At 63.7% G+C, this 44634-nt stretch carries 46 protein-coding genes; 27 read left to right on the forward strand and 19 right to left on the reverse strand.

Annotated features, from left to right (window positions below):
* A partial coding sequence (locus RJQ10_RS13315; RefSeq protein ID WP_350147378.1) for a peptide-methionine (S)-S-oxide reductase occupies positions 1-183 on the forward strand: 183 nt, incomplete at its 5' end.
* 155 nt (positions 184-338) lie between these two features.
* Positions 339-2807: a TonB-dependent receptor gene (locus RJQ10_RS13320; RefSeq protein WP_350147380.1), complete on the forward strand. Its 2469-nt coding sequence runs from the start codon at positions 339-341 to the stop codon at positions 2805-2807.
* 68 nt (positions 2808-2875) lie between these two features.
* Here RJQ10_RS13320 and RJQ10_RS13325 read toward each other — a convergent pair whose 3' ends face one another.
* From RJQ10_RS13325 to RJQ10_RS13335, 3 genes are all read right to left on the reverse strand, one after another.
* Entirely contained in the window at positions 2876-3583 is a 708-nt protein-coding gene (locus RJQ10_RS13325; RefSeq protein ID WP_350147382.1) for a 16S rRNA (uracil(1498)-N(3))-methyltransferase, read from the reverse strand.
* 3 nt (positions 3584-3586) lie between these two features.
* Entirely contained in the window at positions 3587-4903 is a 1317-nt protein-coding gene (gene rimO / locus RJQ10_RS13330) for a 30S ribosomal protein S12 methylthiotransferase RimO (RefSeq protein ID WP_350147384.1), read from the reverse strand.
* 90 nt (positions 4904-4993) lie between these two features.
* On the reverse strand, positions 4994-5497 hold the full coding sequence (locus RJQ10_RS13335; RefSeq protein WP_350147386.1) for a DUF2244 domain-containing protein: 504 nt from the start codon (positions 5495-5497) through the stop codon (positions 4994-4996).
* Positions 5498-5650: 153 nt separating this feature from the next.
* On the opposite strand from RJQ10_RS13335, the gene RJQ10_RS13340 reads away from it, so the two are divergent.
* Positions 5651-6451, forward strand: a complete 801-nt coding sequence (locus RJQ10_RS13340; protein WP_350147389.1) for a sulfurtransferase — start codon at positions 5651-5653, stop codon at positions 6449-6451.
* A gap of 3 nt (positions 6452-6454) precedes the next feature.
* On the opposite strand, the gene RJQ10_RS13345 is transcribed toward RJQ10_RS13340, so the two are convergent.
* From RJQ10_RS13345 to RJQ10_RS13370, 6 genes are all read right to left on the reverse strand, one after another.
* A complete protein-coding gene (locus tag RJQ10_RS13345; RefSeq protein WP_350147391.1) occupies positions 6455-7120 on the reverse strand; it encodes a pseudouridine synthase in 666 nt (221 codons plus the stop codon).
* 10 nt (positions 7121-7130) lie between these two features.
* Positions 7131-7910: a pyridoxine 5'-phosphate synthase gene (locus RJQ10_RS13350; protein ID WP_350147393.1), complete on the reverse strand. Its 780-nt coding sequence runs from the start codon at positions 7908-7910 to the stop codon at positions 7131-7133.
* Entirely contained in the window at positions 7907-8482 is a 576-nt protein-coding gene (locus RJQ10_RS13355) for a peptidylprolyl isomerase (RefSeq protein WP_350147395.1), read from the reverse strand. The genes RJQ10_RS13350 and RJQ10_RS13355 overlap by 4 nt, the downstream gene beginning before the upstream one ends.
* A 36-nt stretch (positions 8483-8518) precedes the next feature.
* The gene (locus tag RJQ10_RS13360) at positions 8519-9193 is read right to left on the reverse strand and encodes a TIGR04211 family SH3 domain-containing protein (RefSeq protein WP_350147397.1); all 675 of its coding nucleotides are present in this window, start codon (positions 9191-9193) and stop codon (positions 8519-8521) included.
* Positions 9194-9255: 62 nt separating this feature from the next.
* Positions 9256-9555, reverse strand: a complete 300-nt coding sequence (locus RJQ10_RS13365) for a YciI family protein (protein ID WP_350147399.1) — start codon at positions 9553-9555, stop codon at positions 9256-9258.
* A 7-nt stretch (positions 9556-9562) separates the two neighbouring features.
* Positions 9563-10153, reverse strand: coding sequence for an inner membrane-spanning protein YciB (locus tag RJQ10_RS13370; RefSeq protein ID WP_350147401.1), 591 nt, complete (start codon positions 10151-10153; stop codon positions 9563-9565).
* Positions 10154-10256: 103 nt separating this feature from the next.
* Here RJQ10_RS13370 and RJQ10_RS13375 point away from each other — a divergent pair, with 103 nt between their 5' ends.
* From RJQ10_RS13375 to rluB, 5 genes are read left to right on the forward strand one after another with little or no spacing between them, the layout of a single operon-like run.
* Positions 10257-11120: a PHP domain-containing protein gene (locus RJQ10_RS13375; protein ID WP_350147403.1), complete on the forward strand. Its 864-nt coding sequence runs from the start codon at positions 10257-10259 to the stop codon at positions 11118-11120.
* The gene (locus RJQ10_RS13380) at positions 11117-11740 is read left to right on the forward strand and encodes an L-threonylcarbamoyladenylate synthase (protein ID WP_350147405.1); all 624 of its coding nucleotides are present in this window, start codon (positions 11117-11119) and stop codon (positions 11738-11740) included. The genes RJQ10_RS13375 and RJQ10_RS13380 overlap by 4 nt, the downstream gene beginning before the upstream one ends.
* 39 nt (positions 11741-11779) lie before the next feature.
* Positions 11780-12625 (forward strand): segregation and condensation protein A, encoded by an 846-nt coding sequence (locus tag RJQ10_RS13385; RefSeq protein WP_350147407.1) that lies wholly within the window; start codon positions 11780-11782, stop codon positions 12623-12625.
* 1 nt (position 12626) lies between these two features.
* Positions 12627-13364, forward strand: a complete 738-nt coding sequence (gene scpB / locus RJQ10_RS13390; RefSeq protein ID WP_350147409.1) for an SMC-Scp complex subunit ScpB — start codon at positions 12627-12629, stop codon at positions 13362-13364.
* A 29-nt stretch (positions 13365-13393) separates the two neighbouring features.
* Complete coding sequence (gene rluB / locus RJQ10_RS13395; RefSeq protein ID WP_350147465.1) at positions 13394-14278, forward strand: 23S rRNA pseudouridine(2605) synthase RluB; 885 nt, start codon at positions 13394-13396, stop codon at positions 14276-14278.
* Between the two features lie 11 nt (positions 14279-14289).
* Here the strand turns inward: rluB and RJQ10_RS13400 are convergent, their stop codons facing one another.
* The 4 genes from RJQ10_RS13400 to RJQ10_RS13415 are packed head-to-tail and all read right to left on the reverse strand — an operon-like array spanning position 14290 to position 17790.
* Positions 14290-15051, reverse strand: a complete 762-nt coding sequence (locus RJQ10_RS13400) for a YciK family oxidoreductase (RefSeq protein WP_350147411.1) — start codon at positions 15049-15051, stop codon at positions 14290-14292.
* Between the two features lie 17 nt (positions 15052-15068).
* The gene (locus RJQ10_RS13405; protein WP_350147413.1) at positions 15069-15749 is read right to left on the reverse strand and encodes an HAD family hydrolase; all 681 of its coding nucleotides are present in this window, start codon (positions 15747-15749) and stop codon (positions 15069-15071) included.
* On the reverse strand, positions 15746-16462 hold the full coding sequence (ubiG, locus tag RJQ10_RS13410; protein WP_350147414.1) for a bifunctional 2-polyprenyl-6-hydroxyphenol methylase/3-demethylubiquinol 3-O-methyltransferase UbiG: 717 nt from the start codon (positions 16460-16462) through the stop codon (positions 15746-15748). The genes RJQ10_RS13405 and ubiG overlap by 4 nt, the downstream gene beginning before the upstream one ends.
* A complete protein-coding gene (locus RJQ10_RS13415; protein WP_350147416.1) occupies positions 16459-17790 on the reverse strand; it encodes a TRZ/ATZ family hydrolase in 1332 nt (443 codons plus the stop codon). Before RJQ10_RS13415 ends, ubiG begins: the two co-directional genes overlap by 4 nt.
* A gap of 286 nt (positions 17791-18076) precedes the next feature.
* On the opposite strand from RJQ10_RS13415, the gene gyrA reads away from it, so the two are divergent.
* From gyrA to RJQ10_RS13500, 17 genes are all read left to right on the forward strand, one after another.
* Positions 18077-20644, forward strand: a complete 2568-nt coding sequence (gene gyrA / locus RJQ10_RS13420) for a DNA gyrase subunit A (RefSeq protein WP_350147418.1) — start codon at positions 18077-18079, stop codon at positions 20642-20644.
* 39 nt (positions 20645-20683) lie between these two features.
* Positions 20684-21763 (forward strand): 3-phosphoserine/phosphohydroxythreonine transaminase, encoded by a 1080-nt coding sequence (gene serC, locus RJQ10_RS13425; RefSeq protein ID WP_350147420.1) that lies wholly within the window; start codon positions 20684-20686, stop codon positions 21761-21763.
* Positions 21764-21779: 16 nt separating this feature from the next.
* The gene (gene pheA, locus RJQ10_RS13430) at positions 21780-22898 is read left to right on the forward strand and encodes a prephenate dehydratase (protein ID WP_350147422.1); all 1119 of its coding nucleotides are present in this window, start codon (positions 21780-21782) and stop codon (positions 22896-22898) included.
* 2 nt (positions 22899-22900) lie between these two features.
* Entirely contained in the window at positions 22901-23827 is a 927-nt protein-coding gene (locus RJQ10_RS13435; protein WP_350147424.1) for a prephenate dehydrogenase/arogenate dehydrogenase family protein, read from the forward strand.
* A gap of 28 nt (positions 23828-23855) precedes the next feature.
* Positions 23856-25160: a 3-phosphoshikimate 1-carboxyvinyltransferase gene (gene aroA / locus RJQ10_RS13440; RefSeq protein ID WP_350147426.1), complete on the forward strand. Its 1305-nt coding sequence runs from the start codon at positions 23856-23858 to the stop codon at positions 25158-25160.
* On the forward strand, positions 25160-25840 hold the full coding sequence (gene cmk / locus RJQ10_RS13445) for a (d)CMP kinase (protein ID WP_350147428.1): 681 nt from the start codon (positions 25160-25162) through the stop codon (positions 25838-25840). The genes aroA and cmk overlap by 1 nt, the downstream gene beginning before the upstream one ends.
* A gap of 160 nt (positions 25841-26000) precedes the next feature.
* Entirely contained in the window at positions 26001-27671 is a 1671-nt protein-coding gene (rpsA, locus tag RJQ10_RS13450; RefSeq protein WP_350147429.1) for a 30S ribosomal protein S1, read from the forward strand.
* Positions 27672-27826: 155 nt separating this feature from the next.
* On the forward strand, positions 27827-28123 hold the full coding sequence (gene ihfB / locus RJQ10_RS13455) for an integration host factor subunit beta (RefSeq protein ID WP_350147431.1): 297 nt from the start codon (positions 27827-27829) through the stop codon (positions 28121-28123).
* A gap of 32 nt (positions 28124-28155) precedes the next feature.
* The gene (locus RJQ10_RS13460) at positions 28156-28461 is read left to right on the forward strand and encodes a lipopolysaccharide assembly protein LapA domain-containing protein (RefSeq protein ID WP_350147433.1); all 306 of its coding nucleotides are present in this window, start codon (positions 28156-28158) and stop codon (positions 28459-28461) included.
* Entirely contained in the window at positions 28454-29656 is a 1203-nt protein-coding gene (gene lapB, locus RJQ10_RS13465; RefSeq protein WP_350147435.1) for a lipopolysaccharide assembly protein LapB, read from the forward strand. The genes RJQ10_RS13460 and lapB overlap by 8 nt, the downstream gene beginning before the upstream one ends.
* Before the next feature lie 32 nt (positions 29657-29688).
* Entirely contained in the window at positions 29689-30390 is a 702-nt protein-coding gene (gene pyrF / locus RJQ10_RS13470) for an orotidine-5'-phosphate decarboxylase (RefSeq protein ID WP_350147437.1), read from the forward strand.
* 101 nt (positions 30391-30491) lie between these two features.
* Positions 30492-30869 (forward strand): ComEA family DNA-binding protein, encoded by a 378-nt coding sequence (locus RJQ10_RS13475; protein WP_350147439.1) that lies wholly within the window; start codon positions 30492-30494, stop codon positions 30867-30869.
* 144 nt (positions 30870-31013) lie between these two features.
* Complete coding sequence (locus RJQ10_RS13480; RefSeq protein ID WP_350147441.1) at positions 31014-31952, forward strand: NAD-dependent epimerase/dehydratase family protein; 939 nt, start codon at positions 31014-31016, stop codon at positions 31950-31952.
* A complete protein-coding gene (locus RJQ10_RS13485) occupies positions 31883-32935 on the forward strand; it encodes an MraY family glycosyltransferase (RefSeq protein ID WP_350147443.1) in 1053 nt (350 codons plus the stop codon). The genes RJQ10_RS13480 and RJQ10_RS13485 overlap by 70 nt, the downstream gene beginning before the upstream one ends.
* A gap of 76 nt (positions 32936-33011) precedes the next feature.
* A complete protein-coding gene (locus tag RJQ10_RS13490) occupies positions 33012-35066 on the forward strand; it encodes a polysaccharide biosynthesis protein (protein ID WP_350147445.1) in 2055 nt (684 codons plus the stop codon).
* 22 nt (positions 35067-35088) lie between these two features.
* Positions 35089-36048, forward strand: a complete 960-nt coding sequence (locus tag RJQ10_RS13495) for a DHH family phosphoesterase (RefSeq protein ID WP_350147447.1) — start codon at positions 35089-35091, stop codon at positions 36046-36048.
* A gap of 46 nt (positions 36049-36094) precedes the next feature.
* Positions 36095-36970 (forward strand): LysR family transcriptional regulator, encoded by an 876-nt coding sequence (locus tag RJQ10_RS13500; RefSeq protein ID WP_350147449.1) that lies wholly within the window; start codon positions 36095-36097, stop codon positions 36968-36970.
* Between the two features lie 12 nt (positions 36971-36982).
* Here RJQ10_RS13500 and RJQ10_RS13505 read toward each other — a convergent pair whose 3' ends face one another.
* A complete protein-coding gene (locus tag RJQ10_RS13505) occupies positions 36983-37573 on the reverse strand; it encodes a DUF502 domain-containing protein (protein WP_350147451.1) in 591 nt (196 codons plus the stop codon).
* 175 nt (positions 37574-37748) lie between these two features.
* On the opposite strand from RJQ10_RS13505, the gene RJQ10_RS13510 reads away from it, so the two are divergent.
* Complete coding sequence (locus RJQ10_RS13510; RefSeq protein ID WP_350147453.1) at positions 37749-38078, forward strand: hypothetical protein; 330 nt, start codon at positions 37749-37751, stop codon at positions 38076-38078.
* A gap of 66 nt (positions 38079-38144) precedes the next feature.
* Here the strand turns inward: RJQ10_RS13510 and RJQ10_RS13515 are convergent, their stop codons facing one another.
* From RJQ10_RS13515 to RJQ10_RS13535, 5 genes are all read right to left on the reverse strand, one after another.
* Positions 38145-40826 carry a sensor domain-containing protein gene (locus tag RJQ10_RS13515; protein ID WP_350147455.1) on the reverse strand — a complete coding sequence of 894 codons (2682 nt, stop codon included), beginning with the start codon at positions 40824-40826 and terminating at the stop codon, positions 38145-38147.
* A gap of 249 nt (positions 40827-41075) precedes the next feature.
* Positions 41076-41849 (reverse strand): pseudouridine synthase, encoded by a 774-nt coding sequence (locus RJQ10_RS13520; protein WP_350147469.1) that lies wholly within the window; start codon positions 41847-41849, stop codon positions 41076-41078.
* Between the two features lie 6 nt (positions 41850-41855).
* Complete coding sequence (locus tag RJQ10_RS13525) at positions 41856-42284, reverse strand: H-NS histone family protein (RefSeq protein ID WP_350147457.1); 429 nt, start codon at positions 42282-42284, stop codon at positions 41856-41858.
* 280 nt (positions 42285-42564) lie between these two features.
* A complete protein-coding gene (locus tag RJQ10_RS13530) occupies positions 42565-43740 on the reverse strand; it encodes an AI-2E family transporter (protein WP_350147459.1) in 1176 nt (391 codons plus the stop codon).
* Positions 43737-44024 (reverse strand): hypothetical protein, encoded by a 288-nt coding sequence (locus RJQ10_RS13535; RefSeq protein ID WP_350147461.1) that lies wholly within the window; start codon positions 44022-44024, stop codon positions 43737-43739. Before RJQ10_RS13535 ends, RJQ10_RS13530 begins: the two co-directional genes overlap by 4 nt.
* 104 nt (positions 44025-44128) lie before the next feature.
* On the opposite strand from RJQ10_RS13535, the gene RJQ10_RS13540 reads away from it, so the two are divergent.
* Positions 44129-44275 carry a hypothetical protein gene (locus RJQ10_RS13540; RefSeq protein ID WP_350147463.1) on the forward strand — a complete coding sequence of 49 codons (147 nt, stop codon included), beginning with the start codon at positions 44129-44131 and terminating at the stop codon, positions 44273-44275.
* Positions 44276-44634: the final 359 nt, after the last annotated feature.

Here is a 44634-nt window from a genome sequence, read left to right on the forward strand (position 1 = left end):
CAGCAGGCGCTGGATCGTGGCGGCTACGGCACTATTACCACCGAGATCCTGCCCGCCCCGCCCTTCTACTATGCCGAGGAGTACCATCAGCAATACCTGGCGAAGAATCCGGGCGGCTACTGTGGCCTCGGTGGTACGGGCGTGTCCTGTCCGGTCGGTCTGGTCACCGGTAGTGAAAGTTGAACCAGCACCGTAAAAGCGGGAAGCCGGATCGGACAGCTTCGATCCCGGTAATTTGCCGCCTTGCCGCGATATGGGAAAGACTGCTTTAATCGAGACTAATCATCGTTAGTAACGGGCGCATTCGATAAATAACAATAAGCAGAGAGGTACGGTCGATGTTGAAGCATGCTGCGGGTTCTTCGTCAGTTCTGTCCATCGCGGTCGCCGCCGCACTGGCGAGTGCGGTGCCGCTCCCGGTGCTGGCGCAGGGCATGGTGCTGGAGGAAGTGCTGGTCACTGCCCGCAAGCGTGCGGAGAGCCTGCAGGAGACTCCGCTGGCGGTGACGGCACTGGACGCAGCGGGCCTGCGCGAGGCCGGTGTCCGCAACCTGGCGGACCTGAATAGCCTGGCCCCCAATATCGATGTGGTGGAGGCCAACGGCTCGGCGCCGCTGGCGAGCGTCTATATTCGCGGTGTCGGCCAGCGCAACACCGGCGAGAATATCGATTCCGGCGTTGGCATCTATATTGATGACATCTACCTCGGTCGCCCCGACGGGGCGCTGCTCGATCTCAACGACATCCAGTCGGTGCAGGTGCTGCGCGGTCCCCAGGGCACCCTGTTCGGCAAGAACACCACCGGCGGCGCCCTGGTCTTCACCACCAACAAACCCGTAGAGGAGTTCGAGGGATCGGTCGGTTTCCGGGTCGGCAACTACGACCGAATGGATACGGAATTTGTCCTCAACCTGCCGCTGACCGACACCCTGTGGACCCGCTTCTCCGGCGTCACCCGCAAGCGCGATGGCCATATCGAGAACCTGTTCGACGGCAAGGACTACATGGACGAGGACCGGCAGAGCCTGATCTGGCAGACCCGCTGGGTCGCCAGCGACGATCTCACTTTGGACCTGAACCTGAACTGGGCCGATACAGACCAGCGCATGCGGCCCCAGAAGTGTATCAATGTGGAGGGGGCCAATGGCTGGCAGGCTGCCCTGTTCAACACGATCGCCATTGTTCCCGCCACGGGGCGCACCCTGGCAGATTTCTGTGATGACTCGGCCAAAGCGGGTGGCGGCGATCCGCGCACGATCATTTCCGACCTGGGAGGTGAATACAAGGCGGAAAACCGGGGTGCATCGCTGGTGGCGGAATGGGCGCTGAATCCCGACCTGACCCTGAAGAGCATCAGCGGCTACCGCTACACCGAGGCCTCGCAGAACGACGAGCTCGATCACACCGGAATCCCCTTTCTGCACCGGACCAATACCGTGCACCCGCAGGGCGGCGCCGGCGAGAGCGACCAGTACAGCCAGGAGTTCCAGCTGATCGGCAGCGCTTTTGATGACCGCCTGCAATACGTTACCGGCCTGTACTGGTTCGAAGAGGAGAGCAAGGGGCGCCAGAGCATCAGCTTCCTGGGGCCCTTTGATCCGGCAATCGCCAACCTGTTCTTTCTCAACATTTCCCCGGACACCCAGACCGCCAACAACGATGCCGTCGCCGCCTACGCCCAGCTGGAGTGGGAATTCAATCCCCAGTGGCGGGCGACTCTGGGGCTGCGCTACACCGACGAGAGCCGCGAGCTGAAGATCCAGGACCTGGCGATCGACCCGTCCACCCTGGACCTCAACGGCGGTCCGGCCACTCCCGTGGGCGGCGGGCTGTTTGTGGTCCAGCGCCCCGGCTTCGAGTACAACCCGGGGTTCACGCTGGTGGAGGCGGGTGTGCGGCAGCGCAAGGTCTCCAACAACGATGTCACGCCGATGGCCAGCATCCAGTACCTGATCGGTGAAAACAGCTGGCTGGACCAGGGCAGTCTGTACCTGACCTACAGCGAAGGCTTCCTCTCCGGCGGCCTGTCCGAATCACCCACCGGGGAACTGGAACGCTTCGAGCCGGAGGAAGTGGAGAACATCGAGCTCGGCTTCAAGCTGGACCTGCTGCAGCGCCGCCTGCGTCTGAACGGGGCCCTGTTCTACACGGATTACACCAATCGTCAGCTCACCACGCTGGTTATCAACCCGGAGGTGAATTCACCGTCCCCGGCCACCATCAATGCCGCGGAGTCCACTATCAAGGGATTTGAGCTGGAGAGCACCTGGCTGGCGACGGACAACCTGATCATTGGTTTCAACGCCACCATCACCGACGGCGAGATCAAGGAGTTCATGGACGAGCAGATCACCATCGCCGACCTCTCCGCGCCCCCGGCACCTGGCTGCGTGCGCGCGAACCTGAGCCTGCTTCAGGTGGACTCCTGCCCCAACGACCGCTCCGCGGAAAACCTGCCGCGGCTGGCCGACCAGAGTTACCTGCTGTCGGCCCAGTACAACCTGGAAACCGCCTATGGCACCTTCGTGCCCAGGATCCAGGCGAGCTGGAAGTTCGACATGGAATTCTGCTTTGATGCCCTCAGCTGCACCACCGGCATCTGGTTCGAGGACGAGCAGTTTGAACTCAGCGCCCGCCTCAGCTGGCTGTCGACGGACGAGCGCTGGAGTGCGGCACTCTATGGCACCAACCTCACCGACGAGGACTACATCAACGGCGGCATCGCGCTGGTGGAGTCATCCGGAACCGGTGGTTTCGCGGTCGCACCCCCGCGGATGTATGGCGCAGAGATCCAGTACCGCTTCTAAGAACGGACCTGCTGGCGATTCCGCGCGGGGGCGCCGCTTCCGCGCCCAGCGTCGCTCCATGAAAGCTCTCAGACAGCCCGCCCCAGCAGCGCCGCGATGGCGTTTTCCACGCGGAGGATGCGCGGCCCCAGCGATACCTGGCGGCAACCCGCTGCCAACAGTTTCTCCACTTCGTAGGGAATGAAGCCACCCTCGGGGCCGACCACCAGTACCGTGTCCCGTTGGAGCCCCGTGGGCGCCATGGGAGCGTCGCCGGGGTGGGCGAGGAGGGCGTCGCGGCCGGCGAGAAGGTCGGGCAGCTGGTCTTCCACGAAGGGCTTGAAGCGGGTGTGCAGGTGTACAGGCGGCAACAGGGTGTCGCGGGCCTGCTCCAGACCCTGTAGCAGGTAATCACGGATGGTGGCGGGGGCGAGCACCGGCGTTTGCCAGTAGCTCTTCTCGACCCGGAAGCTGTTCAGCAGATGAATCTCGGCGGCACCGGACTCCGCGGCCGCGCGCAGGATACGGCGCAGCATTTTCGGCCGCGGCAGGGCCAGCAGCAGAGTTACCGGAAGTTTGGCCGGCGGCGGACTGGACAGCGTTACCAGCAGTTCGGCACTGCGCCTGTCGATGGCGGTGATGGTACCCCGGCCGAGCCTGCCGCCTATTGCGCCCACCTGCACCTCGTCACCGGGCTTCGCCTGGAGCACCTGGCGCAGGTGTGTGGCACGGCGGTCGGTCAGGCACAGGCGTCCATCGGCAGTGCATTCGCCCGGGGCGAACAGCAGCAGGTTCAACTGTCAGCCTGCCCAGAGGTCGTAGTCGTCGGCAGCGGTGACCTCGGCCTCGACAAAATCTCCCGGTTGCAGGTCGGTAATCCCGTCCAGGTACACCTTGCCGTCGATTTCGGGAGCATCCGCCGTAGAGCGGCCGATGGCCCCTTCCTCGTCCACCTCGTCAATCAGGATCTCGATGGTGCGGCCCACCCTGGCCTGCAGCTTCGCAGCGCTGATGTCCTGTTGCAGGGTCATGAACCGGTCCCAACGCTCCTGCTTCACCGCCTCCGGTACCTGGTCCGGCAGGTCGTTGGCGGGTGCGCCGGCGACAGGGGAGTACTGGAAGCAGCCCACCCGGTCGAGTTGTGCTTCCTGCAGGAAATCGAGCAGCATCTCGAAGTCGGCATCAGTCTCTCCGGGGAAGCCCACGATGAAAGTGCTGCGCAGTGTGATGTCAGGGCAGATTTCGCGCCAGCGATGGATGCGCTCCAGTGATTTTTCCGCAGCTGCTGGCCGCTTCATCCGCTTCAGCACACTGGGGCTGCCGTGCTGGAAGGGAATGTCGAGGTAGGGAAGAATCTTGCCGTCTGCCATCAGCGGCAGCACATTGTCCACATGAGGGTAGGGGTAGACATAGTGCAACCTTACCCAGATGCCAAACTCAGCGAGACCTTCACACAGCGACTGCATGCTGGTCTTCATCGGCCGCCCGTTCCAGAAGCCGGTGCGGTATTTGAGGTCCACCCCGTAGGCGCTGGTGTCCTGGGAAATCACCAGCAGCTCGCGGACTCCGGCCCTGACCAGGCGCTCCGCCTCTTCCATCACTTCACCAATAGGCCGGCTCACCAGGTCGCCGCGCATGTGCGGGATGATGCAGAAGCTGCAGCGGTGATTGCAGCCCTCGGATATCTTCAGATAGGCATAGTGGCGCGGGGTCAGTTTGACCCCCTGGGGCGGTACCAGGTCGATATAGGGGTCGTGCACCTGGGTATGAGGCACGTACCGGTGCACGGCGCTGACCACTTCCTCGTAGGCGGCAGGACCGGTGACGCTGAGGACCTTCGGATGCAGTTGCAGGATGGACTCGGCATCGGCCCCCTTGCCCATGCAGCCGGTCACGATCACCCGGCCGTTCTCGCTCAGCGCTTCGCCAATGGCGTCCAGCGACTCCTGCTTGGCGCTGTCGATGAAACCGCAGGTGTTGACCACTACCAGCTCGGCATCCTGGTAGCTGGGTACGATGTCGTAGCCGTCCAGCTTGAGCTGGGTCAGGATCCGTTCGGAATCAACCAGGGCCTTGGGGCACCCCAGGCTGACGAAGCCGACTTTGTTGCGAGACATGGCGCTATTCCGGGGCTGAGCAGGGTCGGCGATTATACAGGTGCCGGGCCAATCACCCAATGTCTCCGTGGGACCGCCGCAGGGCGTGCGTCAGAAAGCGTGACTGGCGCGTTCGCTGTAGCCCAGCACGCGCAGTTGCTGGCGCAGGTGCTGCTGCAGGAGCAGTCCGTCGTCGCGACTGAGGAATTCGCCGACGCTGATGCGCTCGCCGCCGCACTGCAGGCTGAGAGCGGGGGCATCCCATGGGTGGCGCGCGGGCTCCACGCTGAGGCCAGTGCCGGTGCGGGCAAAGGTCCAGCTGTGGCGGGGCAGGTAGAAACCCTTGTCGATGCGCACGGCGTCGGGGCCGAGGGTAATGACGTGACGGTACTGGAGTTTCCAGTTCACGTAGTACAGTGAGGCTCCGAGGGCGCTGAGCTCCAGCCCGGCGAAGGGCAGGATCGGCCAGGCGCCGGCCAGGGCAAAGCCGACGGCGGCGCCCAGGGAGGGCACCGACAATGCAAGAATGACCAGCTGGTTGCTGCGCCAGGTTGCGGACTGGTTGGGTTTCGCGACGATAGTAACGGTGTCGCCATCGGTGCTGTGGATGACCACGGCGTGAGCTCCGGAATATTTCCCTGATTCTAGTACAGTCGCCGGCCGCAGGCAGCCCTGTCCGGCTTGTGTTCAAAATCAATCCCGCTCGCGCCGGCCGATGCAGGCCGCTAAACTGCCGGTTCATTGACGGAGAACGGGGAGGCGTGGCCTGTGTTGGATGCTGCTGAATTGTCCGCGCCGGTGGACGCGGTGATCATTGACTGCCGGTTCGTGCTTGGCCAGCCCGCTGCCGGGCAAGGCCAATACCTGGCGGGCCATATCCCCGGAGCCCATTACCTGCATCTGGAAGAGGATCTCTCCGGGCCGGTTGGGCGCCACGGTGGCCGCCATCCGCTGCCCGCTCCGGACAAGCTGGCGGCGAGGCTCGCCGCGCTGGGTATCGGTCTGGAGACCCCGGTGCTTGCCTACGACGATTCCCGTTTCGCCTTCGCCGCCCGACTCTGGTGGCTGATGCGGGCGCTGGGCTACCGTCCGCCCCGACTGCTGAATGGCGGCTATCAGGGCTGGCTCGCCGCGGGTGGCGCGCCTTCCACTGCGGTGCCGGTACCGCAGCCCTGCCCGCCGCCGGCTGTGGGTGACTATCGCGGTTATTGTGATATTGAAGACCTGCGGCAACTGCAGGCCGCGGGGGCGGTGCTGCTGGACTCGCGGGAGCCCCGCCGGTTCGCCGGCGTTGAAGAGCCGATCGACCCGGTGGCCGGCCATATCCCCGGTGCGCTCAACGTGCCCTGGCAGCGGGTCAGCGACGACAGCGGCAGGCTGCGTGATACGACGGCCCTCGCGGAACATTTTGCCGCGGTTCCCGATGGGGTAAAGCGCATCGTCTACTGTGGTTCGGGGGTCACCGCCTGCGTCAATCTCTATGCTCTCGCGCAGCTGGGTGATGAAGAAGCGCTGCTTTATCCGGGCAGCTGGTCGGACTGGTGTAGCCATTTGCCGGCGGCGAGCTGAGACTCAGAAATCCGCCGGACACTCCTCCTGCAGCCAGGCACCGGTGACAGGATGGGTGAAGCCCAGTTCGGTCGCGTGCAGCAGCAGCCGCGGTGACAGTGCCAGGGCTGCCTCGTGGGCATACATGTCACAGCCGAGAATGGGGTGACCCAGTTCCCGGCAGTGAATGCGCAACTGGTGTGAGCGGCCGGTCTGCGGAGTCAGCTGCAGCCGGGTGCGGTCGGTGCCGCGCTCCAGTACTTCGAACCAGGTGATGGCCTCGCGGCCGGTCTCATGGCAGATCTTCTGCAGTGGCCGCCGCTCCCAGTCGCAGACAATGGGCAGGCTGATTTCACCGCTGTCCGCCTCCACCACACCCCAGACCACCGCCTCGTACTGCTTGTACACCAGCCGTTCCTGGAACTGGCGGCTGATATGGGCGTGGGTGGGCTTGTCCAGCGGTACCACCATGATTCCGGAGGTGTCGAGATCCAGCCGGTGGACGATGCTGGCGCCGGGAAAATCCTGCTGCAACCGGGTTACCAGGCAGTCCTTGTTGAGGGGGTGGCGGCCGGGAACACTGAGCAAGAGGTGGGGTTTGCGCACCAGCAGCAGGTGCGCATCCCGGTACAGTATTCTGATGGGCTCCTGGCTGTGGGGAACCAGGTAGGGCGGCAGTTCATCGTCCATGCGGTTCCGCTCAGGCGGAGCCGGCAACGGTCTTGCCGAGGGCGCGCTGGTAGGCGGCAACGGCGCGACCCAGGCCCGTGCTCAGGGCATCCACAGTCAGGGCGTGGCCAATGGACACTTCCAGCAGCCCCGGGACCCGGGTGAACAGCGGCAGATTGTGCAGGTCCAGATCGTGGCCGGCATTTACCCCGAGCCCGACATCTGCAGCGGCCTCGGCGGCCTCGATATAGCGCCGCAGCACCGCTTCCACATCCTGGCCGGTGGCGAAGGCGCGGGCATAGCTTTCGGTGTACAGCTCGATGCGGTCGGTACCGGTCTGGGCGGCCAGGCGGATTTGCTCCGGGTCAGGGTCCATGAACAGGCTGGTGCGGATGCCCAGAGCCTTGAGTTCCGCAACCAGGGGCGCTACCGCGTCGCCGTCACGCCTCAGGTCGAAACCGTGGTCTGAAGTGAGCTGGTTGTCGCCGTCGGGTACCAGGGTGCACTGGGCCGGGCGGATTTCCCTGACCAGCGCCATGAATCCCGGGTAGTCGCTGACTCCCGGCCGGTCACTCCTGCGCGGGCCGGTCATCGGGTTGCCTTCGATATTGAACTCCACGCTCAGCATCCCGGCCAGGTCGTGGCAGTCCTGCACCCGGATGTGGCGCTGGTCGGGCCTGGGGTGGACGGTGATGCCGTCGGCCCCCGCGTCGATGCAGATTTGCGCGTGCCTCGGGATATCCGGATTGCGGGTGTCCCGCGAATTGCGGATCAGCGCGATCTTGTTGAGATTGACACTGAGAGCGGTCATAGCAGCGACTTGCGGACAATTTCCCGGATCACGATGGGCTCGCTGGGCACGTCGCGGTGGCCATTCGTCACCTGTACCGGGCTGGAGGCAATATAGTCGACCACCGTGATGCCATCGGTCACCTCGCCAAAGACCGCGTAACCTTCCTGTCCCGGTGACCAGTCCAGTTGCAGGTTGCTGCGCTGGTTGATGAAGAACTGTGCTGCGGCGGAGTCGGGATCGGCGGTGCGGGCCATGGCGATGGTGCCGCGCACGTTGTGCAGGCGGTTGCGGGACTCGTTGACAATGGGTTCGCCGGTTTCCTTCTCGGTCATGTCGGGCAGGAAGCCGCCCCCCTGGATCATGAAGTTGGGAATAACGCGATGGAAAATGGTGCCGTTGTAGTGGCCGGCATCGACGTAAGCGAGGAAGTTGGCCACGGTCACCGGTGCCTTGTCCCGGAACAGGCGCAGGGTGATGTCGCCCTCGTTGGTCTTGATCACCACCTCGGGGTTGGGCAGCGGGGTTTCCTCCGCCGCAGCAGCGGTCAGGGGCAGCATGAACAGCAGAGCCAGGCTCAGGGTGCGTAACATGGTCAATTCCTCTCGTTGCGGGTTGGCCGGCAGCTATCAGCCCCAGCCATCATTGCGTCGACGTTTGGGCCAGAGGCGGGGTGCCACCACGGCGATGACAACTCCCAGCAGCACCGCCAGAGCGCCGTCCAGGAACGCGCTGCTGCGCAGGCTCTCCTGCAGGCGCTGGTTCTCGGCGCCGAGCATATCGGCCTGGGCGCGCAGGTTCTCGGTTTCCTCTGTCAGCCGCCGGTTGTCAGCGTCCAGTTGCAGCGAGCGGCCGGAAATCTGCTTGAGCTGCGCCAGCTCCTCGGTCAGTGTTTGCAGGGTTTCGTCGGCGTTGTCCACGTCTCCCTCAAGCTCCTCGCGCACGGCCTTCAGGTCGGCGAGCTCGGTGGACAGCTCAGCGTTTTCCGCTGCCAGTTGTGCCGCTTTCGCCAGGGCCTGATCGATCTGGTTCCTGGCGGGGGTTTCTGCCATCAGGTACTGGGTCCGGACCCAGCCGCTGGTGCCGTCCGCGGTAGTGATTTCGGACCATTCGCCATTTTCCGAAACCCGGTGCACCGTCAGCCGGGTGCCGGAGGGAATGCCGCGGTGAAGGATACGGAACTCGTTGCCCGCGCCGCTGCGGACGGGGATGTACTGGGTGTCGCTGATATAGCGGGTCTCTTGCGCCTGCGCGGAGGTCGAGAGCAGGAGGAGCAAAAGGGAGGTAATCAGGGCGTACTGCAAAACACTTTCCTTCTGACTGGGGTCGAACACGGGGTTCGCGAGTCTATCACGCTGGTGCTGCTTCAGGGCAGCACACGCTTGTAGGGTTTGACGACAACGCGGCGGAAAACGCCGGCGTCGACATAGGGATCCGAGTCGGCCCAGGCGGTAGCCGCTTCCAGGCTGTCGAACTCGGCAATGATCAGGCTGCCGGTGAAGCCCGCTTCGCCGGGGTCCTCGGTGTCCAGTGCCGGGTGCGGCCCCGCGACCAGCAGGCGCCCCTCGTCCACCAGTTGCTGGATCTGGTCCAGGTGTGCCGGGCGGGCGCGCTGGCGCAGGGGCAGGCTGTTGTCGATATCTTCGCAGAGAATCGCATAAAGCATCCGGGGATCACTCCTGGTTGTTTGCGGGTTGTTCTTTCAGGTGAGGCGCCACTATCCAGGCGGTCAACCCGGTCAGGATCACGGTGAAGAGTATGGCGGAATACATTTTGTAACTGACCCAGGTGGCCTCGCTGTAGCCGTAGGCCACCACGAGGTTGAGGCCACCCACCACGGTGAAGTGGGCAACCCAGAGCAGGTTCAGGCGGGCCCAGATTCGCGCTGGCAGCTGTATCTGGCTGCCCAGGGTGCGCTCCATCAGGTTGCGCTCGCCGACGAACTGGGAGGCGCCGAATACCAGCGCCAGCACCCAGTTGAAAATGGTGGGCTTCCACATGATGAACATTTCGTTGCGCAACAACAGGGTTGCCGCGCCGAAGACGCAGGCGGCGATGCCAACCCAGAGCAGTCGCTTCTCCAGCTGCCGGGTCAGTGCCCAGGTGGCGAGGATCTGGATCACGGTCGCGATCATCAGCACCGCGGTGGCGGAGAAAATACCGTCTACTGTGTGGCTCCAGCCGTACAGGCTCACGGTGTCGCCATCCATCTGGTAGACGATGAAGAACAGCGCGATGGGAATGAATTCCAGCAGTTGTCTCATGAAAAACGACCTTGCTCCAGCATGTTAGGATGCACATTCGGCTCGGGTCTGCCGGGCCGGTAGCGGGCCTTGACAGTTGCAGCGATCACGGAGTGTAGAGTTTGTGCTGATTGACTTCCACACCCATACCACCGCCTCGGACGGTGCCCTCAGCCCCGAGCAGCTGGTGGACCGCGCCCGCAGCAGGGGTATACGCCTGTTTGCCATAACCGACCACGATACCGTGGCGGGTTACCGGGCTGCGGCGGCCCATTATAGCCCCTGCGAAGGCGAAATGAGTCTCCTGGCCGGGCTGGAATTCTCCTGTGTCTGGTCCGGTGCAACCATTCACGTGGTCGGCCTGGGCGTGGACTGCGCCCATCCGGTGCTGGAACAGGGCGTGGCCCGACTGGCAGCGGCCCGGGTTGATCGCGGCCGGGTGATTGCGGAGCGGCTGGCGAAACTGGGATTTCCAGGCGCTTTGGAGGGCGCGCGGCTGGAAGCCGGCGACAGCCAGCTGGGGCGGCCGCATTTCGCCGCCTGGATGGTGGAGCAGGGATATGTCGCCGATGTCGGGACGGCTTTCGACCGTTACCTCGGGCGGGGCAAGCCGGGGGACGTCAAGGCCTTCTGGCCGACGCTGGCGGAGGTAACCGGGTGGATCGTGGCCGCCGGCGGAGTGGCGGTACTGGCCCACCCCCTCAAGTACAAGTTGACCCGCAGCAAGCTGCAGCGCCTGGTGGCAGACTTCAAGGAGGCGGGCGGGGAGGCGGTAGAAGTGGTCAATGGGCGGCAGACACCGGAGCAGACCCGGCAGCTGTGCCGGCTGGCGCTGGAGTGCAGCCTGGAGGTATCCCTTGGCAGTGATTTTCACCGGGACAGCCCCTGGGGCCCGGAACTGGGTGTAGAATTGCGCCACCTGGGCAGTCTGCGTGGCGTATGGGAGCGCTGGCTGCCCGCTATCCGCTCACCAGGAGATGCGCTGTGAGCCAGTTTTTCCAGATTCACCCGGAGAACCCGCAGGCACGGCTGATTCGCCAGGCCACGGACATCATTCGCGCCGGAGGAGTGGTGGTCTACCCGACTGACTCCGCCTACGCGCTCGGCTGCCATATCGGCGACAAGGCGGCGCTGGACCGGATTCGCCGTATCCGGCGCCTGGACGACCGCCACAACTTCACCCTGGTCTGCCGCGACCTCTCGGACATTGCCAACTACGCCCGGGTGGACAACACCGTCTATCGCAGGCTCAAGGCCAGCACCCCGGGGCCCTACACCTTCATCCTGCGTGCCACCTCCGAGGTGCCGCGAAGGCTGATGCATCCCAAGCGCAAGACCGTTGGCCTGCGCATTCCCGACAACATCATCGCGATGGCTTTGCTGGCTGACCTCGGCGAGCCCATGATGAGCGTGACCCTGATCATGCCGGACGACGAGTTTCCGCTGATCGACCCCTACGACATCCGCGAGGTGCTGGAACACGATGTCGACCTGGTTATCGACGGCGGCTACTGCGGCCTGGAGCCCACCACCGTGGTGGATCTGGCGGATGAAGTTCCCATCGTACTGCGGGCCGGCAAGGGCGACGTGGCGCCATTTGACTCCTGATCGGGTATACTCGCGCCCTTGATGAGTACAGGATAGCCCGTGAACGATACGCCGCCGGTAACACCGCCCGCAGGCACCGAGGCCGCTGCCGGCCAGCGCCCCCAGCAGGGCGAGATGCCCTTTGCCGTGGTCCTGGGTAAAGCCATGACCGAGCTGCCCCGGGACCTGTACATCCCGCCGCAGGCCCTGGAAGTGTTTCTGGAGGCTTTCGAGGGTCCGCTGGACCTGCTCCTGTACCTGATCCGGCGCCAGAATCTGGATATCCTCGAGATAGACGTCTCGGAAATTACCGCCCAGTACATGCGCTATGTCGAGCTCATGGACGCCATGCAGTTCGAGCTGGCGGCGGAGTACCTGCTGATGGCGGCGGTGCTGGCAGAGATCAAGTCCCGCATGTTGCTGCCGCGGGCCTCCGACGTCGAGGATGACGAGGAGGATCCGCGGGCGCAGCTGATACGCCGCCTGCAGGAGTATGAGCGCTTCAAGAAAGCCGCCGAGGATATCGAGGAGCTGCCCCGGCTGGAGCGGGACACCTGGGTGGGCAGCGCCGAGCCCCCGGACCTGAATCGGGCCCGGCCAGACCCGGATGTGGACATGCGCGAGCTGTTGCTGGCTCTCAGCGAGGTCCTGCGCCGGGCCGACATGTTCGAGAGCCACCACATCCAGCGCGAGGCCCTGTCCACCCGGGAGCGCATGTCGGAAGTGCTGGAGAAGCTTTCCGGTCGCCAGTTCGTGCCGTTCGTGGCGCTGTTCTCGGCGAAGGAGGGGCGCCTGGGGGTGGTTGTCACCTTCCTGGCGGTGATGGAACTGATCAAGGAGTCCCTGGTGGAAATAGTGCAAACCGAGAACTTTGGCCCGATCCACGTCAAGGCAAGGTCCGAGTAAAATGACCGAGATCAATTCCACCCTGGTGCAGATCGTCGAGGGCGCTCTGCTGGCCGCCGGCAGGCCGCTGACCCCGGCCCAGTTGGGAGAACTGTTTGAAGAGCACGAGCGGCCCTCGCCGGCCGACATCCGCGAGGCCTTGGCTGCCGCGGCCGAGCGTTGTGCGGACCGCGGCTACGAGCTGCGCGAGGTGGCGGGCGGCTTCCGCTACCAGGTGCGCCAGTCTCTGGCCCCCTGGGTGGCCCGCCTGTGGCAGGAGCGGCCGCAGAAATACTCGCGTGCCCTGCTGGAGACACTCGCGCTGATTGCCTACCGCCAGCCCATTACCCGGGGTGAGATCGAGGAAATTCGCGGCGTGGCGGTGAGCTCCAATATCATCAAGACCCTGCACGAGCGCGAGTGGATCCGCGTGGTCGGCCACCGCGATGTGCCCGGGCGACCCGCAATGTATGCGACTACCCGCCAGTTCCTCGACTATTTCAATCTCAAGAACCTGGACCAGCTGCCGGCACTGGCCGAAATACGTGACCTCGAAACCCTGAATGCCGAGCTGGGGTTCAACGATCCCCTGGAATCCGCCGCCAATGACGCCAGCGGCAGCGAGTCGGCCGCGGCAGGTACACCGGACCTCAGCCTGGTCCCGGGGCTCGCCGCTGAGGCGGGCGCAGAGGACGACGAGTCAGCCGAGCAAGCCGCTGACAGCAATGCATCGCCACCCGATTCGGATCAAATCCATTGAGTAAACGCAAGCTAGAAGCCCCCTCCGCTGTGGCCGCCGTCCCCGGGGAAGCCGTCGTTGCGGGAGAAAAACTGCAGAAAGTCCTGGCCCGTACCGGTCTTGGTTCACGCCGGGAAATGGAGCGCTGGATCGAAGAGGGTCGCGTGGAGGTGGAGGGCAAGCGCGCTTCGCTGGGCGACCGGGTGACCGAGCGCGACCGCATCAGTATTGACGGCAAGCTTCTGGAGCCGGCCCCCGCGGAGCAGACCCGGTGCATTCTGTACCACAAGCCCACCGGCGAGGTTTGCAGCCGCAAGGATCCGCAGGGTCGTCGCACGGTGTTCGAACGCCTGCCCAAACTGAAGTCCGGGCGCTGGATCTCCATCGGCCGGCTCGATTTCAACACCTCGGGGCTGCTGCTGTTCACCACCGACGGCGAACTGGCCAACGCCCTGATGCACCCCTCCGCCAATATCGAGCGGGAATACATGGTGCGGGTGATGGGCGCAGTCGACGAGGACGTGCTCGCGCGCCTGCTGGAGGGGGTAATGCTGGATGACGGGGTCGCCCGCTTCTCCGACATTCAGGATGGCGGCGGCGACGGGATCAACCACTGGTACTACGTGGTACTGATGGAGGGCCGCAACCGCGAGGTGCGGCGCCTGTGGGAATCCCAGGGGCTCACCGTTTCTCGCCTGAAGCGGGTGCGCTACGGCAACGTGTTCATTCCCTCCAAGGTCAAGCAGGGCCAGTGGGCGGAGATGGACCCGAAAGAAGTGAAAGGCTTGTACCAGCTGGCGCGGCTGGAACCGAAGAAGATCAAGCGCAATACCATCAAGGAAAAGGAAGTCATGGAGCGCCAGTTCGGCAAGCGCAAGGGGCCGGTGCCTACCGCCCCGGGCCGGCGTTCACCGCGCAAGCCCGGAAAAAAATGAGTCTGCCGGGGTCAGGGCTGGGCGTCGAACGCCTGCTTGGTCACCCCGGCACTGTCATTTCCCATCAGGTACAGGTACGCCGGCATGATTGCCGCCGGTGGCGGGTTCTCCGTGGGAGTCTCTGCCGGGTAGGCACCGCGGCGCATGGCGGTGTTGGTGGCGCCGGGGTTGAGGCTGTTCACCCGGATCCGAGAGGTGTTCTCCAGCTCGTCCGCCAGTACCTGCATCAGTCCCTCGGTGGCGAACTTCGATACCGCGTAGGCTCCCCAGTAGGCGCGACCCTGGCGGCCCACGCCGGACGAGGTAAAGATCACCGATGCCTGCGGCGCCTGCTCCAGCAGCGGCAGCGCGGCCCTGCTCAACAGGAACTGGGCGTTGACGTTGACCTGCATCACTTCCGACCAGGCATTCCAGCTTGCGCTGGCGATGGGGCGCCGCTCCCCCAGCAGGCTGGCGTTGTGCAGCAGGCCATCGAGGCGCCCGAAGGTGCTTTCGAGGGCCTCGGCCAGGGTGCCGTAGTCGGCCTCGGTGGCTGTGGCGAGGTCCAGCGGGAACAGGGCGGGCTGGGCGCCGCCGGCGGCTTCTATTGCGTCGTAAACCGCTTCCAGTTTGGCCAGGGTGCGACCGAGCAGCACGACCGTGGCGCCGTGTGCCGCGTAGCTTTCCGCCGCGGCGCGGCCGATGCCGTCACCGGCGCCGGTGACCAGAATAACCTTGTCCCGCAGCAGGTCTGGGGCCGGGCTGTAGTCGGCGGGGATAGTGTGGATGTCCATGGGTGCTCCGTTGGCGGTCAGTGGGGGGCCAGGATCAGGTCCCGCAGATGGGTGCTGCAGGCAGCGCTGGCATCGGCGCCCCACAGGGCCGGGTCATCGTCCGCCTCAATATAGCCGTACAGCGCCGCGATGGTGAACATCCCGGCGCGCAGGCCGGCTTCGATATCGCGCTGGTGATCACCGACATAAATGGCCTGCCCGGGCTGGCAGCCCAGTTCGCGGCAATTGCGCAGCAGCGCCTCCGGGTGGGGTTTGCGTTCGGCGACGTCATCGGGGCAGACCAGGCTGCCCATGGGTGGCTGCAGGGACAGGCGGCTCATCAATGGCGCGGCGTAGGCCCGCGGTTTGTTGGTGGCGACGCCCCAGCCGATACCGCGGCTAGACAGTTCTTGCAGCAGCTCCTCGATGCCGGGGTAGGGGCGGGCACTGCTGCCCAGTACTTCACTGTACAGGTCCAGCAGTCGCAGCCGCTGCTGTTCGAACGCCGGGTCCGTCTCCAGGGTGCCCAGCGCGAGGGTAACCAGGGCGCGGGCGCCATTGGAGACGCTGGCGCGGATGCGTGCGGGCTCCAGCGGCGGCAGGTCGAATTCCGCGCGCAGTGCCTGCACCACCACGACGAATTCACTGGCGGTATCCACCAGGGTGCCATCGAGGTCGAAGATGACCGCCCTCAGCGCGGCCGGATCCGGGCGCTTCATGCTGCCGCGGGCTTCACCGCCCGCACCATATAGTTGACCGAAACGTCCCGGGGGTGCAGTCGATATTGCTTGCTGAACGGGTTGTAGACCAGGCCGGTCATCCCCTCCAGGCTCAGCCCCGCAGCCCGAATCCAGGCCGCCAGCTCCGAAGGCTTGATGAACTTGCTGTATTCATGGGTACCTGCCGGCAGCAGTTTCAACACGTACTCGGCGCCCACGATCGCGAACGCAAAGGCCTTGGGGTTGCGGTTGATGGTGGAGAAGTACAGCGAGGCACCGGGAGCCGCAAGCGCGGCACAGGCGGCGACCACCGCAGCGGGATCCGGGACATGTTCCAGCATCTCCAGGCAGCAGACCACATCGTAGTGAGCCGGCTGTTCTGCGGCCAGGTCCTCCGCAGTGGTCTGGCGGTAATCCACATCCACCCCGGATTCCAGCTGGTGGATGCGCGCCACTGCCAGCGGTGCCTCGCCCATGTCGATGCCGGTCACCCGGGCGCCGCGGTGGGCCATGGATTCCGCCAGAATGCCGCCGCCGCAGCCCACGTCCACCAGGGTCTTGCCGGCGACTGCCGAATGCTCGTCGATATAGTTGGCGCGCAGGGGGTTGATGTCGTGCAGGGGCTTGAACTCACTGTTGCGGTCCCACCAGCGCGAGGCCAGCGCCTCGAACTTGGCGATTTCCCTGGGGTCGACGTTCGCTTGTGCGGTCATGCATGGGTTCCTGTAATACGTTGCTGCCAGCGTCTGCTACGCTGGCCCAATGCTTCGAGATCAAAGCCGGTCAGTTGCCGGTCGCGCAGTTTCAGGTCACCGCCGATCCAGCTGTGGGTCACCTGGCTGCCGTTGCAGGCGTAAACGAGTTGTGACAAGGGGTTATAGAGCGGCTGGGTCTCCGGGCCGCTGAGATCCACGGCGATCATGTCCGCCAGCTTGCCCGGCTCCAGGCTGCCGATCTGGTCGTCCAGCCCCAGGGCGCGAGCGCCGCCGAGGGTGGCCATGGCCAGTGCCCGGGCGGCGGGCAGGGCGCTGGCGTCACCCGTACCCAGCTTGGCCAGCAGGGCGGCGGTCTGCATTTCCCCGAACAGATTCAGGTCGTTGTTGCTGGCGGCGCTGTCCGTGCCCAGGGCGACGTTGACCCCGGCTGCCAGCAGCTTGCTCACCGGGCAGCTGCCCGAGGCCAGTTTCATGTTGGACTGCGGGCAGTGCACCACGTGGGCGCCAGTCTCGGCCAGCAGGGCGATGTCCTGGTCTCCCAGGTCGGTCATGTGCACGCACTGGGTGCGCGGCCCCAGCAGGCCCAGGCGGTGCAGGCTGTCCAGTGGCCGCTCGCCGTTGGCCTCCACCGCCTGCAGCACTTCGCCTGGTGTTTCGTGCAGGTGGATCTGCACCGGCACATCCAGCTCCGCGGCGAGGGTGGCGACGCGGGCCAGGGTGGCCTCGCTCACCGTGTAGGGCGCGTGCGGGCCGAAGCCCAGACTGACGAGGCTGCTGTGCTTGAGGGTGTCCCGCAGGGCCAGGCCCTTGCTGATGTATTCGTCCGCATCCCGGGCCCAGGGCGTGGGAAAATCGAGGATCGGAAAGGTGATCTGGCAGCGCATGCCCCGGGCCTGGGCCACCCGGGCACAGGCGTCGGGGAAGAAATACATGTCGGAGAAGGTCGTGGTGCCGGCCCGCAGCATCTCGGCGATGGCGAGCTCCACCCCGTCGCTGACAAATTCGTCGCTGACATGCCGACCTTCCGCGGGCCAGATGTGCTGCTCCAGCCAGGGCATGAGCGGCAGGTCGTCGGCGTAGCCCCGTAGCAGGCACATGGCCGCGTGTCCGTGGGCGTTGACCAGGCCGGGCAGCAGGGCGTGGCCCGGCAGCTCGAAAACGTCGCGGGCGGCAATGGCGGTCGCCTCCCGGCGTGGCACCAGGGCGACGATGCGACCGCCGCTCACGGCCAGGCTGTGGTCCACGAGCACGCTGTTGGCGGGCGCCATGGGCAGGATCCAGCCCGGGTGGATGAGGGTGTCGACAGTGTCTGGCAGCGCGGTCATGCAGTCTGGGCCCGGGGTGATGGTGAACGCTGTCGGCGCCCCTTCAGGCAGGTGTTGGCCGCCGCAACTCGCGAGTTCGCAAGTATAACCGGAAATCCCCGATCACTGCCCGAACGGTCGCCAAAATCTGCAAAAACATGGCGGCAGCCGGGCTTCTTCCGTATAATTGCGGGTTTGCGTCGGGCGCTGGCTGAGGTCCGCAACCGGCCGCCGGGCACCCGCCCGGAGACGTTCCGCAGAGCGCGCGCGGAGCGCTCATCGCAGGCATAAAAGGAAGCAGTAGTACATGGGTGAGTTAGCCAAGGAAATTCTTCCCGTCAACATCGAGGACGAGCTCAAGCAGTCCTACCTCGACTACGCCATGAGCGTGATCGTTGGTCGCGCCCTCCCGGATGTGCGCGACGGTCTCAAGCCGGTACACCGGCGCGTCCTGTTTGCCATGAACGAACTCAACAACGACTGGAACAAGGGCTACAAGAAGTCGGCGCGGATCGTCGGTGATGTGATCGGTAAATACCACCCCCACGGGGATTCAGCGGTCTACGACACCATTGTCCGCATGGCCCAGTCCTTTTCCATGCGCTACATGCTGGTGGACGGCCAGGGTAACTTCGGCTCCGTTGATGGCGACTCCGCTGCCGCCATGCGCTACACCGAAATCCGCATGCGCAAGATTTCCCACTCCATCCTCGCGGACCTGGACAAGGAAACCGTCGATTTTGTAGACAACTACGACGGCACCGAGCGGATTCCGGCGGTGATGCCCACCCGGGTCCCGAACCTGCTGATCAACGGCTCCTCCGGCATCGCGGTGGGCATGGCCACCAATATCCCGCCGCACAACCTGCGCGAGGTGGTCAGCGGCTGCCTGGCCCTGATGGGTAACCCGGACCTGACGGTCGACGAGCTGATGGACCATATTCCCGGTCCGGACTTCCCCACGGGTGCGATCATCAACGGCCGCGCGGGCATTATCCAGGCCTATCGCACCGGCCGCGGCCGCATCTATGTCCGGGCCAAGGCGGAGGTGATCCACGAGGAGAAGAAAGGCCGCGATGTCATCATCATCCACGAGCTGCCCTACCAGCTGAACAAGGCCCGCCTGATCGAGCGCATTGCCGAGCTGGTGAAGGAAAAGAAGATCGAGGGAATTTCCGAGCTGCGCGACGAGTCCGACAAGGACGGCCTGCGGGTGGTTATAGAGCTGCGCCGCGGCGAGATCGGCGATGTTGTCCTCAACAACCTCTATGCCCAGACCCAGCTGCAGTCCGTGTTCGGCATCAACATGGTGGCCCTGGTCGATGGCCAGCCGAAACTGCTGAACCTGAAACAGATCCTGGAAGCCTTTATCCGCCATCGCCGCGAGGTGGTGACCCGGCGTACGGTCTACCTGCTGCGCAAGGCCCGCGAGCGCGGCCACCTGCTGGAAGGCCTGGCGGTGGCGCTGGCCAATATCGATCCCATTATCGAATTGATCAAGGCCTCCCCCAGCTCCGCCGAAGCGCGGGAGGGGCTGATCGCCCGCTCCTGGTCGCCGGGGGACGTGACTGGCATGCTGGAACGCGCCGGGGAGGACGCCTGCCGCCCGGATGAACTGGAGCCCCACTACGGGCTTCGCGACGGCCAGTACTACCTGTCGCCGGCACAGGCCCAGGCCATTCTGGATTTGCGCCTGCACCGCCTGACCGGCCTGGAGCACGAAAAGCTGCTCAACGAGTACGATGAAAAACTGCGCGAGATCGCCGACTACCTGGAAATCCTCGGCGATCCGGAGCGTCTCAAGCTGGTAATCCGCGAGGAGCTGGAGGAGATCGTCACCGAGTTTGGCGACGATCGCCTGACCGAGATCAGCGCCTCCCAGCACGACCTCACCGTCGAGGACCTGATCACCGAGGAAGATCGGGTGGTCACCATCTCCCACGGCGGCTACGCCAAGACCCAGCCCCTGTCAGACTACCAGGCCCAGCGCCGCGGCGGCACCGGCCGCAGCGCCACTGCGGTAAAGGACGAGGACTTCGTCGAGCACCTGCTGATCGCCAGCACCCACGCCACCATTCTCTGCTTTACCAACATGGGCAAGGTCTACTGGCTGAAGGTGTACCAGATTCCGTTGGCCGGGCGTAATTCCCGCGGCCGGCCGATGGTCAACCTGTTGCCGCTGGAAGACGGCGAGCGGGTGACCTCCATCCTGCAGGTCAACGAGTACACCGAGGGCTGGTATATTTTCATGGCCACAGCCAACGGCACGGTGAAGAAGACCGCGCTGACCGATTTCTCCCGCCAGCGCAGCGTCGGCCTGCGGGCTTTGGAGCTGGACGAGGGCGACGTGCTCGTCGGCACCGCGATCACCAATGGCAACTGCGATGTCATGCTGTTTTCCAGCGAGGGCAAGGCAGTGCGCTTCCGCGAGGAAGATGTGCGCGCCATGGGGCGCACCGCCCGCGGCGTGCGCGGTATTCGCCTGGGTAGCGACCACCTGCTGATCTCCCTGATCGTCCCGCGCGAGGGCGGCCGCATTCTTACCGTGAGTGAAAACGGCTACGGCAAGCGCACCGAAGCGGCGGAGTTCCCGACCAAGGGTCGCGGCAACATGGGCGTTATCGCCATGTCCACCAGCGAGCGCAACGGGCGCCTGGTAGGCGCCGTGCAGGTGTTCGATGGCGATGAACTGATGCTGATCTCCAACCAGGGCACCTTGGTGCGCACGCGTGCCGAAGAGGTGTCCCTGCTGGGGCGGAATACCCAGGGCGTACGCGTGATCCGCACCCGGCCGGACGAGTTCCTGGTCAGCGTTGAACGTATCGCCGAACCGGAAATCGATTCTACTGATGGGGCGGACGACGTCACCGAGTGAGGCGTCCGGCGCTCCCGCCAATCTGAGGAAAGACCCGCAATGACCCGTTTGTACAACTTTTGCGCCGGCCCGGCAGCCCTGCCTGTGCCGGTGCTGGAAACCGCACGCAACGACATGCTGGACTGGCATGGCCGCGGCCTGTCCGTCATGGAGATGAGCCACCGCAGCGCCGAGTTCGTCGGCATTGCCGAGCACGCCGAGGCCACCCTGCGCGAGCTGCTGGCAATCCCCGACGACTATGCGGCGCTGTTCCTGCAGGGTGGTGCCAGCACCCAGTTCGCCGCCGTGCCGCTGAATCTGTTGCCGGAGGGTGGCAGCGCCGATTACCTGAATACCGGGCAGTGGTCGAAGAAAGCCATCGCCGAGGGCAAGCGTTTCGGTACGGCCAGGGTCGCTGCCAGCGCCGAGGACACCAATTTCAGCACCATTCCCGCCCGCGACAGCTGGCAACTGGCCGCAGACGCCGCGTACCTGCACTACACGCCCAACGAGACTATCGGCGGGGTGGAGTTCCACTGGGTGCCCGAGGTTGCGGCGCCGCTGGTGGCGGACATGTCGTCCACGATTTTGTCGCGGCCACTGGATATCTCCCGCTTTGGGGTCATCTACGCCGGCGCCCAGAAAAATATCGGTCCCGCGGGCCTGACCCTGGTGATCGTGCGGCGCGAGCTGCTGGGCCGCTCGCGTGCCAGTTGCCCGGCCATGCTGGACTGGAAGACGGCGGCTGACAACGATTCCATGTACAACACGCCGCCAACTTTTGCCCTGTACCTGGCCGACCTGGTGTTCAGCTGGCTCAAGGATCTTGGCGGTCTGGCAGCGATGGCGGAGATCAACCGGCGCAAGGCGCAGAAGTTGTACGCCGCGATTGATGACAGCGCGTTCTACGCCAATCCGGTGGAGATCCCCAGCCGCTCGTTGATGAATGTGCCCTTCACCCTGGCGGACGCCGCCCTGGACAAGGTTTTCCTCCAGGAGGCGACAGCGGCTGGTCTGCTCAATCTGGCCGGACATCGTTCAGTGGGCGGAATGCGCGCCAGCCTCTACAACGCGGTGCCGGAGGAGGCAGTGGATGCCCTGATTGCTTTCATGCAGGATTTCGAGCAGCGCAAGGGCTGAGGCGGCGGGCGGGTTGATGGCAGATACCAGGGATCTCGATCAGGTCAGGGCGGATATCGACGCCATAGACCGGGAAATTCACGCGCTGATCCAGCGCCGAGCCGCCTGCGCCCAGCGCGTCGCCGAAATCAAGCTGGCGGAGGTACTGGCGGCCCAGGAGCGGGGTGAGGCCGCGACCGAAGTGGTTTACTACCGGCCGGAGCGCGAGGCACAGGTCCTGCAGCGGATTATCGATCGCAACGAGGGTCCGCTGGCCGGGACCGCGATTGCGCACATTTTCCGTGAGGTCATGTCCGCCTGCCTGGCGCTGGAGCGGCCCCTGCAGGTCGGCTACCTCGGCCCCGAGGGAACCTTCACCCAGGCTGCTGCCCTCAAGCATTTTGGCCATGCCGCCATCTGCGTGCCCCAGAATACCATCGACAGCGTATTCGCCCAGGTCGAGTCGGGGGAGTGCAACTACGGAGTGGTGCCGGTGGAGAATTCCACCGAGGGCATGGTCAGCCATACCCTCGACAACTTCATGGATTCGCCGCTGAAGATTTCCGGCGAGGTGGAAATGCGCATCGTTCACCACCTGTTGGTGGCGCCGGGTACCACCGAGGAGTCGGTCACCCGAATCTGTGCCCACCAGCAGGCGCTGGCCCAGTGTCGCAACTGGCTGGACAGCCATTGGCCGAAGGTCGAACGGGAGGCGGTCAGCAGCAACGGCGAAGCCGCGCGGCTGGCGGCGACCACCCCCGGCGTTGCCGCGGTGGCGGGAGACATGGCGGCGGAGCTGTACGGGCTGGAAAAACTGGCCGAGCACATCGAGGATTACCCGGACAACACCACCCGGTTCCTGGTGGTGGGCCGCGAGGAGGTGCCCCCGAGCGGGCGCGACAAGACGTCACTGATCGTCTCCAGCCGCAACAAGCCTGGAGCCCTGTTCACCCTGCTGGACCCCTTCCGCCGCGCCGGTGTCAGCCTGACCCGGATCGACACCCGGCCTTCGCGCACGGAGAAGTGGGCCTATGTATTCTTTATCGAATTCGAGGGTCATATGCAGGACGAGGCCATCCGCGGCATCGTGGCCGAGCTGGAAGAACAATCCATTCTGTTGAAGCCGCTCGGTTCCTACCCCAGGGCGGTGCTCTAGCCATGGTCGAGCCGGTATCGGAGCAGGCGGCGAGCAACCCCACGATCGTTGTGCTGGGGCTGGGGCTGATTGGTGGCTCGCTGGCGGCGGCCCTCCGGGGCAACGGCTTTTGCCGTCGCTGCATCGGTTGGGGCCACCGTGAAGTCTCCCTGCAGCGGGGCGTCGAGCTGGGGATTATCGACAGCTACACCCTGGACCTGGAAGAGGCGGTGGACGCCGCCGATATCCTGGTAATAGCCACCCCCACTCTGGTGGCGGCGCAGATGCTGGAACGCATACTGCCGCGTTTGCAGGGGCGCGCCCAACCGCCGGTCATTACCGATGTCGCCAGCGTCAAGGGCAATCTGCGCAGCGCCGCCGAGGCAGCCTGGGGCGGTATGCCGCCGCGGCTGGTGCTGGGCCATCCGATCGCCGGGTCGGAGCGCAGCGGCGTGGACGCGGCCGACGCCGGGCTGTTCGTTAACCACCGGGTCATTCTGACCCCGGTTGCGGGCAACGACCCTCTCGCGGTGGAGCTGGTGCGGGCCATGTGGGCCAGCACTGGCGCGGAGGTCATCGACATGGCAGTGGAGGAGCACGACCGGGTCCTGGCAGCCACCAGTCACTTGCCCCATGTGCTCGCCTATGCGCTGGTGGACGCACTGTCCCGGAGCGACGCCAGCGCCGACATCTTTCGCTTCGCCGCCGGGGGCTTTCGCGACTTTACCCGCATTGCCTCCAGCGACCCGGTAATGTGGCGGGACATCGCCATTGCCAACCGGCCAGCGCTGCTGCAGGCTATCGATCTGTTCAGTGACCATCTACAGCAGCTGCGCGCCGCCATCGATGAGCAGGACGCGGAGGCTCTGTTGGCAACCTTCAACCGCGCCAAGGAAGCCCGCGACGCCTTTGCCGCAGAGCTGGCCGCCCGCGGCCAGCGCTCCGCCTGACTCCACCCACCCCAGAGAGAGCCCAGTCATGGAATTCCAGTTAATGCCCGGCGGTGTCATCAGCGGCGAAGCGCGGGTACCCGGGGACAAGTCCATTTCTCACCGCTCGATCATGCTCGGCGCGGTCGCGGAGGGCACGACCCGGGTCAGCGGCTTTCTCGAAGGGGAGGATGCCCTGGCGACTGTGGCGGCATTCCGGGCCATGGGCGTAGCGATAGAAGGTCCCGAGGATGGCGAGGTGGCCGTGCACGGCGTTGGCCTGGGCGGTCTGCAGGCGCCGTCCGCGCCGCTGGATATGGGTAATTCCGGCACCAGCATGCGCCTGATTGCAGGTCTGCTGGCGGGGCAGGCCTTCGACAGCGAGTTGACCGGCGATGCCTCCCTGCGCAAGCGCCCGATGGGGCGGGTGATGGACCCTCTGCGGCTGATGGGGGCGAGCCTTGAGGGTTCGGCCGAGGGTCGGCCGCCGCTGCGGGTTCACGGTGGCCAGGCCCTCCGCGGTATCCACTACGACCTGCCCATGGCCAGTGCCCAGGTGAAATCCTGTGTGCTGCTGGCGGGCCTGTACGCGCAGGGCAGGACCTCGGTGACCGAACCGGCGCCGACGCGCGACCACACCGAGCGTATGCTGCGTGGCTTCGGCTATGCCGTACACAGGGAGGGCGGCGTGATCAGCCTGGAGGGCGGTGGCCGCCTGCGGGCGACGGAGATCGATGTGCCCGCCGATATTTCCTCGGCGGCGTTTTTCCTGGTCGCGGCCAGTATCGCTCCGGGCTCCGATCTGCTGCTGACTCACGTCGGCATCAACCCAACCCGCATCGGGGTAATCAATATCCTGCGCCTGATGGGTGCCGATATAACCCTCAAGAACCACCGCGAGGTCGGGGGGGAGCCGGTCGCCGATATCCATGTACGGTATGCGCCGCTGCACGGTATCGAGATTCCCCGCGACCAGGTGCACCTGGCCATTGACGAGTTCCCGGCCCTGTTCATCGCCGCTGCCTGCGCCAGTGGCCGCACCGTGCTGCGTGGCGCCGAGGAGCTGCGGGTCAAGGAGAGCGACCGCATTGCTGCCATGGCAGAGGGCCTGACCACGCTCGGCGTGCACAATGAGGTGCTGGAGGACGGGATCATCATAGAAGGCGGGGTCCTCGGGGGCGGGGTCATCCACACCTACCACGATCACCGGATCGCCATGTCATTCGCCGTCGCGGCCCTGCGCGCCAGCGCCGAGATCCGCATCCTCGACTGCGACCATGTGGGCACCTCGTTTCCGGGTTTTGATGCCCTCGCCCGGGGCTTGGGTCTGCAGATCTCGGCCCGGGTCGATTGATGCCTGCAGTGCCGGTGATCACGGTGGACGGCCCCAGCGGCGCCGGCAAGGGCACGCTCAGTCATCTGCTGGCGGATTCCCTGCGCTGGCATTTTCTCGACAGTGGCGCGCTCTATCGCGTGACCGGCCAGGCCTGCGTGCTGGAGGGCATCGCCTGGGAGGATGCGCCGGCGGTGACGCAGGTGGCCCGCCACCTGCAGGTCGAATTCGTCACCGATGCCAACGGCGAGGTGCGGGTGATCTATAAAGGCATGGACGTCAGCCGTGAAATCCGCACCGAAGAGGGCGGGAGGGGGGCCTCCACGGTGGCGGCCATTCCCGCAGTGCGTGAGGCCCTGCTGCAGCGCCAGCGCGAGTTCCTGCGCCCGCCGGGCCTGGTGGCGGACGGCCGCGACATGGGCACGGTAGTGTTTCCCGAGGCCCCCCTGAAAATCTTCCTCACCGCCAGCGCTGCAGAGCGGGCACAGCGCCGCTACCGGCAGTTGCTCGAAAAGGGAGAAAATGTTAGTCTCCCGCGCCTTCTTCGGGACATCGAGGAGAGGGACGCGCGCGACAGCGGCCGCGCCGTATCCCCGCTGGTCCCCGCAGAGGACGCCATTGTCATCGACAGCAGTCACATGCCGATTGCCGATGTATTCACCGCAGTAATGGCAGCGGCGCGTGAGAGGGGCCTGGCCTGATCTCACTCGCCGTTGATTGCCGAGGCGACAATGGCTTGCAAGTACTGCCCCGGTGCCGGGTCCAGAAGTGGCACAGGGGTGGTTTAACTGGATGACCCGTGCCAGCTGGAGGCGCGGCAAGGCGGATTTCCGCCGTAATCTCACTGACAGGTAATGTGTAATGAGCGAATCCTTCGCTGAACTGTTTGAAGAAAGCTTGAAAACCGTCGAAATGGAGCCCGGCAGCATTGTTACCGGCGTGGTCATCGACATCGATAACGAGTGGGTCACCGTCCACGCAGGCCTGAAGTCTGAAGGCGTGATTCCTCGTGCCCAATTCCTCGACGCCGCCGGCAATTGTTCGCTGAGCATTGGCGATGAGGTCCAGGTCGCCCTGGAAACCGTGGAAGACGGTTTCGGTGAGACCAAGCTGTCCCGCGAGAAAGCCAAGCGCGCCGAGTCCTGGAAAGAACTCGAAGCCGCGCACGAGGCGGACGAAGTGGTCAAGGGTGTCATCAACGGCAAGGTCAAGGGTGGCTTTACCGTCGATATCAACACCATCCGCGCGTTCCTGCCCGGCTCGCTGGTCGACGTGCGCCCGGTTCGCGACACCGCGCACCTGGAGAACAAGGAACTCGAATTCAAGGTCATCAAGCTTGACCAGAAGCGCAACAACGTGGTGGTTTCCCGCCGCGCGGTGATGGAAGCGGCCAACAGCGTGGAGCGCGAGGCCCTGCTGGAGTCACTGCAGGAAGGCATGTCCGTCAAGGGCATCGTCAAGAACCTCACCGACTACGGTGCGTTTGTGGACCTCGGCGGTGTCGACGGTCTGCTGCACATTACCGATATGGCCTGGAAGCGCATCAAGCACCCCTCCGAGATCGTCGAAGTGGGCCAGGAAATCGACGTCAAGATCCTCAAGTTCGACCGCGAGCGCAATCGCGTGTCCCTCGGCCTCAAGCAGCTGGGCGAGGATCCCTGGGTGGAAATCACCAATCGCTACCCCGAAGGCAGCCGCGTCAAGGCGCGCGTTACCAACCTCACCGACTACGGCTGCTTCGCCGAGCTGGAGGAAGGTGTGGAAGGCCTGGTGCACGTGTCCGAGATGGACTGGACCAACAAGAACGTGCATCCCTCCAAAATCGTCCAGCTGGGCGATGAGGTCGAGGTCATGGTCCTGGATATCGACGAGGAGCGTCGCCGCATCTCGCTGGGTATCAAGCAGTGCCAGCAGAACCCCTGGGACGCATTTGCCTCGCAGTACAGCAAGGGCGACAAGATTGCCGGCAGCATCAAGTCGATTACCGACTTCGGCATTTTCATCGGCCTGGAAGGCAACATCGACGGCCTGGTCCACCTGTCCGACATCAGCTGGAACGAAGCGGGCGAAGAGGCCGTGCGCAACTACAAGAAAGGCGATGAAATCGAGACGGTTATCCTCTCCATCGACCCCGAGCGCGAGCGCATCTCCCTGGGCATCAAGCAGCTTGAAGACGACGCCTTCTCCGGCTACGTGGCGGAGAACGATCGTGGCTCCATCGTCACCGGCGAAGTTATCGAGGTGGACGCGAAGTCCGTGACCGTCAAGCTGGCGGACGAGGTCGAGGGTATCCTCAAGGCCTCCGACATCAGCCGTGACAAGGTCGACGACGCCCGCAGCCTGTTCAAGGTCGGTGACAGCGTTGAAGCCAAGATCATCTCCGTCGACCGCAAGAACCGCGGCCTGGCCCTGTCCATCAAGGCCAAGGACTTCGACGACGAGAAGGACGCGGTCAAGTCGCTGAAGGACCAGGAGGAGTCCTCTTCCCCGGGTACTATCGGCGACCTGATCAAGGCCCAGATGGAAAAGTAGGCTCGCCTCTGGCGGCGTCGAAAGGCTCACCCTCGGGTGGGCCTTTTTTCGTTATAAAATAACAACTTGCGCTATTGTCCCGGCAGCGTCACAATAATTGCAAAATGGCGTGCACCGGTGGCTGAGACCCGGAATGGTGCTGGGGCGGAGGTACAATGACCAAAAGTGAACTGATCGAGGCGATCGCCGCCCGGCAGACCCAGCTGTCGCTGAAAGATGTGGAGCTGGCGGTCAAAACCATTCTCGAACACATGTCGGAAGCGCTGGCCGCCGGTGAACGTATTGAAGTTCGCGGCTTTGGCAGTTTTTCCCTGCACTACCGCGAGCCGCGCCGGGGCCGCAATCCCAAGACCGGGGACACCGTCGAGCTCACGGGCAAGTACGTGCCCCATTTCAAGCCCGGCAAGGAGTTGCGCGAGCGGGTGAACCTGGGCCTGCAGGCCGGGTTCTGAACGAGGGCAGGGTGTAGAAAGGGAGCAGGCTTATGAACGTGTTGCGCAAGGTGATTGCCCTGCTGGTGATCCTGGCGATGGTGGCGGTGGGCGTGCTGTTTGCCCTGCAGAATCACCAGCCGGTGGCCCTGGATCTCCTTGTCCACGAGTTCGCTCCCCGCAGCCTGGCCCTCTGGCTGCTGGCTGCGCTGGCCCTGGGTGGCGTGTTGGGCTTGCTGGCCTCGAGCATCATTATCCTGCGCCTGCGCGGTGGCCTGGCGATTGCCCGGCGCAAGCTGGAGAAATCCAAACTGGAGCTGGACAGGTTGCGGGTCGCCGGAATCAAAAACGGTGAATGACCTGCTGGTATTCCTGCTGCTGTTTGTTGCGATCGGCATCGGCTGGTGGCTGGGACGGCGCAGTGTCCACATCGCCACGACCGATCTTCCCGGGCAGTATTACAAAGGCCTGAACTACCTGCTGGACGGCCGTCCGGACGGCGCGGTGGACGCCTTTATCAACGCCCTTGAGGTCAACACCGAGACTCTGGAGACGCATATCGCGCTGGGCAACCTGCTGCGCAAGCGGGGCGAGGTGGACCGCGCCATCCGTATTCACCAGAACCTGTTGGCCCGGCCCAGCCTGCCGCGGCAGCAGGTGCACCAGGCTCACCTCGAGCTGGCGCGGGACTACATCAGCGCGGGGCTGTTTGATCGCGCGGAGCGCCTGCTGCTGGACCTGGTCAAGGATTCGCCGGAGCAGCGCCGGGCCAGCCAACGCCACCTGCTGGAAATTTTCCAGAGCCAGCGTGAGTGGGCCAACGCCATTGAGGTTGCGACCGCGTTGTTGCCGCGCAAGTCCCTGCTCAGCCAGACAGGGCCGGTTCCGCTGGGTGCCAACCGGCAACCGGTAGCAGTGGCACTGGCGCACTACCACTGTGAGCTGGCAGCTGAGCTGCTCAAGCAGGGCAGTGTCCAGAGCGCCCGCAAGGAATTGCAGCAGGCGCTGCTCCACGACCGGCTCTGCGTGCGGGCCTCGTTGATGCTGGGTGAACTGGAATGCCAGACGGGAAATCACCGGCAGGCCATCAAGGCCCTGCGCAAGGTCGGACAGCAGGATCCCGACTACATTCCCGAAACCATTCCCACCCTGCAGGAAGCCTACCGTGCGCTGGGCGAAGAACACACCCTGCGCGAGTATCTCGAGGAGTGCCTGCAAGCCAATCCGGCAGCTCCCCTGGTGCTGGCGGTGGCCGACGACATCCGCGACAGCACCGGCGTCGAGGCATCGGCCACGTTTCTGTCAGAGCAACTGGCGAAATATCCCTCATTGCGCGGCCTGTCCCGCTTGATTGCCCTGCAGATGGGCAATACTGAAGGGCAGATCAGGGACAACCTGAGCCTGTTGGCGCGCCTGGTGGAGCGCCTTCTCGCGGAACGTCCCACCTATCGCTGTAGCCACTGCGGCTTCGCCGGGCGTCAGCTGCACTGGTTCTGCCCCGGCTGCAAGCACTGGGGTACCGTCAAATCCATCCGCGGCAACCGTGTCGATTGACTGCTGCCGCCCAAGACCAAGGTAGAGTGAGCATGGATTCCCCCGTCCTGGTGGCGTTGGATTACGCCGAGGCTGCCGCCGCACTGGCGCTGGCCGAGCAACTGTCCCCCGACCTGTGCCGGCTGAAGATCGGCAAGGAACTGTTCACCCGCGCCGGCCCCGGTCTGGTCAGCGCGCTACAGGACATGGGCTTCGATATATTCCTTGACCTCAAGTTCCACGATATTCCCAACACCGTTGCCGGTGCCGTGCAGGCCGCCGCCGATCTCGGGGTGTGGATGGTCAATGTGCATGCCAGCGGAGGGCGCCGGATGATGGAGGCGGCGGCCAACGCCCTGAAATCCCACGGTCAGCCCCCCTTGTTGATTGGCGTCACCGTGCTGACCAGCATGACAGACGAGGACCTCGCCGAGCTGGGCTACGTCGAGACCGCACTGCAGCGGGTGCAGCGCCTGGCCGCGCTGGCCGCCGACTGTGGGCTGCAGGGGGTGGTCTGCTCAGCGGTGGAGGCGCCGTTGCTCCGGCGCCAGCACGGCAGTGGTTTTTGTCTGGTGACACCGGGGATTCGCCTGGCGGGGGATTCTCCGGGAGATCAGCGCAGGGTGGTCACTCCGGCCGACGCCCGTGAGCTGGGGGCCGATTACCTGGTCATCGGTCGCTCAATCACCGGGGCCAGGGATCCGCTGGCAGCGCTGCAGCGTGTGCGGTCCGAGCTAGGCCTCGCCCCCGCGTAGCATCAAATGCGGCCATTGGCGTTCGTTTACTCCTGGCGCTTGCTACACTGATTCCCGATACGGATGCGCAAGGATGCCGCCTCGTAAACGGAGATTACGCCATGACATACCTCGAAAAATCACCTCAAGCTGTTGCGGGGGCCGGCTTGGCCGGTCGCCCGCTGAAACTCCGCTGCTGCGCGCCGTTGCTGGCCGTGGTCCTGGGTCTGGGCCTGGCGCCCGGTCCGGTGCTGGCGGAAATCGCCACTGAGCCTCCCGTCGTCGCCGCAGCGGGCGAGGCCCGGACGGTCAACATCAACACCGCGGACGCCGCCAGCCTGGCGGCCGGGCTGCAAGGGGTTGGCCTGTCCCGGGCGGAAGATATCATTCGCTACCGGGAAACCTACGGCCCCTTTGGGGCCGTGGAGGAGCTGGCTGATGTGAAGGGCATCGGCCAGGCGACGCTGGACAAAAACCGTGCTGTTATAACACTGGAATAGGCTGTGGGCATCCGTATCATAAGGGGCCTCAGGCCCCTTTTTCATATCCTTTCGCGGCTCGCCCGCCGGGCCGGGCAGCGAGTCAGGCAACAGGAATCCAGGCAACATGTCGTCGGCGGTGCAGGTGTTCACGGTGAGGTGGGTATGAAAGCGCTGGTGACCGGTGCGACAGGATACATAGGCAGCGAACTGTGTCGGCAGTTGTCGGCTGCGGGGCTTGCCTTTGTCCCGCTGAGCGCCGGTGGCGGCACGCTCGCGGGCGGACGTGCGACCCTCTCCGTGGACTTCCGCCAGGGCGCCGTAGCCGCGGAGCTGCTGGAGGGTGTGGATGTGGTCTACCACCTCGCCGGTATTGCCCACCAGCAGGCTCCCGCGCAACTGTATGCGGAGATCAACTACCGGGCAACCCTCGCCCTGGCCAGCGCCGCGGAGCGTGCCGGAGTCCGACTGTTTGTCTTTCTGAGCAGCGTCAAGGCAATGGGACCTGCCGCCGGGTGTGCCGCCCGGCAGGAGAGCGAGGTCGCTACCCCGGTGGGAGCCTATGCACTTTCCAAGTGGCGCGCTGAATGCGCACTGCGGGAACAGTTTGCGGGCAGCGCCATGACCGTGGTAATCCTGCGACCCGCGCTGGTCTATGGTCCCTGTCCCCGTGGCAACCTGCAGTGGCTGCTGCGGGCAGCCCGCTGGGGTTTACCGCTGCCGCCCGAGGGGGGTGCCCGCTCCATGGTCAGTAACCAGGATCTCGCGGAGCTGTTGCTGCTGCTGCCGCAGGAGGTGCAGCAGGGGGTGCACACCTGGATAATCACCGATGGGGAGGCGTACACCACGCGTCAGGTGTATGTGTTGTTGCGCGAGGCCCTGGGGCGCAGTGGCGAGCGCCAGTTGCCCGCCTGGTGCTGGCGGGTCCTGGCCGCGGTGCTGGATATTCTGCGGCGCCAGCCGCCGGGCAGCAGTTTTGGCAAGCTGTTCGGCGCTGAGCGGTATGACAATCATGCCCTGCTGCGGGAAACCCGGTGGCGGCCCCGCCAGACCCTCGCCAGCGTGGCTCCCGCGATGGTCGCACGCCCGGTAGCGGCGCGATGATCCCGGCAATCCTTGTCGCGCCACTGGCCGCGGTCCTGTTGTGCGGCCTCTGGCTGCGATTGGCGCGGCGCGGGGCGTTGCTGGACCACCCCGGGCATCGCAGCTCGCACACCCGGGCAACCCCCAGTGGCGGCGGCGTGGGTATTATCCTTGCCCTGGTACTGTCGGTTGCCGTTGCCGGCGGCGGCGGGGTCACCTGGTCGGCGCCATACTGGTGGCTGCTGATCCTCTCCCCGGTGCTGATGCTGGTGGGCCTGGCCGACGATCGCTTTAACCTTCCGGCTCGTTTGCGGCTGGGAATCTATGCGGCTTGCTGTGCCGCGCTGCTCTGGGGCCTGGGGCCGGATCTCATCGCGTTTGCGCCAATCCCCGGCTGGCTGATGTGGCCGGCACTGCTCGCGGGCCTGCTGTGGTTGTTGAATCTCTACAACTTCATGGACGGGATGGACGGTCTGGCGTCTCTGCAGTGCTTGCTCGCCGCGGGCAGTGCCGCTCTGCTGGCTTTTTTCGGCGGTGATCCGGTGTTCGCACTGTTCTGTGCCTTGCTGGCCGGGTGCCAGCTGGGATTCCTGGCCTGGAACTGGCCACCCGCGCGGCTGTTCATGGGCGATGCCGGCAGTATCCCGCTCGGCTTCCTGCTTGGTGGCCTCGCCGTCTACGGCGCCGGCTCTGGCGCACTGCCGCTGGGCTGCTGGCTGGTTCTGCTGGCTGGATTCATCTCCGATGCCAGTTGTACCCTGCTGGCTCGATGGTGGCGGGGTGAGCGATTACTGGAGGCGCACAACGAGCATGCCTATCAGCGCCTGGGCAGGCACTGGGGTTCGCATCGGGCGGTCGACTTTTTGCTCATTGCGCTCAATGCAGCGTGGTTGTTTCCTCTGGCGTGGACGATCTGGCGCTGGCCGGAATTCCAGCTTTTCTTGGTAATTTTGGCATATCTTCCGCTTTTGCTTGGCATGGTCAAATTGAGGGCTTTGCCGTAGTATTGTGCATCGGGGCCTGGACCAGAAAATCCGGTTGCAAACGGGCCTGTCACGACCATCCGAAGTGGGAGGAAATTTGCTGAATCGGCTTGGCGATGGTGTGCTGCAAGCGATTTCCCGGGTGATGGGAACCGTACGTGATGCTCTGGAAAAACTCGTAGAACTTCCCCGCAATATCAAGCAGGCGCTGCTGCTGGCGCTCGATATGGTGTTTGTCAGCGCCGCCATGTGGGGCGCAGTTGCGTTGCGCTACAGCGACAGCCACTTTGCCCCGGGTGCCATCGAGCTCCTGTGCGCTGCCGTGACCATTGTCATCAGCGCAATTATCTTCTTGCGGCTTGGCCTCTATCGGGCGGTAATCCGCTTCATGGGGCAGCAGGCGATCTGGGCGGTTATTACCGCGGTGACCTACTCGACCCTGATCCTGGCGTCCACCGTGTTTCTGCTGCAGGCAGACGTCCCGCGTGCCATGCCGTTTTTCTACTGGGTTATCGCTCTCCTGCTGATCGGTGGCACACGCCTCACTGTGCGCGCCTACTACCAGGCGAAGCTGAGATCCCTGTCGCGCAACGTTATTATCTACGGCGCCGGTGATTCCGGGCGCCAGCTGTTGACTGCGCTGCACCACGGCGACCAGTACCGCGCCGTGGTGTTCGTGGACGACGATCCGCGGTTGCAGCACTCGGTAATCAACGGCCTGCAGGTGGCCAGGCCCGAAGAGATCAAGCGCCTCATCGGCGAGCACAACATCACCCAGGTTCTGCTGGCCATACCCTCTGCGTCATCCGAGCGGCGGCGGGAGATCATCAATTCCCTGGTCGGTCTGCCCGTGCATGTGCGTACGGTGCCCAAGATCAGTGAGCTGGTGGCCGGTCGTGCCAGCGTCAACCAGATCCAGGATATCGACCTTGATGACCTGCTCGGACGCGACCCCGTGCCGCCCCACCCGGAGCTGATTGACCGCTGCATCACCGACAAGGTGGTGATGGTAACCGGCGCCGGCGGCTCGATTGGCTCTGAGCTCTGCCGCCAGATTCTGACTTCCGGTCCCCGGGAGCTGGTGTTGCTGGACAATTCCGAGTACGCGCTCTACAGCGTGGAGCGCGAGCTGCGCGACATCGGGCAGGCCGTGGGCTCCAATGTGGAGATTGTTGCGCTGCTCGGTTCGGTGCAGGACCAGCGGCGCCTGGAGACTGTTTACCGTACTTTCGCCGTGCAGACGGTCTACCATGCGGCAGCCTACAAACATGTTCCGATGGTGGAGTACAACGTCGCGGAGGGCGTGGCCAACAACGTGTTCGGCACCTGGTTCGCCGCCGAGGCCGCACGCAAGGCCGGCGTGGAAACCTTTGTGCTGGTGTCTACGGACAAGGCGGTGCGCCCCACCAACATCATGGGGGCTTCCAAGCGTTTTGCGGAGATGGTGCTGCAGGGCCTGGCGCAGCGGGAGACCCGCACCCGTTTCTGCATGGTCAGGTTTGGCAATGTGCTCGGCTCCTCTGGCTCGGTTGTGCCGCTGTTTCGGGAGCAGATTGAATGCGGCGGCCCGGTGACGGTCACCCATCCGGAGGTTTCGCGCTACTTCATGACCATACAGGAAGCGGCTCAGCTGGTACTGCAGGCTGGAGCCATGGGTACCGGCGGCGATGTGTTCGTGCTGGACATGGGCGAGCCGGTGCGTATCGTTGACCTGGCGCGGCGCATGATCCGCCTGAGTGGGTATGAGATGCAGCACGACAGTCACGCCCATGATCATATACAGATTGAGTTCATTGGTTTGCGCCCGGGTGAAAAATTGCGTGAGGAGCTGCTGTTGGGCAGTAACGTCACTGGAACCGGCCACCCCATGATCATGCGCGCCGAAGAGGAGTGCCTGTCCTACGGCCAGATCCACCGCATGCTGACCGAGCTGAAACAGCATTGCGACAGCATGGATTGCGCGGGTATTACCGAAGTGCTCAACGCGGTGGTCAGCGGTTTCAATAGTCACGAGGTGCGTTACGACCACGTCTGGCGCAAGCAGGGTTTGGCCGGTCGGCCCCTGCTGACCAAGTCCAAGCCGAAACCCAAGATCGGCTCGGTCGTTGTCGGTCTCTCCAACGTCCAGGAGCTGTTCCCGGAAAAATCCTGAGGTTCTCTACTAAGGTTATCGAATGCAACACTACGACGTCTTCAACGGCGACGCCGACGGAATCTGCGCGCTGGTGCAGTTGCGTCGGGCCCAGCCCCGCGATGCGGTGCTGGTGACCGGGGTCAAACGGGATATTTCCCTGCTGCGGCAGGTGAAAGCCGGGCAGGGCTCTCAGGTCACGGTGCTGGATGTGTCCCTGGACAAGAATCGGAGCGATCTGGAGCGCCTGCTTGAGGCGGGTGCGGATGTGTTCTACTGCGACCACCACTTTGCCGGTGAGATTCCCCGGGACGCGCGACTGAAAACCCTGATCAATCCCGCCCCGGATGTCTGTACCAGCCTGCTGGTTAACGGCCATCTCCACGGTGCTTTCCCGGCCTGGGCCGCGGCGGGTGCCTTTGGCGACAACCTTCGGGACAGCGCGCTGCGCCTGGCGCGGCCGCTGGGGCTCGGCGAAACGCAGTTGCTGCAGCTGGAGCAGCTGGGTATTTACATCAACTATAACGGCTACGGGCCATCCCTCGAGGATTTGCATTTTGCACCGGCGGACCTCTATCGCCTGCTGAGCCAGTTTGACGACCCGTTTGCGTTCATGGCCGAAGGGCGGGCACACTTCGAGCGTCTTGAGACTGGCTACCGGGAGGATATGGCAGCGGCGGCTGCTCTCGCGCCCGAGTACCGGGACGCAGCAGCGGCGGTGTACCTGCTGCCTGATGCCGCCTGGGCGCGGCGGGTGAGTGGCGTGTTCGGCAACGACCTGGCCAACAGCGATCCGGTCCGTGCCCATGCGGTAGTGACCCTCCGGCAGGATGGCAACTATCTCGTCAGCGTGCGCGCACCACTCAACAACAAGTCCGGTGCGGATGTCCTGTGTCGGGAGTTTCCCACGGGCGGAGGTCGCGCCGCGGCCGCGGGAATCAATGAACTGCCAGCGAATCAGCTGCCGCAGTTCATCGCCCGCATTGCGGCATTCTATGCCTGACCGGTAGCCGGGTCAGAGGGTTCAGCCTGTTTTCGGGGGGAACACCATGGACTGGGATGATATGAAAGTCCTGCTGGCGCTGGCGCGGCGTGGTTCCGCGCGAGGCGCTGCCCAGGAGCTCAAGGTCAGTAATTCCACGATTACCCGCCGCCTCGACGAGCTGGAGCGTGCGCTTCGAGCACAGCTGTTTGATCGGACACCCGATGGTTACCGGATGACGGCAGCGGCGGAAGCCCTGTTGCCGACGGCGGAGCATATCGAGGAATTGGCGCTGGCCGCTGAGCGCCGGATCACCGGGGCCGATCAGGACCTGGAAGGCAGCATCCGCCTGACCATGCCGGACCGGGTGGAATTCCTCATGGCGCGGCTGGCCCGATTCGCGGAAGAGTACCCCGGGATAGAGCTGGAGCTGGTGCCAGGCGGCATCCCGCTGGACCTGAGCCGGCGGGAGGCCGATATCGCTATCCGCGTAATGCCGGCGGCCAGCAAGCCGCCAGACTACCTTATTGGCCGCCTGCTCTGCCCGCTCAGTGCCTCGACCTATGTCCATCGCGATCTGCTGCGCACGGACGACCCCGGTGATGTTTCCCACCTGTCCTGGGTCGGTCGTTATCCGGCGGGGCAGCGCGAGACCTGGCTGCAGCAGACCCAGCACCCGGATCTCCCCGTGCGCCACTCGATCAGCGACCTCAGTCTGATGCAAATGGCGGCCAGGTGTCGTATGGGCCTGGTGTTCATGCCGTGTTTTCTGGCCTACGGCCAGCGGGACCTGGTTAAAGTGCCGGGAGCCTCCACAGTGCACAGTACCAACATCTGGGTGCTCACCCACCGCGACCTGCGTTTGAGCGCCCGTTTGCGCCGGTTGCGCGAGGTGATCGCCGAAGAGTTCGCCAAGGTGGCCCCGCAGCTGGATACGCGCTGAACGTCGGCAGGTTCAATCACTGCCTGGACTCTGGATACCCCCTGTCACAGCGATACGCATGGCTTCCTCAACGCTGATATCCAGGCGCTGCAAATTCTCCGCAGGGAGATAGACGGTGTAGCCACCCAGCTGGTAGCTCATCGGCAGATACACGCCGACGATGTTTTCTCCATGTGCGCCCCGCAATTTCCCCGGCGGAAACCGGGCGGTCACGAACCCTATCAGGCGCATGTTCTCCTGCAATTCCACCAGCACCACCGAGTCCGCCTGCTTTTTGTCCACGATGCTGAAGGCGCGCAATACATCCTGGATGGCCCCGTGCACGGACTTCACCAGCGGGATGCTGCTGAGCAACGTATCGCCGAGCCGGAGCAGATGGCGGATTGCGTAGGCATTGACCAGCAGGCCAACCAGTGCCAACAGCATCAGCGCTGACAGCAATCCCAGGCCCGTGAAATACCAGTCCCGAGGCAGCAGCGTACGCAGGGCAGTCCCCGCGATACTCTCCATGGTCAGCAGCAGCCAGTAGATCAGGTACACAGTCAGGCCCACCGGTAGAACTGCCACCAGTCCCTGCAAGGTAAGTGAAGCCAGGCGTTTCATGGTCTGTTCCTGCACGCGAATGAAGCTGGCAGTGTACAACACAACCATGCCTGCGGCGGCAGCCGGTGACTCGCCATCCTGCCCAAAAATGCAGCGCTATAGAGCAATATCGGGCAGTTCCGCTAAAAATGGGTAGGTGTAAGATAGGTCCCATAACCCTGAAGGAGGGAATTTTATGAAAACGTTGACAGCAATGATTATGGGTATGGTTCTGGCTTCTACTTCTTTGGCGTCCCTGGCGGCGCGGGATGACAGCCGCGGTCTCGTGTTGTGCAAGGCCGGTATTGAGGCGGCTCTGGGAGACAGTGCGCGCAGCAAGCTGATCGGAATCAAGCGTCGCAAAGGCCCCGATGAGATGCGTATTATGGTGGTGCCCGCGGAGGGCGAGAGGCTGGTCGTCAGCTGCCTGGTGGAGGGCGATGCGGTGCGCTTCCAGGATCGGAATGGCCTCGCCCTGCACCTGGGCGGCTTTGAGGGAATCGACACGGTGATGCTGAATCACTGAAGCCGGTCTGGATACGGGCATGACCCGCTGCAGCCGCCCCCCGAGGGCGGCTTTTTTGTCGCCGGTTCAGCTTCGCTGCTGCAGTAACTCCCGGAACTCCACTTCCGGCATGGCCCTGGCCACCAGGTACCCCTGGATCGCGTCGCAGCCGTTGTGGCGCAGAAAGTCGCTTTGGGGTTGGGTCTCCACCCCTTCGGCAATTGTTTTCATGCCCAGGTTGGCGGCGAGTTCCAGCATGGCGTGGACAATCTGGTTGCCTTTGTCCGAGCAGCCGATATCGTCGACAAAGTGTTTGTCGATCTTGAGTACGTCGATGGGCATGCTGGTCAGGTAGGCAAAGCTGCAGAAGCCGGTTCCGAAGTCGTCCAGCGCAATTTGCAGGCCCATGGCATGCAACTCATCAAGGGTTTGGACCACTTCCTGGGGGTGGGCCATGAGGGCTGACTCGGTAATCTCGAGACCGATATCGGCGGTGTCCAGTTCGTATTTGTGCAACATGTTCCGCGTCAGGGTGACCAGGTTCTGGTCCTGGAACTGGCGGGCTGCGACATTGATGCAGACAGGGATGGTGGCCAGTCCATCGTCGCGCCAGTTTCTTATCTGACGACCGACCGCGTCGATGACCCACGCCCCTATGTCGTTGATCAGCCCGGAGCTTTCGGCCAGGGGGATGAAGCGCGCAGGCGGTATCAGGCCGATATCCGGTTGTTCCCAGCGCACCAGCGCTTCCGCGCCGATAATGCGGCCACTCTCCATGCAAAATTGTGGCTGGTAGTGCAGCAGCAGCTGGTTCCGCTGGATGCCGAGGCGCAGCCGGGTGATCGTATCCATGCGCTCCACCGCGGAAATCCCGAGGTCCTCGGTGAAGAAGCAGAACCGGCTGTTGCCCAGGCTCTTGGCCCGGTACATTGCCGTGTCTGCACTGCGCAGGAGTTCCTCCCAGGTCTCGCCGTTTTCGGGAAACACGCTGATTCCGATGCAGCACTCGGGAAAGAACTCGCGGCCGTTGGAGAGAGTGTAAGGGCTGGTGATCGAGGCGATGAGGTCATTGGCTTTTTGCGCAACTGCCTCGGTGGATTCCATATCTTCCATCAGGCAAACGAACTCGTCACCGCCAAGCCGCGCCAGGGTGTCTGACTTGCGCACACCAAGCTGCAGTCGCTGCGCCACCTCCACCAGAACTTCATCACCGATGACGTGGCCATAGCTGTCATTGACGGTCTTGAAGTCGTCGAGATCCAGAAACAACACGGCCAGCTGTTGCTGATTGCGACGAGCGCGCTCAATGGCGTGCTCCAGACGCGAGATCAGCAGTAGTCGGTTGGGAAGGTTGGTCAAAGCATCGTAGTGTGCCAGGTGCACCAGGTCCTCCCTGAAGCGTTTTTCCTGGCTGACATCGCGACAAATCAGCACCCGCTTGTGACCATCCGACACCGTGCTGGGAACCACGCTGGCGGTGACTGCCAGTGGGATCTCGTACCCAGCGGGGTGATGAAAAGCAATCTCCCCGTGCCACTGCCCCTGTTTGTCCAGCATGTCCATAACATTGCGAAAACCGGTATTGACACCGTCGCCGTCCAGCGCATCGATCATCTGCCCGTGCAGGTCCTGCTCGCGCCGACCGCATATTTCCGCGAAAGCATCATTGCAGGACAGTATGTTGTGATCCTGGTCGACGATAAGCACGCCTTCCGACAGCCCGGCGATCGCGGCGGCATGGAGATCGCGGCGCTCCTGCTCCTGCCGCGACTCGGTAATATCCACCCAGCAACCGACAATATGGACTGCACCCTGTTCTCCGGCCGGGAGCGCCAGGTAGCGTGACGTGTTGCGGATCCAGCGCAGCTGGCCACTGCCATCAGCCACCCGCAGCACATTGGATACCTCGCTCCGGCTTCCGTCCCGCAGCTGCGCCAGCAGTTCACGGGCGACAGGCAGGTCATCCGGGTGGATATTCTCCTGCCACCAGTTGCTGCCGACAATCGCATTTGCCTCCACCTGCAGGATGCGCTGCACATTCTCGCTCACCCAGGCCACGCGATGGCGGTCGCCCTCGACCTCTATCGTGTAGGTAATGGTGGGACTGGCGGCAAGGGTCAATTGCAGCCGATGCTCCAGAGACCTGCCATACTCCCGGGCCTCCTGCAGCCCGGTTATATCGGTCAGGGTGCCTTCGTAGCCACAGTAGATTCCCTGTTGGTAGCGGGGAAGCGCACTGTCCACGAGCCAGCGGGTGGTATGTTCGCCGCGCTTTTGCACGGGGTACTGGGCGAGAAAACGGGTCTTCTCCGCCAGGGCGGTACGCCACCTGTGGTGTATATCCTCGCGGTATTGGGCCGAGGGCAGTTGCCGGAAATACCGGTCGCCGCGGTCGTCGCCGCGGCGCAGTCCGGCAAGTTGCTCGGCTGCCTGGTTGGCGTACTGCAGCTGACCCTCCGGGTCGGTCTCATAGATTCCAACCTCCAGTCTTGCCAGTCGCTGCAGATGGTCCAGCTGGACCTGATTCAGTGCGGTCTGGATAGCGGCCTGGCGTTCCAGTGCGCGGCGGACAAGCAGGCTCAGCAGCAGGCTGGTGAGGAGGACGAAGAGCCAACCCTTCCAGGTTTGCAACGCCGAGATACCCGTTGCGGTAGCGTTGGGAGCGAGGAGCAGCAGCACACGATCAGACAGCAGGATCCATACAGCTCCTACTGTGAAGTAGGTCAGGGTAAGCCTCGACGTCGCCCTGCGGACCTGGTCCGGGCTCATGCCGTGTCGGGAGCCTGGTCTGCGATGACAGCGGAATCGCCGCCCATATTGCACGATCGCACCTGATTGTCCCCCTTGCCGCCGGGTCACTTTCGCCTGCCCCGGAGAATATTCATATGGGTCTAGCGTATTACAGCGAGGCGGAAATGACCATGATGGAATCTCTGCGCGGGAAGTGAGCATGCTGCTTCCCGCGTCCGGGACCATCGTCCCGGTCGATGCGCGCGCAAGGGGCGTCGGACAAAACGGTCAGTCGGGCGTTCTTGCGCTGAAAGGCTCCAGCTCCGCTGTCCAACCAAACCGGGCTGCCAGGGAATCGAACTCAGCGCCAGGTGGCGCTCTGAGGTGCAGTCGCTGCCCGGTGTGGGGGTGTGTGAATCGGGCCGCAACGCTTGCCAGCAGCAATCTATCGCAGCCCAGAGCCTGCTGGAAAAAGCGGTTGTGCACGCCCTTGCCGTGGTTGGCATCGCCGATGATCGGGTGGCTTATGTGCTTCATGTGACGGCGCAGCTGGTGTCTGCGTCCGGTTAGCGGGCGCAGTAGCACCAGGCTATAGCGCGTTCGCGGGTAGCGATCCACCGCGACATCCAGCTCGACACAAGCCAGACGTTGATAGTCGGTAACCGCCGCCTGTACTTTCGGTGCTCCCCGGTGAGCGGCCGTATCCGCCGCATCGGGTTGTTCTCGTAGCGGGTGGTCTATGCGTCCCTGCTCCGGGCACCATCCGCGAACGATTGCGAGGTAGGCTTTTTCCACGCTGCGGTCGGCAAACTGGGCTGCAAGGATTTGGGCGGTAGTGGGGTCCAGAGCGAACAGCAGCAGGCCCGAGGTTGGCTTGTCCAGACGATGCACAGGGTAGACCCGCCGCCCCAGCTGATCGCGCAACAGCTGCAGGGCAAAGCGGGTTTCATGTCGATCCACAGGGCTGCGGTGTACAAGCAGGCCGCCGGGCTTGTTAATCGCTACGATCGAGTCATCCCGGTAGAGGATGTCGATCGCAGTGGGGACGCTGGGAATATCCAGGCGGGGTCAGTCAACGATTTCGCAGCTTTCGCGGCTGTTGCCTGCGTCAAAATATTCCCGGAAAACCCTTGGGGTGCGGCCGCGACCAGACCACAGGTATTCCCTGCCATCAATTTCCAGCCGGTAGCGGGGCGGTATTCTGGCTTTCTTGGCGCGCTTTGCGCTAGCCTTCCTTTTGGCGCCGGCCTTGCGCGGGGCTTTCTTCAAGTCTTCGGGTTTCAAACCGCTCTCGGCGAGAAGATCGTTGACCTTTTGAATGGTCGCCAGGCGATCCTGTGATTCCTTCTTTTTCAGTTTTGCTTTCTCGGTGGCAAGACTGGCATTCAGGTTGGCAATGAGTTTTTCAAGTTCCGCTATCGACAGGCGGCGCGCCTCGGCACTGGTTTTGGCCTTGGATTTTGCGTAAGCACTGAATACTGAATTCTTTTCTTTCATATATTGCCCCTGACTGAAAACACGCGCTTATTATATTTGCCTCAAAAGCATAAGCAAAGTAAAACCCTGAACGTATCTTGCCCCGAGTTCTGCTAAAAACAGCTCCAATATCGCACCCGTGCCAGAGTCACCGGTAGCGCAAAAATCATGCTCTTTTTTCAGCTGCCTGCCAAAACCATGAAGCCGGAGACTGGCATTGCCTCGCTGGACCGGACGCTGCCTTCGCCAAAGGCATTCATCCAGTTTCATCACGGCCACAGGTGATGGAAGTGCGTGTCTGTCAGGGGCGAGTTTCGACAAGTTGCACCCAGTTTTCGAGCAGTTTGCTTTGGTCGGCTGCGATTTTGAGACAAACCAGCAGCGGCATTGCCAGCAGTGCACCCATTGCGCCCCACAGCCAACCCCAAATCAAAAGCCACACAATAATCACCAGGGGGTTGAGCCGCATGTTGCGGCCAAGAATCAGTGGCGTGACGAATTGTGCCTCGAGCAGGTTGATACTGAAATACACCAGCGCCGGCACCGTAGCCCCGGCTACGGCGCCATACTGGACAATGCCGACGAGCAAAAGAATGATCACCCCGAGCAGCGGGCCAACATAAGGCGCGAAGTTCAACATTCCCACCAGTACACCCCACAGCAAGGCATCCTGGACGCCGAGTAGCCTCAGCGCGGCGGCGGTGGTGAGGCCGAGGCAGGCGTTGATGATGCTGATGGTTACTATATACCGCGACAGGGCGACCTGTATGGTCCGCACCAGGGCGATACTTCGGCGCTTGTCCTGTATCCGGGGGAAGACGTTCACGAAGCTGACGAACAGGCCGGGGCCGAACACCAGCAGGAAAAGAATCAACATCACTGTCATCAGCAGTTGCGCGATCATCACCGGCGTACTCGCGAGCATGGTCAAAATCAGCTCCAGCCCGCTCTGCTTTATTTTTTCGCTCACCCGATTATCGTCTTTTTCCTCAGCTCCGCGGGAGCCGGTCTCGTCTGCGTCAGCATCGCCGCTGTCTCCGAACAGGCCGAAGAATGTGAAGCCTCTGGCTTCGGGTGCGGGCACGGGTTCGGGTTCCGGTGTAAGGGAGTTGGTCAGTTCATCGACCCGTTGCGTGAGTTGTTCCGTCAGCTCCGGAATGGCTTTGGCCCAGCGCTGCGTTGGCTCAGCGAGCTGGCTGGCAAGTAGAACCAGTGGACCTCCAATCAGGCTCAGAAGCAGTACCGCCGAGAGTGTGCGGGGAATGTAGAAACGCTTGCACAGTTTGACCAAGGGGCTGAGCAGCAGTGCGAAAAGTAGCGCCACAACGAAGGGTATTAGCAGTGACCTGGCGAAATAAAGAGTGTACAGCAGCGCCAGCGTCAGCAGGCAGCGAAACGCCAGCGATGATTTCGGTGAGCCATTGGCTGCGCGCTCTGTCGCAGCTGGTTCGCGCTCGGGTGATACCGACCTGTTCACGGCGTGCCACAGCTGGAGGCCATGACGGCCGTTTTTCTGGCCGCTAGCAGTGGCCAGAACTGCGCCATGATCTTCAATGACGATTTCGTGCCGACCTCTCCCAGTAACACGTCGAGCTGCTGTACCAGAACACCTGCGAGGAATCCGCTGCCAATCAGCCAGAGGGGATTCTGCGCACGCAAGTGATCAATCTGTCGCGCCGCACGTTGCTGCAGCAGCTGTCGTTGCGATACAAGCTCAGCCTCTGCAATTTGCAGCTCAAGAATGTGTTGTCCTCGTCCCATTATTGTCACCTGTTGCGGTCATCGCCCTTAGCTGGCGCCTGGTGGCTGGCAGTCCCAGGCTGCGCTGGAAAATACGCGCAGCCCTCCAGAGCAGGAGTAGCGCCATGAGCTGTACCAGCACAAACCCGATCATGGCCAGCGCCACTTTGCCGCTGGCGATGAAAACCAGCCACGCGAACAAGACAGACAGCCCAAGCCACGCCAGGATAACCAGCGGGACCATGGCCAGGAGTACCCACAACAAGCGCTGACCGTCAGCCACGGCAAGTCTGAACTCGAGCTGCACCAGTGTCGAAAGCTGACGCGCAGTAGCGAGCGCCTGTTGTATCAATTTGAGCCAGGCTTCCAGTTGGGCGTCTGTCGCGGTTGCTGCGGCTTGTTCCTCGTGGACGTTTGACTCCGGCTGTGCCGCCTGTTCCGTGGTCTCCGATTCTGCTTGTTCGAACTGCGCAGGATCAGGTTCTCTGGTCGCGAGTTATAACCGAAAGTGGTGTTTGAGGGTTTGAAAAAAGGCGGCGTATCTGGTTGATTTGTTATCGCCAAACAACCAATCAGCCAAAGGGATACGCCACCATGGTAAAGAGTAACGTTGTTGAACTGGAAGGTCGAG

The sequence above is a fragment of the Haliea sp. genome, from assembly GCF_040222615.1.
Taxonomy (GTDB): domain Bacteria; phylum Pseudomonadota; class Gammaproteobacteria; order Pseudomonadales; family Halieaceae; genus Haliea.

Bases quoted from the DNA above. Each gene is read 5' to 3' on its own strand.
- RJQ10_RS13365 (WP_350147399.1), bottom strand. From the start codon at position 9,555: ATGCTTTATGCGATTCTCTGCGAAGATATCGACAACAGCCTGCCCCTG.
- RJQ10_RS13515 (WP_350147455.1), bottom strand. From the start codon at position 40,826: ATGAGCCCGGACCAGGTCCGCAGGGCGACGTCGAGGCTTACCCTGACC.
- scpB (WP_350147409.1), top strand. From the start codon at position 12,627: ATGACCGAGATCAATTCCACCCTGGTGCAGATCGTCGAGGGCGCTCTG.
- RJQ10_RS13345 (WP_350147391.1), bottom strand. From the start codon at position 7,120: ATGGACGATGAACTGCCGCCCTACCTGGTTCCCCACAGCCAGGAGCCC.
- aroA (WP_350147426.1), top strand. From the start codon at position 23,856: ATGGAATTCCAGTTAATGCCCGGCGGTGTCATCAGCGGCGAAGCGCGG.
- RJQ10_RS13525 (WP_350147457.1), bottom strand. From the start codon at position 42,284: ATGAAAGAAAAGAATTCAGTATTCAGTGCTTACGCAAAATCCAAGGCC.
- ihfB (WP_350147431.1), top strand. From the start codon at position 27,827: ATGACCAAAAGTGAACTGATCGAGGCGATCGCCGCCCGGCAGACCCAG.
- RJQ10_RS13370 (WP_350147401.1), bottom strand. From the start codon at position 10,153: ATGAGACAACTGCTGGAATTCATTCCCATCGCGCTGTTCTTCATCGTC.
- rpsA (WP_350147429.1), top strand. From the start codon at position 26,001: ATGAGCGAATCCTTCGCTGAACTGTTTGAAGAAAGCTTGAAAACCGTC.
- RJQ10_RS13480 (WP_350147441.1), top strand. From the start codon at position 31,014: ATGAAAGCGCTGGTGACCGGTGCGACAGGATACATAGGCAGCGAACTG.
- RJQ10_RS13400 (WP_350147411.1), bottom strand. From the start codon at position 15,051: ATGGACATCCACACTATCCCCGCCGACTACAGCCCGGCCCCAGACCTG.
- gyrA (WP_350147418.1), top strand. From the start codon at position 18,077: ATGGGTGAGTTAGCCAAGGAAATTCTTCCCGTCAACATCGAGGACGAG.
- RJQ10_RS13535 (WP_350147461.1), bottom strand. From the start codon at position 44,024: ATGGGACGAGGACAACACATTCTTGAGCTGCAAATTGCAGAGGCTGAG.
- pyrF (WP_350147437.1), top strand. From the start codon at position 29,689: ATGGATTCCCCCGTCCTGGTGGCGTTGGATTACGCCGAGGCTGCCGCC.
- RJQ10_RS13435 (WP_350147424.1), top strand. From the start codon at position 22,901: ATGGTCGAGCCGGTATCGGAGCAGGCGGCGAGCAACCCCACGATCGTT.
- RJQ10_RS13355 (WP_350147395.1), bottom strand. From the start codon at position 8,482: ATGTTACGCACCCTGAGCCTGGCTCTGCTGTTCATGCTGCCCCTGACC.
- serC (WP_350147420.1), top strand. From the start codon at position 20,684: ATGACCCGTTTGTACAACTTTTGCGCCGGCCCGGCAGCCCTGCCTGTG.
- ubiG (WP_350147414.1), bottom strand. From the start codon at position 16,462: ATGACCGCACAAGCGAACGTCGACCCCAGGGAAATCGCCAAGTTCGAG.
- RJQ10_RS13505 (WP_350147451.1), bottom strand. From the start codon at position 37,573: ATGAAACGCCTGGCTTCACTTACCTTGCAGGGACTGGTGGCAGTTCTA.
- rimO (WP_350147384.1), bottom strand. From the start codon at position 4,903: ATGTCTCGCAACAAAGTCGGCTTCGTCAGCCTGGGGTGCCCCAAGGCC.
- RJQ10_RS13415 (WP_350147416.1), bottom strand. From the start codon at position 17,790: ATGACCGCGCTGCCAGACACTGTCGACACCCTCATCCACCCGGGCTGG.
- RJQ10_RS13510 (WP_350147453.1), top strand. From the start codon at position 37,749: ATGAAAACGTTGACAGCAATGATTATGGGTATGGTTCTGGCTTCTACT.
- RJQ10_RS13540 (WP_350147463.1), top strand. From the start codon at position 44,129: ATGAGCTGTACCAGCACAAACCCGATCATGGCCAGCGCCACTTTGCCG.
- cmk (WP_350147428.1), top strand. From the start codon at position 25,160: ATGCCTGCAGTGCCGGTGATCACGGTGGACGGCCCCAGCGGCGCCGGC.
- RJQ10_RS13460 (WP_350147433.1), top strand. From the start codon at position 28,156: ATGAACGTGTTGCGCAAGGTGATTGCCCTGCTGGTGATCCTGGCGATG.
- RJQ10_RS13405 (WP_350147413.1), bottom strand. From the start codon at position 15,749: ATGAAGCGCCCGGATCCGGCCGCGCTGAGGGCGGTCATCTTCGACCTC.
- RJQ10_RS13500 (WP_350147449.1), top strand. From the start codon at position 36,095: ATGGACTGGGATGATATGAAAGTCCTGCTGGCGCTGGCGCGGCGTGGT.
- RJQ10_RS13320 (WP_350147380.1), top strand. From the start codon at position 339: ATGTTGAAGCATGCTGCGGGTTCTTCGTCAGTTCTGTCCATCGCGGTC.
- RJQ10_RS13350 (WP_350147393.1), bottom strand. From the start codon at position 7,910: ATGACCGCTCTCAGTGTCAATCTCAACAAGATCGCGCTGATCCGCAAT.
- RJQ10_RS13475 (WP_350147439.1), top strand. From the start codon at position 30,492: ATGACATACCTCGAAAAATCACCTCAAGCTGTTGCGGGGGCCGGCTTG.
- RJQ10_RS13495 (WP_350147447.1), top strand. From the start codon at position 35,089: ATGCAACACTACGACGTCTTCAACGGCGACGCCGACGGAATCTGCGCG.
- pheA (WP_350147422.1), top strand. From the start codon at position 21,780: ATGGCAGATACCAGGGATCTCGATCAGGTCAGGGCGGATATCGACGCC.